50 protein-coding genes, 1 tRNA gene and 1 pseudogene (1 of these 52 only partly in view) are annotated in these 57671 nt (G+C 63.9%); 25 read left to right on the forward strand and 27 right to left on the reverse strand.

The genetic code is table 11. The features are described from left to right. From lon to UP09_RS32830, 5 genes and pseudogenes are all read right to left on the reverse strand, one after another. Positions 1 to 2338, reverse strand: a pseudogene (gene lon / locus UP09_RS32810) (endopeptidase La); the annotation flags it as partial. A gap of 300 nt (positions 2339 to 2638) precedes the next feature. Further along, positions 2639 to 3913, reverse strand: coding sequence for an ATP-dependent Clp protease ATP-binding subunit ClpX (gene clpX / locus UP09_RS32815; protein WP_044542438.1), 1275 nt, complete (start codon positions 3911 to 3913; stop codon positions 2639 to 2641). Positions 3914 to 4365: 452 nt separating this feature from the next. Further along, positions 4366 to 5001: an ATP-dependent Clp protease proteolytic subunit gene (locus UP09_RS32820; protein ID WP_044542439.1), complete on the reverse strand. Its 636-nt coding sequence runs from the start codon at positions 4999 to 5001 to the stop codon at positions 4366 to 4368. A 221-nt stretch (positions 5002 to 5222) separates the two neighbouring features. Continuing rightward, a complete protein-coding gene (tig, locus tag UP09_RS32825; RefSeq protein ID WP_044542440.1) occupies positions 5223 to 6584 on the reverse strand; it encodes a trigger factor in 1362 nt (453 codons plus the stop codon). Positions 6585 to 6745: 161 nt separating this feature from the next. Further along, positions 6746 to 6830: transfer RNA gene (locus tag UP09_RS32830), tRNA-Leu, on the reverse strand. Between the two features lie 135 nt (positions 6831 to 6965). Between UP09_RS32830 and UP09_RS32835 the strand changes: the two genes are divergently transcribed. The 3 genes from UP09_RS32835 (at position 6966) to UP09_RS38290 (ending at position 9969) form a co-directional block, all read left to right on the forward strand. Then, entirely contained in the window at positions 6966 to 8288 is a 1323-nt protein-coding gene (locus UP09_RS32835; protein ID WP_082070371.1) for a multicopper oxidase family protein, read from the forward strand. Positions 8289 to 8306: 18 nt separating this feature from the next. Next, positions 8307 to 9392 (forward strand): enolase C-terminal domain-like protein, encoded by a 1086-nt coding sequence (locus UP09_RS32840; RefSeq protein ID WP_044542441.1) that lies wholly within the window; start codon positions 8307 to 8309, stop codon positions 9390 to 9392. A 175-nt stretch (positions 9393 to 9567) separates the two neighbouring features. Beyond that, positions 9568 to 9969 (forward strand): hypothetical protein, encoded by a 402-nt coding sequence (locus UP09_RS38290; protein WP_063840168.1) that lies wholly within the window; start codon positions 9568 to 9570, stop codon positions 9967 to 9969. Between the two features lie 83 nt (positions 9970 to 10052). On the opposite strand, the gene UP09_RS32850 is transcribed toward UP09_RS38290, so the two are convergent. Both UP09_RS32850 and UP09_RS32855 read right to left on the reverse strand, forming a co-directional pair. Beyond that, positions 10053 to 10826, reverse strand: a complete 774-nt coding sequence (locus UP09_RS32850) for an outer membrane protein (RefSeq protein WP_044542443.1) — start codon at positions 10824 to 10826, stop codon at positions 10053 to 10055. Positions 10827 to 10960: 134 nt separating this feature from the next. Beyond that, entirely contained in the window at positions 10961 to 12460 is a 1500-nt protein-coding gene (locus UP09_RS32855; RefSeq protein WP_044542444.1) for a bifunctional ADP-dependent NAD(P)H-hydrate dehydratase/NAD(P)H-hydrate epimerase, read from the reverse strand. Positions 12461 to 12815: 355 nt separating this feature from the next. Here UP09_RS32855 and UP09_RS32860 point away from each other — a divergent pair, with 355 nt between their 5' ends. Together UP09_RS32860 and glnA are read left to right on the forward strand one after the other, a co-directional pair. Further along, a complete protein-coding gene (locus UP09_RS32860; protein ID WP_044542445.1) occupies positions 12816 to 13154 on the forward strand; it encodes a P-II family nitrogen regulator in 339 nt (112 codons plus the stop codon). 151 nt (positions 13155 to 13305) lie between these two features. After that, positions 13306 to 14715, forward strand: a complete 1410-nt coding sequence (gene glnA / locus UP09_RS32865) for a type I glutamate--ammonia ligase (protein WP_044542446.1) — start codon at positions 13306 to 13308, stop codon at positions 14713 to 14715. 152 nt (positions 14716 to 14867) lie between these two features. On the opposite strand, the gene UP09_RS32870 is transcribed toward glnA, so the two are convergent. The 3 genes from UP09_RS32870 to UP09_RS32880 form a co-directional block, all read right to left on the reverse strand. Continuing rightward, positions 14868 to 15935, reverse strand: coding sequence for an extracellular solute-binding protein (locus UP09_RS32870; protein ID WP_044542447.1), 1068 nt, complete (start codon positions 15933 to 15935; stop codon positions 14868 to 14870). A gap of 137 nt (positions 15936 to 16072) precedes the next feature. Then, positions 16073 to 17614 carry a hydantoinase/oxoprolinase N-terminal domain-containing protein gene (locus UP09_RS32875; RefSeq protein WP_044542448.1) on the reverse strand — a complete coding sequence of 514 codons (1542 nt, stop codon included), beginning with the start codon at positions 17612 to 17614 and terminating at the stop codon, positions 16073 to 16075. Further along, complete coding sequence (locus UP09_RS32880; protein ID WP_044542449.1) at positions 17611 to 18711, reverse strand: S-methyl thiohydantoin desulfurase family protein; 1101 nt, start codon at positions 18709 to 18711, stop codon at positions 17611 to 17613. Before UP09_RS32880 ends, UP09_RS32875 begins: the two co-directional genes overlap by 4 nt. 60 nt (positions 18712 to 18771) lie before the next feature. On the opposite strand from UP09_RS32880, the gene UP09_RS38675 reads away from it, so the two are divergent. The 3 genes from UP09_RS38675 to UP09_RS32895 all read left to right on the forward strand — a co-directional run bounded on the left by UP09_RS38675 (position 18772) and on the right by UP09_RS32895 (position 22171). After that, a complete protein-coding gene (locus UP09_RS38675) occupies positions 18772 to 19794 on the forward strand; it encodes an AroM family protein (protein WP_283806031.1) in 1023 nt (340 codons plus the stop codon). Positions 19795 to 19910: 116 nt separating this feature from the next. Further along, positions 19911 to 20573 carry an AroM family protein gene (locus tag UP09_RS32890; RefSeq protein WP_197082780.1) on the forward strand — a complete coding sequence of 221 codons (663 nt, stop codon included), beginning with the start codon at positions 19911 to 19913 and terminating at the stop codon, positions 20571 to 20573. After that, positions 20570 to 22171 (forward strand): OPT/YSL family transporter, encoded by a 1602-nt coding sequence (locus UP09_RS32895; protein WP_044542451.1) that lies wholly within the window; start codon positions 20570 to 20572, stop codon positions 22169 to 22171. The genes UP09_RS32890 and UP09_RS32895 overlap by 4 nt, the downstream gene beginning before the upstream one ends. 91 nt (positions 22172 to 22262) lie before the next feature. Here UP09_RS32895 and UP09_RS32900 read toward each other — a convergent pair whose 3' ends face one another. The 3 genes from UP09_RS32900 to UP09_RS32910 form a co-directional block, all read right to left on the reverse strand. After that, positions 22263 to 24569: a hybrid sensor histidine kinase/response regulator gene (locus UP09_RS32900; RefSeq protein WP_052833279.1), complete on the reverse strand. Its 2307-nt coding sequence runs from the start codon at positions 24567 to 24569 to the stop codon at positions 22263 to 22265. Between the two features lie 321 nt (positions 24570 to 24890). Then, positions 24891 to 25127, reverse strand: a complete 237-nt coding sequence (locus UP09_RS32905; RefSeq protein WP_044542452.1) for a hypothetical protein — start codon at positions 25125 to 25127, stop codon at positions 24891 to 24893. A 325-nt stretch (positions 25128 to 25452) separates the two neighbouring features. Beyond that, on the reverse strand, positions 25453 to 26223 hold the full coding sequence (locus UP09_RS32910) for a gamma-glutamyl-gamma-aminobutyrate hydrolase family protein (RefSeq protein ID WP_044542453.1): 771 nt from the start codon (positions 26221 to 26223) through the stop codon (positions 25453 to 25455). Between the two features lie 291 nt (positions 26224 to 26514). On the opposite strand from UP09_RS32910, the gene UP09_RS32915 reads away from it, so the two are divergent. Then, positions 26515 to 27651 (forward strand): AI-2E family transporter, encoded by a 1137-nt coding sequence (locus UP09_RS32915; protein WP_044542454.1) that lies wholly within the window; start codon positions 26515 to 26517, stop codon positions 27649 to 27651. A gap of 7 nt (positions 27652 to 27658) precedes the next feature. Here UP09_RS32915 and UP09_RS32920 read toward each other — a convergent pair whose 3' ends face one another. From UP09_RS32920 to UP09_RS32945, 6 genes are all read right to left on the reverse strand, one after another. Continuing rightward, positions 27659 to 27955 (reverse strand): antibiotic biosynthesis monooxygenase family protein, encoded by a 297-nt coding sequence (locus tag UP09_RS32920; RefSeq protein WP_044542455.1) that lies wholly within the window; start codon positions 27953 to 27955, stop codon positions 27659 to 27661. A 117-nt stretch (positions 27956 to 28072) separates the two neighbouring features. Further along, positions 28073 to 28309: a hypothetical protein gene (locus UP09_RS32925; RefSeq protein WP_044542456.1), complete on the reverse strand. Its 237-nt coding sequence runs from the start codon at positions 28307 to 28309 to the stop codon at positions 28073 to 28075. Between the two features lie 48 nt (positions 28310 to 28357). After that, a complete protein-coding gene (locus UP09_RS32930; protein ID WP_044542735.1) occupies positions 28358 to 29575 on the reverse strand; it encodes a GGDEF domain-containing protein in 1218 nt (405 codons plus the stop codon). A 234-nt stretch (positions 29576 to 29809) separates the two neighbouring features. Further along, on the reverse strand, positions 29810 to 30286 hold the full coding sequence (gene rpsI, locus UP09_RS32935) for a 30S ribosomal protein S9 (RefSeq protein ID WP_044542457.1): 477 nt from the start codon (positions 30284 to 30286) through the stop codon (positions 29810 to 29812). Beyond that, positions 30287 to 30751, reverse strand: coding sequence for a 50S ribosomal protein L13 (rplM, locus tag UP09_RS32940; protein ID WP_044542458.1), 465 nt, complete (start codon positions 30749 to 30751; stop codon positions 30287 to 30289). 153 nt (positions 30752 to 30904) lie between these two features. Next, the gene (locus UP09_RS32945) at positions 30905 to 31333 is read right to left on the reverse strand and encodes a PaaI family thioesterase (RefSeq protein ID WP_044542459.1); all 429 of its coding nucleotides are present in this window, start codon (positions 31331 to 31333) and stop codon (positions 30905 to 30907) included. Between the two features lie 70 nt (positions 31334 to 31403). Between UP09_RS32945 and UP09_RS32950 the strand changes: the two genes are divergently transcribed. The 8 genes from UP09_RS32950 to nadC all read left to right on the forward strand — a co-directional run bounded on the left by UP09_RS32950 (position 31404) and on the right by nadC (position 39260). Continuing rightward, positions 31404 to 32228 (forward strand): enoyl-CoA hydratase, encoded by an 825-nt coding sequence (locus tag UP09_RS32950; protein ID WP_044542460.1) that lies wholly within the window; start codon positions 31404 to 31406, stop codon positions 32226 to 32228. Between the two features lie 107 nt (positions 32229 to 32335). Continuing rightward, positions 32336 to 32920: a CoA-binding protein gene (locus tag UP09_RS32955; RefSeq protein ID WP_044542461.1), complete on the forward strand. Its 585-nt coding sequence runs from the start codon at positions 32336 to 32338 to the stop codon at positions 32918 to 32920. Positions 32921 to 33049: 129 nt separating this feature from the next. Beyond that, the gene (locus UP09_RS32960; RefSeq protein WP_044542462.1) at positions 33050 to 34330 is read left to right on the forward strand and encodes an O-acetylhomoserine aminocarboxypropyltransferase; all 1281 of its coding nucleotides are present in this window, start codon (positions 33050 to 33052) and stop codon (positions 34328 to 34330) included. A 130-nt stretch (positions 34331 to 34460) separates the two neighbouring features. Next, a complete protein-coding gene (locus tag UP09_RS32965; protein WP_044542463.1) occupies positions 34461 to 34853 on the forward strand; it encodes a hypothetical protein in 393 nt (130 codons plus the stop codon). Positions 34854 to 34867: 14 nt separating this feature from the next. After that, complete coding sequence (locus tag UP09_RS32970; RefSeq protein WP_044542464.1) at positions 34868 to 35824, forward strand: NUDIX hydrolase; 957 nt, start codon at positions 34868 to 34870, stop codon at positions 35822 to 35824. Between the two features lie 54 nt (positions 35825 to 35878). Further along, a complete protein-coding gene (nadA, locus tag UP09_RS32975) occupies positions 35879 to 36865 on the forward strand; it encodes a quinolinate synthase NadA (RefSeq protein ID WP_044542465.1) in 987 nt (328 codons plus the stop codon). Then, positions 36862 to 38412, forward strand: coding sequence for an L-aspartate oxidase (locus UP09_RS32980; RefSeq protein WP_044542466.1), 1551 nt, complete (start codon positions 36862 to 36864; stop codon positions 38410 to 38412). The genes nadA and UP09_RS32980 overlap by 4 nt, the downstream gene beginning before the upstream one ends. Next, positions 38409 to 39260: a carboxylating nicotinate-nucleotide diphosphorylase gene (gene nadC, locus UP09_RS32985; protein ID WP_044542467.1), complete on the forward strand. Its 852-nt coding sequence runs from the start codon at positions 38409 to 38411 to the stop codon at positions 39258 to 39260. The genes UP09_RS32980 and nadC overlap by 4 nt, the downstream gene beginning before the upstream one ends. A gap of 4 nt (positions 39261 to 39264) precedes the next feature. On the opposite strand, the gene UP09_RS32990 is transcribed toward nadC, so the two are convergent. Continuing rightward, complete coding sequence (locus UP09_RS32990) at positions 39265 to 40341, reverse strand: COX15/CtaA family protein (protein ID WP_502689103.1); 1077 nt, start codon at positions 40339 to 40341, stop codon at positions 39265 to 39267. 102 nt (positions 40342 to 40443) lie between these two features. Here UP09_RS32990 and UP09_RS32995 point away from each other — a divergent pair, with 102 nt between their 5' ends. Then, positions 40444 to 40659, forward strand: a complete 216-nt coding sequence (locus UP09_RS32995) for a DUF2842 domain-containing protein (protein ID WP_044542469.1) — start codon at positions 40444 to 40446, stop codon at positions 40657 to 40659. Positions 40660 to 40668: 9 nt separating this feature from the next. Here UP09_RS32995 and UP09_RS33000 read toward each other — a convergent pair whose 3' ends face one another. Next, positions 40669 to 41871: a potassium channel family protein gene (locus tag UP09_RS33000; protein WP_245302314.1), complete on the reverse strand. Its 1203-nt coding sequence runs from the start codon at positions 41869 to 41871 to the stop codon at positions 40669 to 40671. Between the two features lie 110 nt (positions 41872 to 41981). Next, positions 41982 to 42998 carry a polysaccharide deacetylase family protein gene (locus UP09_RS33005; RefSeq protein ID WP_044542470.1) on the reverse strand — a complete coding sequence of 339 codons (1017 nt, stop codon included), beginning with the start codon at positions 42996 to 42998 and terminating at the stop codon, positions 41982 to 41984. A gap of 175 nt (positions 42999 to 43173) precedes the next feature. Between UP09_RS33005 and UP09_RS33010 the strand changes: the two genes are divergently transcribed. Continuing rightward, positions 43174 to 44367, forward strand: a complete 1194-nt coding sequence (locus tag UP09_RS33010) for a GNAT family N-acetyltransferase (RefSeq protein WP_044542471.1) — start codon at positions 43174 to 43176, stop codon at positions 44365 to 44367. A gap of 324 nt (positions 44368 to 44691) precedes the next feature. Continuing rightward, complete coding sequence (locus tag UP09_RS33015; RefSeq protein ID WP_052833280.1) at positions 44692 to 46029, forward strand: MFS transporter; 1338 nt, start codon at positions 44692 to 44694, stop codon at positions 46027 to 46029. A 16-nt stretch (positions 46030 to 46045) separates the two neighbouring features. Here UP09_RS33015 and UP09_RS33020 read toward each other — a convergent pair whose 3' ends face one another. Next, positions 46046 to 48403 (reverse strand): GumC family protein, encoded by a 2358-nt coding sequence (locus UP09_RS33020; RefSeq protein ID WP_044542472.1) that lies wholly within the window; start codon positions 48401 to 48403, stop codon positions 46046 to 46048. Between the two features lie 186 nt (positions 48404 to 48589). Here UP09_RS33020 and UP09_RS33025 point away from each other — a divergent pair, with 186 nt between their 5' ends. The 4 genes from UP09_RS33025 (at position 48590) to UP09_RS33040 (ending at position 53412) form a co-directional block, all read left to right on the forward strand. Beyond that, entirely contained in the window at positions 48590 to 49183 is a 594-nt protein-coding gene (locus UP09_RS33025) for a polysaccharide biosynthesis/export family protein (RefSeq protein ID WP_044542473.1), read from the forward strand. 15 nt (positions 49184 to 49198) lie between these two features. Continuing rightward, positions 49199 to 50338, forward strand: coding sequence for a glycosyltransferase family 4 protein (locus tag UP09_RS33030; RefSeq protein ID WP_044542474.1), 1140 nt, complete (start codon positions 49199 to 49201; stop codon positions 50336 to 50338). A 114-nt stretch (positions 50339 to 50452) separates the two neighbouring features. After that, positions 50453 to 52006: an undecaprenyl-phosphate glucose phosphotransferase gene (locus tag UP09_RS33035; protein WP_044542475.1), complete on the forward strand. Its 1554-nt coding sequence runs from the start codon at positions 50453 to 50455 to the stop codon at positions 52004 to 52006. A gap of 140 nt (positions 52007 to 52146) precedes the next feature. Next, positions 52147 to 53412, forward strand: coding sequence for an O-antigen ligase family protein (locus UP09_RS33040; RefSeq protein ID WP_044542738.1), 1266 nt, complete (start codon positions 52147 to 52149; stop codon positions 53410 to 53412). On the opposite strand, the gene UP09_RS33045 is transcribed toward UP09_RS33040, so the two are convergent. Continuing rightward, complete coding sequence (locus UP09_RS33045) at positions 53384 to 53920, reverse strand: MarR family winged helix-turn-helix transcriptional regulator (RefSeq protein ID WP_156164893.1); 537 nt, start codon at positions 53918 to 53920, stop codon at positions 53384 to 53386. The two genes, UP09_RS33040 and UP09_RS33045, sit on opposite strands and share 29 nt — an antisense overlap. 81 nt (positions 53921 to 54001) lie before the next feature. On the opposite strand from UP09_RS33045, the gene UP09_RS33050 reads away from it, so the two are divergent. Then, the gene (locus tag UP09_RS33050) at positions 54002 to 55201 is read left to right on the forward strand and encodes an FAD-dependent oxidoreductase (RefSeq protein ID WP_044542476.1); all 1200 of its coding nucleotides are present in this window, start codon (positions 54002 to 54004) and stop codon (positions 55199 to 55201) included. 130 nt (positions 55202 to 55331) lie between these two features. Here the strand turns inward: UP09_RS33050 and UP09_RS33055 are convergent, their stop codons facing one another. The 3 genes from UP09_RS33055 to UP09_RS33065 form a co-directional block, all read right to left on the reverse strand. Next, entirely contained in the window at positions 55332 to 56507 is a 1176-nt protein-coding gene (locus tag UP09_RS33055; protein WP_044542477.1) for a saccharopine dehydrogenase family protein, read from the reverse strand. A gap of 95 nt (positions 56508 to 56602) precedes the next feature. Next, complete coding sequence (locus UP09_RS33060; protein ID WP_044542740.1) at positions 56603 to 57388, reverse strand: DUF169 domain-containing protein; 786 nt, start codon at positions 57386 to 57388, stop codon at positions 56603 to 56605. 97 nt (positions 57389 to 57485) lie between these two features. Next, positions 57486 to 57671, reverse strand: partial view of a YdcF family protein gene (locus tag UP09_RS33065; RefSeq protein WP_082070373.1) — the 3' portion only. Its footprint extends 606 nt past the window's final position; 186 of the gene's 792 nt are visible here — the last part of the coding sequence; its start codon lies beyond the right edge, outside the window; its stop codon occupies positions 57486 to 57488.

Below are 57671 nucleotides of genomic sequence, written 5' to 3' on the forward strand. Positions count from 1 at the left end.
GCGGGCGAACCAGCGCCCGCGCGACGACCGCGTCCAGCCGCGAGACCGGGATGATCTCCATGCCGCCCTTGATCGCATCGGAAATCTCCGTGAGATCCTTGGCGTTGTCCTCGGGGATCAGCACCGTCTTGATGCCGCCGCGCGCGGCAGCCAGCAGCTTCTCCTTGAGGCCGCCGATCGGCAGCACGCGACCACGCAGCGTGATCTCGCCGGTCATCGCGACATCATGGCGGACCGGAATGCCGGTCATGACCGAGATGATCGCGGTGGCCATCGCGACGCCAGCCGACGGACCGTCCTTCGGGGTCGCGCCTTCAGGCACGTGGACGTGGATGTCGCGGCGATCGAACAGCGGCGGTTCGATGCCGTAGACGATCGCGCGCGAGCGGACGTAGGACGCCGCCGCCGAAATCGACTCCTTCATCACGTCGCGCAGATTGCCCGTGACCGTCATCTTGCCCTTACCGGGCATCATGACGCCTTCGATCGTCAGCAACTCGCCGCCGACATCAGTCCAGGCCAGGCCCGTGACAATGCCGATCTGGTCCTCCTCGTCGATCTCACCGTAGCGATACTTCGGAACGCCGAGGAACTCCTCGATGTTCTTCTCGGTGACCTTGACCGACTTCTTCTTGGAGATCATCAGCTCCTTCACCGCCTTGCGGGCCAGTGTGGAGAGCTCACGCTCCAGGTTACGCACGCCCGCTTCGCGGGTGTAGCGGCGGATCATCAACAGCAGCGCGTCGTCGTCGATCGACCATTCCTTGGAGTCCAGGCCGTGCTTGCCGATCGCGCTCGGGATCAGATGCTTGCGCGCGATCTCGACCTTCTCGTTCTCGGTGTAGCCGGCGATCCGGATGATCTCCATGCGGTCCATCAGCGGGCCCGGAATATTCAGCGTATTCGCGGTCGTGATGAACATCACGTTGGACAGGTCGTAGTCGACTTCCAGATAGTGGTCGTTGAAGGTCGAGTTCTGCTCGGGGTCCAAAACCTCAAGCAGCGCCGACGACGGATCGCCGCGGAAATCAGCGCCCATCTTGTCGATCTCGTCGAGCAGGAACAGCGGATTCGAGGTCTTTGCCTTGCGCATCGACTGGATGATCTTGCCGGGCATCGAGCCGATATAGGTGCGGCGGTGACCGCGGATCTCGGCCTCGTCACGCACGCCGCCGAGCGACACGCGCACGAACTCGCGGCCCGTCGCCTTCGCGATCGACTTGCCGAGCGAGGTCTTGCCGACGCCGGGAGGCCCGACCAGACACAGGATCGGTCCGGTCAGCTTGTTGGCGCGCGTCTGCACCGCGAGATACTCGACGATACGGTCCTTGACCTTCTCGAGCCCGTAGTGATCGGAGTCCAGCACTGCTTGCGCAGCCTCCAGGTCCTTCTTGACCTTGGACTTCTTGCCCCACGGAATCGACAGCAGCCAATCCAGATAGTTGCGCACGACGGTCGCTTCCGCGGACATCGGCGACATCTGGCGCAGCTTCTTCAATTCGTGCTGCGCCTTCTCCCGTGCTTCCTTGGACAGCTTGGTCTTGGAGATCTTCTCCTCCAGATCGGCCAGCTCGTCGCGACCTTCGTCGTCGCCGAGCTCCTTCTGGATCGCCTTCATCTGCTCGTTCAGGTAATACTCGCGCTGGGTCTTCTCCATCTGGCGCTTGACGCGCGAGCGGATGCGCTTCTCGACCTGCAGCACCGAGATCTCGCTCTCCATCAGGCCGAGCACCTTCTCCAGGCGCTGCGTGACGGACAACGTCTCCAGGATCGCTTGCCGATCCGCGATCTTCACCGCGAGATGCGAGGCAACGGTATCGCCGAGCTTGGCGAAATCGGTGATCGCCTGAACCACGCCGACAACTTCGGCGGAGATCTTCTTGTTCAGTTTCACATAGCTTTCGAAATCGGACACCACCGAACGTGACAGCGCCTCGGCCTCGACCGAGGTGGCGTCGGTGTCGGTGAGCGCGACCGCGGTCGCCTCGTAATATTCGGCGCGATCGGAATACTTCTCGACGCGCGCGCGCTCGAGCCCTTCGACCAGCACCTTTACGGTGCCGTCCGGGAGCTTCAAGAGCTGCAACACGCTCGCAAGCGTACCGGTCTCGTAAATCGAGTCGGGTGCCGGATCGTCATCGGACGCGTTCTTCTGCGTCGCGAGCATGATCAGCGCGTCGTTCTTCATCACCTCTTCGAGCGCGCGGATCGATTTCTCGCGGCCGACGAACAGCGGCACGATCATGTGCGGGAAGACGACGATGTCGCGGAGCGGCAGCACCGGATAGGAGTGGCTCTCGCCGTGAACGATGGTTGGCCGGGGTTTTGAAGTCGTCATGGCCTATTCCTTTTGTTGTGCCCCCTCGCACGCAGTCCGCATGTTTGCGCAACCGCACAAGGTGCCTTGATGATCCGGAATCAGAGTGCCGTCGGCAGCCGCTTTTCCCGCATCGTGAAGCGACGAATCTCAACGAATGAGATCAGTCGCCGACAGCATTAGGTGGCTATCGGCCATGGGGGTGTCAAGTACGGAGAAGTGCCGGTAAACTCAGGCTAAACAGGCGGTTGCTGCTGTGCCACAGCGGCCGCCGGAACGACCGGCAGCCGTGCATTTTTAGCAGATCGAGACGAGCGCGGTTTACGCGCTCGCGCTGCTCTCGACGGCGCGGTCGGAACGATCCGCGTAGATGTAGAGCGGACGTGCCGTTCCCTCGACCACTTCGCGCGAGATCACGACTTCCTCGACGCCTTCCAGGCCCGGAAGGTCGAACATGGTCTCGAGCAGGATGCTCTCAAGGATCGAGCGCAAGCCCCGCGCGCCGGTCTTGCGCTCGATCGCCCTGCGGGCGACCGCGCCAAGCGCCTCGTCGGCGAAGGTCAGCTCGATATTCTCCATCTCGAACAGCCGCTGGTACTGCTTCACCAGCGCGTTCTTCGGATCGGTCAGGATCTTCTTCAGCGAGGCCTCGTCGAGGTCTTCCAGCGTCGCCACGACGGGCAGACGGCCGACGAATTCCGGGATCAGGCCGTACTTCAGCAGATCCTCGGGCTCGACGTGACGGAAGATTTCGCCGGTGCGGCGATCCTCCGGCGCGAGCACCTGCGCCGCGAAGCCGATCGAGGTCGAACGCCCGCGCGCGGAGATGATCTTCTCGAGGCCGGAGAAGGCGCCGCCGCAGATGAACAGGATATTGGTGGTATCCACCTGCAGGAATTCCTGCTGCGGATGCTTGCGGCCGCCCTGCGGCGGGACCGACGCCACAGTGCCTTCCATGATCTTGAGCAGCGCCTGCTGGACGCCCTCGCCCGACACGTCGCGGGTGATCGAGGGATTGTCCGACTTGCGGCTGATCTTGTCGATTTCGTCGATATAGACGATGCCGCGCTGGGCGCGCTCGACATTGTAGTCGGCGGACTGCAGCAGCTTCAGGATGATGTTCTCGACGTCTTCGCCGACGTAGCCGGCTTCCGTCAGCGTCGTCGCATCGGCCATGGTAAACGGCACGTCAAGGATGCGGGCCAGCGTCTGCGCGAGCAACGTCTTGCCCGAACCGGTCGGACCGATCAGCAGGATGTTGGACTTCGCCAGCTCGACGTCGTTGTGCTTGGTCTGGTGGTTGAGCCGCTTGTAGTGATTGTGGACAGCGACCGACAGCACCTTCTTGGCATGGCTCTGACCGATCACGTAATCGTCCAGCACCTTGCAGATTTCCTTCGGCGTCGGGATGCCGTCGCGCGACTTCACCAGCGAGGACTTGTTCTCCTCGCGGATGATGTCCATGCAGAGTTCAACGCATTCGTCGCAGATGAAGACGGTCGGTCCTGCAATCAGCTTGCGGACTTCATGCTGGCTCTTGCCGCAGAACGAGCAATACAGCGTGTTCTTGGAGTCGCTCGTGCCGACCTTACTCATTCATTATCTCCGTCCGCCGTTCGATCTCATTTGCCAGATCGCCCCATTCCGGCACCAGACCGGGCTAAAGGGTAGATAGAGCAAATTCCGTACCAAAAAAGACCCTGCGCAATACTCACCGTGCGAATCACGGTGGTTTCGAATCTCCCGCGATCATAGCCGATGCGTTACAGCCAACCATGCTGGCACCCGACTATCAAGAATTCGCTAATCGGGCGGCCCGCTCAAGACCGTGACAATACCGTGATTTCCAGCATTGGCACGTGGAATACGCGTCGAAATCCACGAATCGTTGCGGGATTACCACTCCGCCCGGTGAGCACGAAAGAGGAACTTTCCGCCCGCGCACGGCATAGGCGAACGCCGCCTGAGCCCGGCTTGCCGGTTATGTGAGGCGTCAATGTGGAGATCACACCGACGCCAAGGAATGCGTCAAGAGACGCACCCCTCGACTACGCGGCTTTCACCGCCGACGGGTCTTCCGGACGCCTGTCGATGACCTTGTCGACGAGGCCGAATGTCTTCGCATCCTCGGCGGTGAGGAACTTGTCGCGCTCGAGCGCATCCTCGATCGCCTTGTAGGTCTGGCCGGTGTGCTTCACATAGATCTCGTTGAGGCGCTTCTTGAGATTCTGGATCTCCTGCGCGTGCAGCATGATGTCGGTGGCCTGCCCCTGGAAGCCGCCGGACGGCTGGTGCACCATGATGCGGGAATTCGGCAGCGAGAAGCGCATGTCCTTTGCGCCGGCCGCCAGCAGCAGCGAGCCCATCGAAGCCGCCTGCCCCGTGCACAGCGTCGACACCGGCGGACGGATGAACTGCATCGTGTCGTAGATCGCAAGGCCCGAGGTCACCACGCCACCCGGCGAGTTGATGTACATCGAGATTTCCTTCTTCGGATTCTCGGCCTCGAGGAACAGCAGCTGCGCCACGGTCAGCGTCGACATGCCGTCTTCCACCGGACCGGTGACGAAGATGATGCGCTCTTTCAGCAGGCGCGAGAAAATGTCGTAGGCGCGTTCGCCGCGATTGGTCTGTTCGACGACCATCGGCACGAGATTCATGTAGGTTTCAACGGGATCGCGCATGGAAAAGCCCTGGGGTTAGGGGGTGATGCAGAACTGGCTTAGGCTCAACCCAGATATAGGTCAATTTCCGGCCGACAAGGCCGGCACTAGCCATCTGGGCAGGTCGAAACTCAGGTCGAAATTCGGGTCGAAGTTCAAGCTGATTCGCGGCTGCGCGCCTAGCGACGGGGGCCGTCGCCAGACGCGCTTTCACGGTTCATCATTAACGCGAGGTGCCGCAATTAAGCGGCAGTTTTCTCTGCGTCTTCATCCCTGAACAGCTCGTCCTTGGTGACCTTCTTCTCGGTCACAGTGGCGAGCTCCAGGATGAAGTCGACCACCTTGTCCTCGTAGATCGGAGCGCGAAGCTGGGCCAGGGCCTGGGCGTTGCTGCGGTAATAATCCCAGACTTCCTTCTCGCGGCCCGGCATCTGGCGGGCGCGCTCGATCACGGCGCGGCCGACCTCGTCCTCGGTCACGGTGATCTTGTTCTTCTCGCCGATCTCCGACAGCACGAGGCCGAGGCGGACCCGACGGTCGGCGATCTTCTGGTACTCTTCCTTGGCCGCCTCTTCGGTGGTGTTTTCGTCGGCGAAGGTCTTGTTGGAGGAGTCCATCTCGGCCTTGATCGAGTTCCACATCAGGGTGAACTCTTCGGCGACCAGCGACGGCGGGGCCTCGAACTTGTGGCTCTCGTCGAGCTTGTCGAGCAACGCGCGCTTGACGCGCTGGCGGCTGGCGCCGGTGAATTCGGCCGACAGGCGCTCGCGCGCGGCCTCCTTCAGCTTGTCGAGCGATTCCAGGCCGAGCGACTTGGCGAAGTCGTCGTCGATCGTGGCCTCACCGGGCACCTCGATCAGGGTCGCGGTGGTCTCGAACTCGGCCGGCTGGCCGGCGAGCTTCTCGTTGAGATAGTTCTTCGGGAAGCCGACCTTCAGGGTCTTCGTCTCACCTGTGCCAATACCGATCAGTTCGTCCTCGAAGCCCGGAATGAACTGGCCGGTGCCGATCACGACCTGGATGTTCTCGCCGGCGCCGCCCTCGAAGGGCTCGCCGTTGATGCTGCCCTTGAAGCTGATGGTGACGCGGTCGCCCTTCTCCGCCTTGGCGCCCTCCGCCTTGGCACTGTACGGACGGCTGCCCTCGGCGATGCGCTTGATGGCGTCGTCAACGTCGGTGTCGGAGACGTCGACCACCGGCTTCTCGACCGAGAAACTCTTGAAGTCGGCGAGCTGGATCTGCGGCACGATCTCGATCGCGACGGTGTAGGTCAGGTCGGTCTTGCCCGACAGCAGCTCCTCGACCTCCTTCTCTTCGGTCGGCATCGTGATCTTCGGCTCGCCGGCGAGGCGGAAGCCGCGATCGGTGAAGATCTGCGAGTTGGTGTCGCGGATGGTCTGGTCGATGGTCTCGGCCATCACCGAACGGCCATAGATCTTCTTCAGATGCGCCACCGGGACCTTGCCGGGACGGAAGCCGTTGAGACGGACCTTGTCCTTCATGTCGACCAGCTTGGCGCCCGCCTTGGCATCGAGATCGGATGCGGGAACGTTGATCTTGAACTCGTGCTTCAATCCCTCGTTGAGGGTCTCGGTGACCTGCATATCAATCTCTTCCGCTTACGCCGGCGGCCCCACGGCCGTGGCAGTGTTCAATCAAGTCGACGCGCGGCCAAGGGCCTGACGCCGGTGGTTCGGCGAACCCCGCGGCCCATCCGGGCTTCAAGGTTTACCTAAGGAATCGTCATGCAAACGCGGTATGCGCTTGGTGCGGGCGGAGGGACTCGAACCCCCACAACTTTCGTCACTGGAACCTAAATCCAGCGCGTCTACCAGTTCCGCCACGCCCGCGAGAAAAGCATCCAATCCGGCCGCGGTGCCGCGGGCGGCGGGCTTATAACATGGGCCCACCGGTTCGCAGCAAAAAAATGGCCGGTTTTGCATACCGGCCTGCGACCCATCGCGGCTGGACAGACTGAGCTGAAAATGGTCCGCATCGGCCTGATGGCAAGCCAAAAATGTCTCCTCAATCGACGCGAGCTGATGGCCGGACTGGGCGCCGCGGCGCTTTGCCCCGCACTCCCGGCCATCGGGGTTGCGCAGGGCCGCACAGCCGTCACGTTCCAGGCCAAGGCGGACCGTATTTCGCTCCGTGCCGGCGGTTCTGAGACGCCGGTCTGGTCTCTTGGCACCACCGACCTCCGCTTCAAGCGTGGCGAAACCCTCGATGTGACCTTCGGCAGCGAACTGCCGGTCCCGGCCGCGCTCAGTTTCCGGGGCCTCGACGGCGTTCCGGCAGCGGAGCCGCTGATCTCCCGGACGCCAATCTCGGCAGGCGCCAAGGACAGCTTCCAGCTCCCGGTTCGGCATGCCGGAACCTTGCTTTGCGAGGCGAGCCTGCTCGGCGATGGCCGCGACCGGCCGGCTCGGCCGCGCGCCATTGTGGTGACGGGCACCTCGCCGATCGCCGTTGACCGGGACGAGGTCCTGCTGATCGAGGAGTGGCGCCTGCGCGCAGATGGGAGCGCGATCGCGCCCGGAATCGATCCGAAAGATACCACGCCGATTCATACTCTTAATGGCAAAACCTCATTTGATATCTCGGCCCCGGCCAATGCCCGCCTCAGACTCCGCTTCATCAATGGCAGCCCGCGCAATGTGCTTGCGGTCAAACTGGAAAACATCGACGTCCGGGTGATGGCGATCGACGGCCAACCGGCCGAGCCGTTCCCGGCTCGCAACGGCGCCCTGGTGCTCGCGCCGGGGGGGCGTACCGACGTCTTTATTGATGCGGTCGGTCTCGCAGGAACCAGCTTCCCGATCCTGCTGCACGACGGCACGCAGGCTCATCCGATCGGCAAGCTGACGATCTCGGCCGAGCCGCCGATCCGCTCCGCGCCGTTTCCGCCCGCTCCGCCGCTTGCCGGCAACGACCTGCCTGCCCAACTCGATCTCAAGGCGGCGGCCAGATTCGATCTCCCGCTCAACGGCCTACAGAGCGACTGGGTCGCGCCAACAGAATTCGCGACAAAAGACCCGCTCGCATTTCGCGCAGGTCGTACCGTCGTACTGGCCCTGACCAATCCTGGTGCACTCCCGACCGTCTTCCACCTGCACGGCCATCACTTCCGCCTGCTCGACCGGCTCGACGACGGCTGGAAGCCTTACTGGCTCGATACGCTTGCGATCGAGCCGGGCCTGACCCAGCGCATCGCCTTCCTCGCCGAATATCCCGGCCGCTATTTGATCGAGTCGGTCGCGACCGACTGGGCGGCGCCGCGGCTCGTGCGATGGTACAGTGTCGCATAAGAACAAGAGGAAACGCTCATGAGCCAAGCAGTTGCAGCGATCCGCGACGTCCGCGCGCGAAGCGTCGTGGTGCCGCTCAAGCGCCCTGTGAAGACCGCCTTTGCCCTGATCGATTCCGGCCCGCTGGTGCTGATCGATGTCGAGACCGATCAGGGCGTTACCGGCCGCGCCTACATCTTCGCCTACAGCAAGCTGACGCTTAAACCTCTTGTGCATCTGATCGAGGAGATCGGCCGCGACCTCGTCGGTAAGCCGGTCGCGCCGTTCGATCTCATGAAGGCGATGGACGCCAAATTCCGGCTGCTCGGCTGGCAGGGCCTGGTCGGCATGGCGGTGTCGGGCCTCGACATGGCCTATTGGGACGTGCTCGGGCAATTGGCCGGTCGGCCATTGGCCGAGCTGCTCGGCGGATCGCCAAAACCGATCAAGGCCTATGACAGCTACGGTGTGGTCGATCCCACCGCGGACGAGCGCGCGCTGCGCCGTTCGCTCGACCAGGGCTTTAAGGGCATCAAGATCAAGGGCGGTGACGGTGATGCCGCCAATGACGAACGCGTCGTAAAAGGCGTCCGCGCCCTGCTCGGCCCCGAGATCGCGCTGATGATCGACTTCAACCAGTCGCTCGATCCGACCGAGGCGACGCGCCGGATCGCCCGGCTTGAACCCTATGATTTGCACTGGATCGAGGAGCCGGTGCCGCAGGAAAACCTCTCCGGCCACGCAGAGGTCCGCGATCTCTCGCCGACGCCGATCCAGGCCGGCGAGAACTGGTGGTTTCCGCGCGGCTTTGCCGAGGCGATCGCAGCCGGCGCATCCGACTTCATCATGCCCGACGTGATGAAGGTCGGCGGCGTCACCGGCTGGATGCAGGTCGCAGGGCAAGCCGACGCAGCATCGATCCCGATGTCGAGCCATCTGTTCGCGGAGGTGAGCGCGCATCTGCTGGCGGTGACGCCGACCGCGCACTGGCTCGAATTCCTCGACTTCGCCGGCACAATCCTGACGAAGCCAGCCGAGATCGACGACGGCGCGGTGACTGCGCGCGGCCCGGGGCTCGGCATCGAATGGAACGAGCCAGCGGTGGCGAAGTATCTCGTGAGTTAGGGCGCGGTACGCGGAACGGAGATGTCCGCTTTTGCGGCGGGAGCAGACATGCACCGGAGACATCCGGCAGTCCTGAGTTCTTCTTGACGGCAACAAAACGTAACGTGCCGCTCAGCCCCGAGTGTTCCAGTATGGCATCTTCAGATGAAGATGCATCGAACGGAAGAGCTTTTGGATGTCACGCACCTCACTCGTTACTTTCTATCTTTCGCTGTTCGTCCTGTCGGTGTCGTCTGCCGGTCTGGCCGAGGCCAGAGGAGGCTTCAATCCCAATTGCCACGTGCCAAGGATCAGTCTCTGCCCGGACTGCACGATCACCGTCAAAATCGTGGTGCTGCAAGATCACGAGTGCCGGATCAACTATGGTTCGATGGGCCCCATGCATGACCAGAAGATTTTGGTCGGCGCCAAACACGGGAAATATTGGGCGGACAACGAAACCAGCACGGCTTACAGCCCGAACAAAGGCTTCCTCGGTGATGATTATTTCGAGACGCGATTTTTCTACGAGCTTATGAATGGTTCGAAGACTTCAGCGCTGCTCAAGGCAACCGTCGAAGTGGTCTCGCATCTTTAGCAACTCGTAACGGACATTGCTCTTGGGTCACGACACGAAAAAGCCCGGACGATGCCCGGGCTTCGAGTCCGCTAAAAGATAACTCAGTAATTCGCGACGACGGGGCCTTCCCAGCCGAATTTGTAGTTCACACCGGCCCTGACAATGTCATTGGTAAGGGTGACGTCCTTCGCAAAGAAGGAGACCGCTCCGACCGGCGTTCGCTCGAAGTGTTGCGAACCGAAATCATTGTGAAGATATTCGAGCTTGGCCGACCAGTTGCTTGCGAAGGCATACTCCACGCCGCCGCCCGCGGTCCATCCGGCCACGATCTTCGATTGGTTACCGCATCCAAACGCAACAGCGCAGAGCTGCATGCCCTCGTCGGTGAAGGCAACACCTCCGGTCGCAAAGACCATCCACCGGTTCCACGCGTAGCCCAGCCGCCCCCGTACGGTATAAAGCCAGCTCTGGCTGGTTTCGGCGGTGTCTGTGGTGGGGACGAACGGCGCGACGATGTTGGCCGTGCCCTTGTTGTTCATCCACGACCCATCGGTTTCGAAACCGATGACGACATTGTTGCTGAACTGGTAGTTGTAGCCGAGCGTTCCGCCCGCCAACCCGCCGTCGGCATTGATGCCGCCGGTCTGAGGCACTCCATTGAAAGCCGGCGTCAAGGGATCGTTGCGGTAGTGTTGGCTTCGGCCCCAGACGCCGCCGCCCTCGACACCGAGGTAGAAACCCGACCAATTGTAGGCGGGGTCAACGATCGCCGGTGCTTTGGTGTAGGTGGCCGCAGGAAGGTCGGCGGCGGATGCGGCACTCACAAATCCGATAATCGAAAGTATTCCAGCTCCGATAATGGCAGAGCGATGCATTCCCAGTCCCCGATTGCTTCCAAGAATTCCAACCAGCTAACATTGAATGTCGGGCACGACACAGCTTGACTGTGTTTCTGGTTGTATCTTTCGGGTTGTGTTGCGGAAATATCGCAATCTGGAAAGCCGCGGACTTAATACTCAATCCCGAACTCGTCATAGAGACGCCGGAACACCGCCGGCAGCACCTCGGTCAGATCCTCCGCGATCAGGCCGGGACCGGCTTCGCTGGCGCACTCGCCGTGCATCCAGACGCCAATGCTGGCGGCCTCGAACGCCGGCACGCCCTGCGCCAACTGGCCTGCGATGATGCCGGCCAGCACGTCGCCGGCACCGGCGGTCGCGAGCCAGGGCGGCGCGTTGGCGGCGACGGTGGCGCGGCCGTCGGGTGAGGCAACCACCGTATCGGCGCCCTTCAGTAGCACCACAGCGCCCGAGCGCTCGGCCGCTGCGCGCACGCGCTCGAGTTTTGAGCGGCCGGGATGCTTGTTGGAGATATCGCTGAACAGCCGTGGAAACTCGCCCTCATGCGGCGTCAGCACCACCTGCTGGCCGTTGGAGGCCTTGATCGCCTCGAACAGCCGGTCCGGTGCGCCGGCGAAACTCGTCAGCGCGTCGGCATCGAGCACCAGATGACGTTGCGCCGACAGCGCAGTGTGGACGAAGTCGCGCGTGCGCGCGCTGACGCCGGCGCCGGGCCCGATCACGCAGGCGTTGAAGCGCTTGTCGCCCAGCAGCTCGGCGAACTGGATGGGATTGTCGACCGCGCGCACCATCACCGCGGTCAGCGCCGCCGCGTTGACCGCCAGCGCATCGCGCGGCGAGGCCAGCGTCACCAGTCCCGCGCCTGATCGCAGCGCCCCGCGCGCGGCGAGCCGCGCAGCTCCGGTCGAGGCGACATCGCCCGACACCACCACCGCGTGCCCGCGGGCATATTTATGGCCGTCGATCCGCGGCACTGGAAACGACCACCGCCAGGCCTGCGGCAAATTCTCAGTGGTCAGCGGCTTGATCTCGTCCAGCACCTGCGGATCGATGCCGATGTCGGCGACGCGCACGCGGCCGCAATAGATCCGTCCTGGCAGCAACAGATGCGCTGGCTTCTTGCGGAAGAAGGTCACGGTCTCGGTCGCCTGCACCGCTGCCCCCATCACCGCACCGGTCGAGCCGTTGATCCCGCTCGGCAGGTCGACCGCCAGCACTGGCGTACCGTTGGCGTTGATGGCCGCAATCATCTCGAGCGGGTCGCCCTTGACCGGACGGTTGAGCCCGGCGCCAAACAGCGCATCGATGATCAGCGAAGGCCTCCCGAGCGCCTGCGGGTTGAACGGCAGCACAGGAAATTTCCACCCCCGCGCCGCCAGCGCCGCGTCGCCCTGCAGGCTGTCGCGCTCGCACAGCAGAATGACGGACACCTCGCGGCCGCGCGCCGCGAGTTCGGCGGCAGCGACAAATCCGTCACCACCATTGTTGCCGCGGCCGGCGACCACGACGATAGGCCCCTCCTCGACCAGCTCCATCGCCGCTTCCGCGACAGCCTGCCCGGCGCTCATCATCAGTGCAAAGCCCGGCGTGCCGGCGGCGATGGTCAACCGATCGGCGCGCTCCATCTCGGTGGTGGTCAGAACGTCCATGCCGAATCCTCAGTCTCGTCGCCTTTTCGAAAGGCAATTCCCGTGACATCAGCAGAGTTTCCACTGCTCGATTGCACACGGATTGATCTATTTGCCTAATCAGCAGGCTTCGATATCATATGCTCTATGGTCGATATCAGCCGATTGCCTGTTAAAAGGCTGATAACATTCCAAAATCGGGGACCTCTGCAACTTGGCATAGACCCTGCTTTTGAGGAAGCCGCTCGCAATGGCGCATCCCGCGACCATTGTGCGTGTTTCCGGCCCCACGCCGGAAGCCTCAAGATTCCAACCAGACTGCGCCCCATGCGCATCGAAGACGACCCTGCAATCTGCAATGCCCGGGAGGCGCTCAGTGAAGAAAATTGAAGCCATCATCAAGCCCTTCAAGCTCGACGAGGTGAAAGAAGCGCTCCAAGAGGTCGGACTGCAAGGCATTACGGTCACCGAGGCCAAGGGCTTTGGACGCCAGAAGGGTCACGCTGAACTCTACCGCGGTGCAGAATACATCGTCGACTTCCTGCCCAAAGTGAAGATCGAGATCGTGATCGGCGACGAGCTGGTCGAGAAGGCGATCGATGCGATCCGCCGCGCGGCCCAGACCGGGCGCATCGGCGACGGCAAGATCTTCGTCTCCAACATCGAAGAAGCGATCCGCATCCGAACCGGCGAATCCGGGCTGGACGCTATCTGAGCCGGGTGCTATCCGGATTCTGCGACCCAGGAAGAGAAAAAAGGCTGCTTCGGCGGCCTGATTTCGTTTGAACGGTCACACCAACCCGCCAAAAGCGGGAATAAACCCGTCGAGCGCTGGAAACCGACCCGTCAATCCAAAAGGGGTATTCATGAAGACCGCCAAAGACGTCCTGAAATCGATCAAGGACAACGACGTCAAATACGTCGACCTGCGCTTCACCGATCCGCGCGGCAAGTGGCAGCACGTGACCTTCGACATCAGCATGATCGACGACGAAATCTTCGCCGAAGGAACGATGTTCGACGGCTCCTCGATCGCCGGCTGGAAAGCGATCAACGAATCCGACATGTGCCTGATGCCCGACCCGGTCACCGCGACGATCGACCCGTTCTTCGCCGAGACCACCATGGTCATCACCTGCGACGTGCTCGAGCCGACCACCGGCGAGCCCTACAGCCGAGACCCCCGTGGCATCGCCAAGAAGGCGGAAGCGATGGTGAAGTCGATGGGCGTGGGTGACACCGTGTTCGTCGGTCCTGAGGCCGAGTTCTTCGTGTTCGACGACGTGCGCTATTCGGCTGATCCGTACAACACCGGCTTCCGCCTCGACTCCTCCGAGCTGCCGATCAACTCCTCGACTGAATATGAGGGCGGCAATCTCGGCCACCGCATCCGCACCAAGGCCGGTTACTTCCCGGTGCCGCCGCAGGACTCAGTGCAGGACATGCGCTCCGAGATGCTCGGCGCGATGGCCAAGATGGGCGTCAAGGTCGAGAAGCATCATCATGAGGTCGCGTCGGCCCAGCACGAGCTCGGCATGAAGTTCGACACGCTGACGCTGATGGCCGACCAGATGCAGATCTACAAATACTGCATCCACCAGGTCGCGCACATCTACGGCAAGACCGCCACCTTCATGCCGAAGCCGGTGTTTGGCGACAACGGCTCGGGCATGCATGTCCACCAGTCGATCTGGAAGGACGGCAAGCCGGTGTTCGCTGGCAACAAATACGCCGACCTGTCGGAGACCTGCCTGCACTACATCGGCGGCATCATCAAGCACGCCAAGTCGATCAACGCCTTCACCAACCCGTCGACCAACTCCTACAAGCGCCTGGTCCCGGGCTATGAGGCCCCGGTGCTGCTCGCCTACTCCGCGCGCAACCGCTCGGCCTCCTGCCGCATCCCCTACACCTCGAACCCGAAGGCCAAGCGCGTCGAAGTGCGCTTCCCCGACCCGATGGCCAACCCCTATCTCGGCTTCGCCGCGATGCTGATGGCCGGCCTCGACGGCATCAAGAACAAGATCGATCCGGGTCCGGCGATGGACAAGGACCTCTACGATCTGCCGAAGGAAGAGCTGAAGCAGATCCCGACCGTCTGCGGTTCGCTCCGCGAGGCGCTGGAAAACCTCGACAAGGACCGCGCCTATCTCAAGAACGGCGGCGTGTTCGATGACGACTTCATCGACGCCTATATCGAGCTGAAGATGACCGAGGTCGCCCGCTACGAAATGACCCCGCACCCGGTCGAATTCGAGATGTACTACTCGCTGTAAGCTTTACGGCTTTGCGAATGCGAAAGGCGCTTCCGGTGGAAGCGCCTTTTGTTTTTTACGTCATTGCGAGGAGCGCAGCGACGAAGCAATCCATGCCGCAGCAAGCGGCGCTATGGATTGCTTCGCTCCGCTCGCAATGACGCGGAGAAGCCTCACACCCGAAACAGCTTCGCGTACCGCGCCTTGATCTCCTCGCTCTGCGCCTGCACCTCGGCTGGATCGGCCTCGAGCATCTTCAGCTTTGCCAGCGGCACGTGCTCGGCCTTCTCCTTCACCTGTGCGTGGAACGAGCGGTGGGCGAATTCGTCGGCCAGCATCTGCTGGGTCGCGGCGCTGAAGAAGAAGCTTTGGAACAGCTTTGCCGCGTTCGGATTCGGCGCGCTCTTGAAGATGCCGCTCGGCACGATGATCAGCGGCGCGCCCTCGGCCGGATAGACCACCTCGACCGGCTTGCCCTGATCCCTGGCCAGCACGAGATTGTAGTCGTTGCCGTCGGCCATGACGGCGCGCTCGCCGAGCAGGATCTTCTTCGGTGGATCGGCCGCCGATTGCACCTGCATCACCCGCTGCTGCGCCAGTTTTTCGAGATACGGCCAGCCGAGATCACGCGCCAGCACGAAGGTCGCGGTCAGGATCGCGCCGCTGTAGCCGGGGTGGCCCTTGACGATCTTGCCGCGCCACCGCGGATCGAGCAGATCGGCATAGCTCTTCGGGGCGTCGTCGCTTTTCACCTGCTCGGTGTTGTAGCCGATCACCTCGAACCACGCGCAGGATGTCGCGTAGGTCCCATCAGGATCGATCTGGTCGGCCGGGAAATGTTTTGCGACGTCTTCTGGCATGTAGGCCGCGAGCCAGTCGTTCTTCTTCCAGTCGAGATAATGCGCGGGGTCGGTGGAATTGGCGACGTCGACGGCATTGATACCGCTGCCCTGCTCCTGCGCGATGCGCTGGAAGATCCGCTCGGCGCCGGAGCGCTCGACCCGGACGTTGATGCCGGGATATTTTTGCTCGAAGGCGCGCCCGAGGCGTTCGGCGGTGTTCAGTTCCAGCGCGCTGTAGAACGAGACCTTGCCCTCCTGCTGCGCCGCTGCGATCAGCTCCGGCGTCACCACCGACGCCGGCGGCGCGGCCGCCCGCAAGGGCTCGGCGAACACCATGCCTGCAGCCGTTGCAGCCGTCGCCTTGAGCCAATCGCGTCTCGACCATTTGCGGTCTTGCATCTGCACGCTCCCTGAAACGGGCCGTTGTCCGGCCGCGCTCTTGTTGAGGGGCGATGATAGAGCATGATCTGTGAAATGTGTGCAGCAGTTTGCTGCAGAAATCGGCTCAAATCCGCGAGCCAGACGAGAGGCGCCAATCAGTCCGAACCAATGTCACCAATCATTCGAACGCGCACCCGACGCGCATCTCCGGGGAGGTAGGACAGCGGGATATCCTCCATCTCAACCAGCTTCAGGCTCCCCCGTTTGGCTCCTGCAGCGACTGCACGACCTTCCGCCTCCGTCTGGGCGGCTGCGATAGCCTGGTCACGTGTGACATTGGAAAATATCTGATCGACCTCACCGCTAACTTGCGCGATCGCGGCGCCCACGGCATTGGCAACGGCGTGATGCTCTACGCGAATCACCTGGTTGCATCCCTCTACCTGGTCGGGAATCAGGAAACTGCCGCCTCCCACCGCGAGAAGCGGCACATCGCCTGCCTCTGTCTTCATCCGGTCGACGCCCTCGGCGATCATATCGCCCATGCGTGCCAAACTGCGCGTCACCAAACCCGACGGCAAACCCGCCACGCGCGTCCGCTGGCCGAGATCGACGCGACCTGCCGCGCATGCAATGTCGGTCGCGGTCAGTGTGTCACCACCGAACACCAGGCCTTTTTCCAGCAATCGGAAGCCGACGCTGCGTGGGCCGATGTGAACGCCGTCGGCGCTGACCTCCGTCCCGCCACCCAGTCCAATCGACAACAGATCCGGCATGCGAAACAGCGTCCGCACGCCACCGATTGCCACTGCGGCGTTGGCCTCGCGCGGAAAGCCGCCCTTCAGATAGCCGATGTCGCTGGTTGTGCCACCGACGTCAACCACAACGGCGTCATTTAGTCCCGACAGGAAGGCCGCCCCACGCATGCTGTTGGTCGGGCCGGATGCAAAACTCCATACCGGAAAGCGGCTGGCCGCCTCGGCACGCATGATCGTGCCATCGTTCTGTGTCAGAAACAGCGGTGCGCTGAGGCCGCTGCCACGCAAGGCTTCAGTAAATGCGGCCACCGTTTCGTGTGCCAAATCCTGCAGGCAAGCATTGAGCAGGGTGACGTTCTCGCGTTCGAGCAGTCCGATCCGGCCCAACTCGTGCGACAAAGTGATATTGGCGTTGGGAATTTCCTCGGCCAGAATCCGCTCAGCCTCCCGCTCACATTCGGGGGTCAGCGGCGAGAAGACGCTGGTGACGCCGACCGCCGTGAGGCCGGCATCTGCCATGCGCCGCGCGGCATCCCGGATGGCGCCAACGTCGAGTGGCACGATCGCGCGGCCGTCATACTCATGCCCGCCTGCAACCATGTGGACCTGACCGCGAACGAGAGCGGCGAGATCCTCCGGCCAGTCGACGAAGGGCGGCAGGCTCGCGCTCGCGGGCAAGCCGATACGCAACGCGCCGACCCGCTGCAAGGCACGGCGCTCGATCACCGCATTGGTGAAATGAGTTGTCCCAATGACCACCGCCGCGACGCGGCGGCCCTGCTCGCTTGCTGTTTCAGCCAGCAATTTGCTCAATGCGGTTCTTACGCCGCCCAGCACGTCGGCGGTGGTTGCGGTTTTGACCGCAACCAGGACAAGGTTGCCGTCAATCAACACCGCATCCGTGTTGGTCCCGCCGACGTCGATGCCGATGCGCCTCATGACCGTTGCTCCGTCGGGTCGGCATCGTCGAAAACCGTCACGTAGTCCGTGTCGTGGCCAAAGGCGCGCGGCCCGACATGAGCGATGCCTTTCGGCGTGCGCAGAATGGCCGGCGCCGGCAGCGCGATCACGCTGACCCGTTGGCCATAACGCAGGCTCTCTGTGCCGATAGCCTCTCCTGAGACACTGTCGAGCAGGCATATCAGATCGGGCGTGGTCACGACCACGCGACCGTCGCGCCAACCGACGGCGTACTCATTCTGGAACGCCACCTCGAACCGGATGCCACGATCATCATCGATGCCTTCCATACGTGCGGTGCCGCGCAGAAAGCCTTCCGTGGTGCGACGCTGCACGTCGGCGATTTTGCCGCGAAACAGCAGCTTGCCGTTGGCGGCGGTCAGGATCGCTGCAACCGGGTCTTCGTGCGCGCGGCGCGCGCGGCGAACTTCCCGGCCCAGGGCAATGGCCTGGGTTGTCGTGTAGAGGATACCGTGGGCCTTTACTTCAGCACCGCTGCGCGGCGCCTTGCAGGTCGCGGCGATCGACCCGACCTCCGTGCATACCTTGCGGCTGATCCTCTCCATCCATTTCCAGCTTGCAGCGCGGGCAACGATCACCTCGTTGTCGCGGATGTCGGCAAGCGTCAGCGGAAACATCGGCAAATCGGCGATGGCAAAGCTGGTCATCTGTGCTTCGGGGTAGGCTCGACCCATGGCGTCGGCGTCAACAACCGGCAGCCCGGTCACGGCGCCCACCAGAAGCGGCTGGAAGGCGTTGCCGCCGCCAATCTCCACCGACATCACAGCGTCAAAGCGACGACCGAGGTATTCTTCCATCATCCGCACCGGCTTGGCGGCAAAGGCGGGATCGGACAGGCGCTCCTGTCCTACAAGGGGAGCTCCCATATTGGATACCACCGCGACCAACGCGTCATCGGCGAGGTCGGCGGGATCCATCAAGTTAACCTGTGACCCGTCGGCATAAAGATTGCACATGTTGAGGTAGGACAGGTATGGAGATCCTCCACCTCCGGTTCCGAGGATCCATGCCCCAGTCGCTAATGGCTCCAACTCGTCGCGTTCGATCGGTCTCATTTGCCCGCCCACATGTCGTTGGGACGATGTTACCGAGGCTCGTGCCGGGCGACCATACGGATGAACCCTTACGGACGCGTCACAGTGGCTGATCACGGTCATGCACGCCGCATCATTGAGTGCCATGGGCTGCGTCGTTCAAAACCACGGATCGCCTTCGCTACCATTGGCCAGGCACCTCGGACGGACGTGGTACCGGATATCCTGGGAATGCTGGATGGCGTGGCCGACTACCAGGAGTTCGGCGCGCTCGACGGATTGACGGCAGCCGAGATCGCATCTCAGACGGAGCGCGGATCGGAACGGCGGTTGTATACGCGCCTGCGGGACGGCCGCCACATCGAGGCGGACACCGGCTTCGTTGTCGGCCGACTGACGGCGCTGCTGCAACGACTGGATGGCCTTGGATTCGATCTGATCGTTCTCCTGACGACAGGCGTGTTCCAGTCGTTCTCGTTGCGCACTCCGCTCGTGCATGGCCAGCGTGCGGTGGATACATGGATTGACGCCCTGGTCGTTGGCGATTGCCGCATTGGGGTGATCTATCCATTGGCAAAGCAGGCTGAGATCGACGGCCATGGCACACTGATCCAGAATGCGCATGCGGTCGCCGCCACCGGCGAAGCCGCCCGGCTAGCCGACGCTGCAGCCCAATTGGGGGCGGCGGATCTCATCCTGATGCACTCGGTCGGTTACTCCGAGGAGAACGCCCGCTGCATGGCTGTTGCCACGGGCAAACCGGTGGTCACCGCAAGACGCATCATCGTTGGTGCAATGCGACTGCACCTGTCTGAATTAGGCGCGGCTACCGGCGTCGTGCCGACCGGTTTGCCGAGCGTATCACCTGGAACCAAAGAACTCATCGATCGCTTGCCGCCCCCGTCAGTGCCTCTGACGCCGCGCGAACGGCAAGTACTGGCCTGCGTGATGGACGGAGAGCCCAACAAGGTCATCGCCCGGCGGCTCGGCATTAGCCATCGTACGGTCGAAATCCATCGCGGGAGGGTTATGAACAAATTGGAGGCAGGCTCACCGGCCGAGTTGATCCGTCGTGCGCTACTTCTCGGCGCCGCGGACGGCTGATCGGAAAAGCCTCGCGATAATCTCGCCCAATCGTCGCACTGATATACGTGACGGCACGTATATAGCTGGCTCAAATCAGCGAATAACGTATCGTGCTGCCAAAAATGGAGTCTGCGATGCGGCGAGTTGCCTTTGTCACCATCGGACAATCGCCGCGTAGCGACGTGTTGCCGGATATCATCGAGCAAACACAGACGCAATTCGAGGTAACCGAGCGCGGAGCACTCGACGGGCTGACCGACAACGCCATTGCCAACCTGGCACCGCAGCCAGGCGAGGAGCGGCTGGTCACTCGCCTGCGGGATGGGCGGGAGGTGCTGCTCGGCAAGCCGGCAATCGACCGCCGCTTGCATACGATCCTGGCCGAATTGGACCAGGCCGGGTTCGACCTGCTGGTTCTGCTGTGCACCGGACATTTCACCCCTTTCCACCTGCGCACGCCGTTCATCGAGCCTCAGCACACTGTTGATCACTTCGTTCAGGGCCTCGCCTATGGCGCGGAACGGATCGGCATCGTGCTGCCAAATGCGGCACAGATCGACGAATTCCACGGCATTCCCGGCCTTGCGACAAAGGCCGCGGGCGCCTCACCCTATCTTGTCGGGAACGAGACCGCCCTGCAGCAAGCCGGTGCGTCGCTGGCCGACACCGATATCATCGTGATGCATTGCATCGGGTATACCGAAGCGATGCGCAAAGTGGTGAAGCAAGCGGCCAACCGGCCGGTTCTTGTGTCGCGCCTGCTGGTGGCGCATGCGATCGACATCGTGCTGGCATGACCGAAGGGTCCGAACTTCACCCGAAACTGTTCGAGCCGTCGACGTTGATCCTGGTGGTGGTTCTGTCGGTGTTCGGCGCGATCATCGGGCTGCAACTGTTGACGACGCTGGGTGTAACCCCCAACACCTCCATGATCGGCGCACTTGTTGCGATCGGTCTGGCCCGCATTCCGCTTGCCCTATTCCAACGTTATCGATCCATTCATATCCAGAACCTGGCGCAGAGCGCGATATCGGCGGCAACGTTCGGCGCAGCCAACAGTCTGCTGCTGCCAATCGGCATTCCCTTCGTGCTGGGGCGCACCGACCTGATCCTGCCGATGTTTGCCGGCGTCGCCTGCGCGATGCTGCTGGACGGGTTCCTGCTGTATCGCATGTTCGACAGTAAAGTGTTCCCGGCCGATGGCGCCTGGCCGCCCGGCGTGGCGGTTGCAGAAGCAATTCGCGCGGGCGACGAGGGTGGTCGCAAGGCTGCGATCCTCGGGTTGGGCGTTGGCCTGGGCGCGGCTGGGTCCTGGTTTGGCGTTCCGATGTCTGCGTTCGGCATCGCCTTCATCGGCAATGTCTGGGCACTGCTGATGTTCGGTGTCGGGCTGCTGCTGCGGGGCTATTCCAAGGTCCTGTTCTCCGGCGAGATGTTCCAGTCCGTATTGCCCGGCGCAGACCTGAATGCAGCTTTGGTGCCGCATGGATTTATGATCGGCGCGGGGCTGATGGCGTTGATACAGGTGGGGGTCGTCATCTTCCGGCGCGATGTCGCCGCCGACACGAATGTTGCCCGCAGCAACAGCGTTGGACGCACCTTGGGTCTCGGCTTCCTCGCCTACCTTTGCATCGCCGTCGGAATCGCGCTCGTCGGTGGTCTTGCGAGCGACCTGTCACTCGTGATGCTGATTGCATTTGTGATTTACGCAGCATTCGCGGCGTTCGTGCATGAGTTGCTGGTCGGATTGGCCGCGATGCATTCGGGATGGTTCCCGGCCTTCGCGATCGCCCTGATCACACTGTTGGTTGGTATACTGATCGGATTTCCAATTCCTGCACTGACGCTGCTGGTGGGTTTTTCCGCCGCGACGGGTCCAGCCTTTGCGGATATGGGCTACGATCTAAAGGCTGGTTTCATGCTGAGAACAGGTCATGGTGCAGCGTTCGAGGCTGACGGGCGCCGCCAGCAACTCTACGCCGCGATGACCGCTTTCGTGGTCGCGATCGTCGTCGTTGGCCTCACATGGAAGGGCTATTTCTCGCAGAACATGATCCCGCCGGTGGACAGGGTGTACGCGGCCACCATCAAATCCGGCATCACCGGCCCTGCAGCTACGTCGATGATGCTCTGGGCCATACCCGGTGCGTTGCTGCAACTGCTCGGTGGTCAGAAACGCCAGCTTGGCGTCCTGTTTGCCACAGGGCTGTTGATCGCGGCTCCGTTGGCTGGTTGGGCGGTGCTGCTAGGTATTGCCTTGCGGCAGATTTGGCTTGCAGTCCGCGGAGCGGACGGCCGCTCGGTGATGGAGGTATTTGCCGGTGGCGTAATCGCGGGAGATGCTCTGTTCTCATTCTTCAATTCGATCGCTACCAATATCTCGCGGCGTCCTTGAACCGCACGCTAATTTCGGCTCGGGCGACAGCCAGCTATGGCTCTGCCCGGCCTTGTTGGGCCAGAGCAGATCCGAAAGAGTGTGTAGCGAACTACGCCTTGTCCGGCGAATTCTCGCGCAGGAAGCGTTCGAGATCTGAAAGCACCGAGTAAGGCAGCGGCAGCGGGTCGCCCTCCACGTCGACCGCAAGATCGAGGCAGCGCCGCAGCATGCGCGCCAATTCCGCGCGCCGGTAGGGCTTTCTCAGCAGCGGAATGCCGTGCCCGGCGCGTCCCTGCAGCGGCAGCGCGCCGTCGCTGTAACCGGAGGTGAAGAGCACCCGAAGCGTGGGCCGCCCGGCCATCAGCGTCTCGGCCAGCTGCCGGCCGTTCATGCGTCCGGGCATCACGATATCGGTGAACAGCAGATCGAACGCCACGCCGCGCTCGACGATGGCAAGCGCGTCATCGGCATTGGCCGCAACCAGAACCGTGTAGCCGAGGCCCTCAAGCTGTCCCGCGACGTAGTCGCGGATCCTGTCGTCATCCTCGACGCAGAGGATGGTCTCGCTGCCGCCGCGGACAGGCCGGTCGTGCTGTTCTGCAAGATGCGGCGCGGCGCCGTCGGCCTTGGGCAGGTAGATCCTGAATGTCGCGCCATGTCCCTCCTCGCTCAGCACCTCGATCCCGCCGCCGGTTTGCTTGACGAAGCCGAACACCATGCTGAGCCCGAGCCCGGTGCCCTGACCGACCTCCTTGGTGGAAAAGAACGGATCGAAGATCTTCTCCAGATGCGATCGCGAAATCCCGACGCCGGTATCGCTCACCTCGATCACGAGATGATCGCCGGCCCGCTCGACGCCGCACGCCACTGCGTCGGGAATGCCAAGCTGGATGTTGCGAGTCGAAAATGTCAGCGTGCCGCCATCAGGCATCGCGTCGCGCGCGTTGATGGCGAGATTGACCAGCGCCGCGCCGAGCTGGCTGCGGTCGACGAATGCCAGCCAGGCATCGCGGCCGAGATCGGTCCTGATCGCGATCTGCGAGCCCAGCGTCTGCGACAATAGCCGCACCACCTCGCCGACGAGATCGTTGACGTCGGTCTCGGTGGGTTGCAGCGGCTGCTTGCGGGCGAACGCCAACAGGCTCGAGGTGAGCTGCGCGCCGCGATCGGCGGCGTCGCTGATCAGCTTGGCGATCGAGGCAAGCTGCGGGTCGTCCTTGACGCCGTCGGCGAGGATCTCGATCGTGCCGGTGATCACGGTCAGCATGTTGTTGAAGTCATGCGCGATGCCGCCGGTCAATTGCCCGACCGACTCCATCTTCTGCGCCTGGATCAACTGCTCCTCGGCGAGGCGCCGCTGCGTGATGTCCCTGACAAAGGCGTTGATGACGTAACCATCGCCGCGACGCAGCCCGCTGAGCGATACCTCGACGAAGAACTGGTGGCCGTCCCGATGCAGGGCCGCGGATTCGTACCGCATGCCCATGTCCCCGGCCGCGATTTCCTGCAGGAATCGCGCGATCCGTTGCCGGTGCGCTTCCCGCAGCTGTTCCGGAAACACCAACTCCACCAGCCGGGTGCCGACGGTCTCGGATCGCGTCCACCCGGTCAGCGCCTCGGCCTGCGGGCTCCAGTCGAGGACGAACCCGTCCTGATCGGTCTGCACGAACGCATCGAGCGCGGTCTTGACGATGGCCTGCGCCATTTGCTCGCTCTGGACCAGCGCCTGATGCGCCAGCCGCTGCGCGGTGATGTCATGAAGCACCGTGACCGCGCCGCGAAGGTTGCCGGCCTCGTCGCGCAACGGCCGGGCATTGGCGACCAGGCAGACCTCCGCATCAGGTTGCCGCAGCTTCACGACCAGCGCGACATCGTCGACATCCTCGCCGCGCAGCGCACGCGCCAGCGGCGTCTCCGGTATCGGCATCACGGTCACGCCATCGGCGTAATAGCACTGGAACGTGCGGATGCCGGTCAGGCTGTTGAAGCCGGGATCGACGCCGAACATGCACCGCGCCGCGGCGTTGACGATCACCACCGCACCATGCTGGTCGGCCACCACCACCGGATCGCGGATGCTTTCGACGGTCTTCTCCAGGAAGTTCTGCCTGGTGCCTAGCTGGCCCGACAACCCGGCGAGCGCGGTTGCGAGGCATGCGATCTCGGGGCCGCCGCCTGAAGGCATCGGCACCGTCTCGCCGCGGGACAGCCCCTCGACTGCCCGCGTCATTCGGGCGAGCGGCCTCGACAGCGACCTGCCGATTGTCACGGCAACCACGAGCGCCAGCACCACCGCGACCACGCCTGCGACGAACAGCAGAAGCGGCCAGGAGACGCCATGCACGACGCCCAACGCGAGCAGGATCACGACGACGGGGGCCAGCATCCCGAGCGCCAGGCGGCCCGACAAATTCATCCCGACCAACTCATCGTTGTCAGCGGCACCGGAAAGTGGATAGGAGGACAGTATATCGGCGAGGAGCGTCAGCGCCGGGCAATATCCGGCCGCTTACTGTTGCTTAGCCGAGTTCGGCCCGGCGTTCCGCCAATTTCGCGCCCGTAGAATTACGGAGGGCGCCCCGGGGGACCGATTGATCCGGATCGCGGCATCGGGGAGTGCGAGCCGGATGAGTTGCGCTTGCACCCGCCGGCGGCCGAAGGCGGCAACGGCGGGCGCATCTGGTGCCTACGACATCTCTCGCGGGCAGCGGAACAATCGATTTTCTCCGCGCGCTTTTCAGCAGATCATTGCATTGTCGCCGAAGTCGCAAACGCCGCCGGCCTCGTCATGGGGCGGTGAGGAAAAGACACGCGGCGCCGGAATGCGGGCATTGCCGTAAATCCAGTTGTCGCTGGAAGCGATGCCTCTCGTCACGTCATGTCGCTTGGCGGTCGCGTTTTCGTGAGCACCGGCAGGCATTGTGAGCAGGCCGCTCGCGATCAATCCGGCCAGCAAGAACTTGATTGTCGTCATTGGACTTCTCCTGATGGGATGCAACGTGCCAAAGAGGTTTGGCCTCTCTGGCGAGTTCATGAGTTCACATCCCATGACGGATCGTCCTGGCGTTTCATTCCAACACCGTTGCGTGAGGTGCGTGGCAGTTCCGTCTGAAGGCTCGGACGTGGTTTTGCCGCAAATCATGCAAGAGCTGTCCGAGAGGCAAACCAACCTTGGTGGGGCAATCACTGAGTTGCCCGACGGCGCCAGTACGCCGCGCCCCCTCATCTCAAGCACGACTGTCTCTGGAATACTGGGTCGCCCGGTCGAGCCGGGCGATGACACTACCGCTGCGGCAACCCTACGCCGCCCGTCGCCGCTCGCGCAGCGCGTTGCCGAACGCCTCGAACAGCGCGCGGTTGATCGGGTTGCGTTGCGGGTCGTATTCGGCGTGCCACTGCACGCCGAGCGCGAAGGTGGGCGCGTCGGCGATGCGGATCGCCTCGATGGTGCCATCCTCGGCGATGCCCTCGATCACGACGCGCTTGCCGGGCTCGAGGATGCCCTGCCCGTGCAGCGAATTGACCCGGATGGACTCGCGTCCGAGGATGGTTGCGAATGCGCCGCCCGGCGTTAGCGTGACGTCGTGACGATCGGCGAACACGACCGTGGGATCGGGATGGATCTCGCCATTCTCGAGCCGCGGCATGCGGTGGTTGATGCGGCCGGGGATCTCGCGGATCTCCGGATGCAGCGAACCGCCGAACGCGACGTTCATCTCCTGCAGGCCGCGGCAGATGCCGAAGATCGGGACACCGCGCGCGACGCAGGCCTCCGACAGCGCCAGCGCGACATCGTCGCGGTGCAAATCGTAAGGCTCGTGGGCGGCGCAAGGCTCGGTATTGAAGCGCGTCGGATGCACATTGGCGCGCGCCCCGGTCAGCACCACGCCGTCGACCACGTCGAGCAAGGCGGCGACGTCGGTGATCTCAGGAGTTCCCGCAAACATCAGCGGCACTGCACCCGAGATTTCGGCAACAGCGCGAAGGTTGCGCTCTCCGACCATCTGGACCGTGAAACGATTTTCAAGGCGATGGGCGTTTCCGATCACGCCGACCACGGGCCGTCTCATTATTCAAGTCTCGCGCAATGATTTTCTACGTTTGCCATGTTTCGGAGACGATCATGCCTTCGAGTTCCCGCCGGATCAACTGTCTATATCTGCACAGCACAACTTGCAGCCCTGCACAAAACCGGGTCCAGCCGGCTCCCTCCCGGCCTTGGCCGGGCCGGCAGCGGCCTCGGCACGGCCTGCTCGCCCGGTGCAGCAATCCGTCGGCGTCAAACCCAGCCGGTAGCTTGATCCCCGCCGGGTTTTCGCCAAAGACTGCCTTGGACACCGCCGCGAGAGAGGGAATCACCCGTGACTGATTCGGCTGACAATCGCCTGCAGGCCCGCAACGATATGGCGTGGGCGATCGCCGTCGGTGGCATCGGCGCCGTGCTGTTCGCGGCGCTGTTGCTGTTCACCTGGAATTTCGCCGCGACGCTGTTCCTGCTGTTTTCCGGCGTGCTGCTCGGCGTCGGCCTGAACGCGATGAGCAGCCTGCTCGGCCACCTCGTCAAATTGCCGCACGCGTTGCGGCTCGCGATCGTCTGCCTCGCGCTGGCTGGGCTGCTGTCCGGGATCGTCTTCCTCGGCGGCACCACCATCGCGGAACAGGCGACGGTGCTCAGCAACACCATCAAGTCGCAGCTCGGTAGCGTGAAGAATTTCCTCGAACAGCACGGCGTCGACACCAGCTATCTCGATTTCGCCAATGTGGTCGGCGAAGCGAAGCCGGAAGGAACTGCCGCGGCGACGACTGCGCCCGCCGCGACCCCGGCCCGTAACCTGCCGAGCGCCGGTGCGCTCGCCTCCAGCGGCGGCGCGATCATCAGCCAGACGCTGAAGGTGCTGCTCGGTACCGTCAGCGTGGTCGGCAACTTCTTCATCGTGCTGTTCCTCGGACTCGCCTTCGCGGCGCAGCCCGGCATCTACCGCGCGGGGTTGCTGTTCATCGCACCGGCCAAGTACCGCAACGAGGCGACCGCGATCGTCGACCGCATCGGCGAGACGCTCGAGCGCTGGCTGATCGCGCAGATCATCACGATGGTGGCGGTGTTCCTCGTCACCTGGATTGGGCTGGCCATCATCGGCATCCCGAGCTCGTTCATCCTCGGCATCCAGGCCGGCCTGCTGGCTTTCATTCCGACGGTCGGCGCGATCCTCGGCGGGGTCATCGTGGTGCTGGCGAGCCTCGCCACCGGTTGGATTGCGGCGCTGTCCGCCTTCATCCTGTTCCTCGGTGTGCACGCGATGGAAAGCTACGTGCTGACGCCGATCATCCAACGTCAGGCGCTCGACATCCCCCCCGCCACGCTGTTTGCGTTCCAGATCCTGCTCGGCGTCGTGTTCGGCATCTGGGGACTGGCGCTGGCGCTGCCGCTGATGGCGATCGCCAAGGTGATGATCGACCACTTCAAGGCGGAGGACGCCTCACCTGCGCAAGCCGCGTAAGATTGTCTCAGGCAGTGAGCACGGTCTCGGTGTGCTCGACCTCAGGGGGCGCCGCGAAGTAAGGGCCGACCAGCGCGCGCCAAGTGGCGAAATCCTCCGAGCCGCGGAAATCGACGGTGTGGTTCTCCACCGTCTCCCACTTCGCCAACAGCCGATAGCGTGATGGCTTCTCGATCGAGCGGTGCAGTTCAAATCCCTTGCCGCCCTTGGCGCGCAGGAACAGCGGACGCGCCTTTGCCACCGCTGCTTCAAAATCCGCCTCGCTGCCGGGCTTGACGTCGATGAGTGCGATTTCCGTGATCATTGGGCGTTGGCCTCTCTCTGGGAAGGCCTGTCTCTAGCCCAGCCGGCCAAAAAGAAAAAGGCGCCTTCGTGGGCGCCCGTATCGACCAAGTCTTGGTCGGCCAGATCTCGCCGATGTTCAGCCGAACATCAGCCCGGTGACAAAAACCACCAGCATGGCGCCAATCAGCAACAGCATCGGCCAGCGGCGCGTCGGCTGGCTGTAGCGGCCCTGCGCGCGGCGTTCGGCGATCAGCGCCGTCTCGTATTCATGCGAGTTCGAGAACATGCAAGCGAATCCGCCACGCGTCGAAGCAGCGTCGGCTTCGAGCGACATCAGGGCTGCCTGCGGGTTTCGTGTACGTATCGACTCCATGCCCTCAAGGATGGAGCCGGATGGTTAATCAATGATTACCATCATTCGTCATTGGACGGTCGCGGGCTTGTGGCGCGCCGACGCAGGCAGGCCTGCGGTCTTGCGCCGCCAGTTCTCCAGCGACAGCGGCAGCTCTTCGGCCGCCTCGACCCGATTGCGGCCGCTGCGCTTGGCCTGGTACAGCGCGGTATCGGCCGAAGCGAGCAGCACCTCCAGCTCGGTCCCGGCCGGCCCACCGGCGACGCCGATGCTGACGGTGGTGTCGACCGCACCTTCATCGCAGGTAATGCCGCTGGTCTCAAAGGCCTCGCGCACGCGCTCGGCGACCAGAACGCCCTCGTCCAGCGAACACGGCAAAAGTGCTGCGAATTCCTCACCGCCGATGCGACCGGAGAGATCGCTGATGCGGAGATTGTTGACCACGACGGCGGCGAACAGCTTCAGGATCTCGTCGCCGGCGGGATGACCGAAGCGGTCGTTGATCGACTTGAAATGGTCGATGTCGAAGATCATCGCCGTGACCGGACGACCGGCATTGGCCTCGCGCTCGATCACCCGCGTGCAGGCTTCCGAGAAGCCGCGCCGGTTGAGCATGCCGCTCAGCGGGTCGATCGACGCGGCCGTCTTGTGCACGGCCACCGCGCGGTCCGACACCATCATGAAGATCACGAACACGGTTCCGATCGCATACAACACGAGCTCGACCGAGAACAACGTGACCCAGAAGCTGGTGGCGAAATTCTCCTCGTTCCCCCGCAAGAGGTCGCCGAGCAAAATGGGCAGCATCAACACGCAGCCATGCGCGACCGGCACGACGATCGCGGGCCAGCGCTTTTGCATCGCGCGGCGGCGCTCGTTCCACAATTCGGCGGCAGTCAGCGCGGCGTAGATCGCGACGATCGCAGCCCCGATCGTCAGGCGGGTTGCGGAATCCTCCACCGTCGTCACGGCCCCGATCCAGGCGATCGGGCCGAGCATCAGGCCCGGCAAATTGGGCTTGCGGCCGTGAAACACGCGCGAGGCGTTCCAGACCATGCCGCATGCGGCAAAGCCGACCGCGTTCAGCGCCAGCAAGATCGGCGTGCCGAGCGCGGAGCCGCCGACCGTGCACAGCGCAACCGAGGCGGCGCCGAGCAGATAGGCGGTGCCCCACCATTTCAACGCGGGGATATTCTCCTGCCTGCCGAAGAACATCAGCATGGCGCCGAGCATGCCCGCGACCATGGTGGCGAACAAATAAAGCGTCGACGTGTCGAACGACATGATCTGACCCCAGCCAGTGTGATGCAACGTCCGCAGGCGCAATTCTTAAATGATGATGCAGCGCTACTGCTGATGCACAGGCTAGAAGGTCCGAGTTCCAATTTCGTTTGCACGCATACGCAAGTTTTCAAGAAAAACTGCGTTAATTCAGTTCTAAACGCCAAAGAAAAAGGGCGCTTCGCAGCGCCCTCTTCCGATCGATGTTTGCGGCAATTGCCGCGAATTTTAGGACTCGAATTAGCGCTTCGAGAACTGGAACGACTTGCGCGCCTTGGCCTTGCCGTACTTCTTGCGCTCGACCACGCGGGAGTCGCGGGTCAGGAAACCGCCCTTCTTGAGCACGCCGCGCAGTTCAGGTTCGAAGGCGGTCAGCGCCTTCGAGATGCCGTGTCTGACAGCACCGGCCTGGCCGGAGAGACCGCCGCCGGCGACAGTGCAGATCACGTCGTACTGGCCGTTGCGCGCGGCTGCGACCAGCGGCTGCTGGATCATCATGCGCAGCACCGGACGGGCGAAGTAGATTTCGACGTCGCGGGTGTTGACGGAGATCTTGCCGGCGCCCGGCTTGATCCAGACGCGGGCGACCGCGTCCTTGCGCTTGCCGGTGGCGTAGGCGCGGTTGAGCTTGTCGACCTTCTTGACGTACTTCGGCGCTTCGGGAGCCACCGGCTTGACCTGCGAAAGCTGATCGAGGGACTGCAACGTATCGGACATTTATGCGGCCCTCGTATTCTTGCGGTTCAGGGAAGCGATATCGACCTTCTCGGGGGTCTGCGCTTCATGCGGATGCTCGGCGCCGGGATAGACGCGCAGATTGCCCATCTGCATGCGGCCGAGCGGGCCGCGCGGGATCATGCGCTCGATCGCCTTTTCGACGACGCGCTCGGGGAAGCGACCCTCGAGGATCTGCTTCGCGGTGCGCTCCTTGATGCCACCGATGAAGCCGGTGTGCTTGTAGTACACCTTCTGCTCGCGCTTGCGACCGGTCAGCACCACATGGGCGGCGTTGACGATGATGACGTTGTCGCCGCAATCGACATGCGGGGTGTAGGTGGGCAGGTGTTTGCCGCGCAGACGCATGGCGACGAGAGTGGCGAGACGGCCGACGACCAGACCCTTGGCGTCGATCAGCACCCACTTCTTCGTCACATCGGCGGGCTTGGCCGAGAACGTGCTCATGTTGGGATCCGTGAAAAAAGAAATCGGCGCCGTATGCGCCGAACTGGGCGGATGTCTAGAGAAGCCGCGCGCGCACGTCAACGCTTCATCTTCAGAATTAGCCAAGCCAATTCAATGGCTTACAAATATGGTGCAATAATACCGTGAAAAAGCTCATGTATTTGGAATGGAATAGGTCGCCGTGACATGGGCAATCGGATCGGGCGACGTGCCGGATAACAGGTTGACCTCACCGACCGCAAGCCGCTTGCCGAGCTTGAGCAGCTTCGCCACCGCGAGCACATCCTGCCCCGGCAGGCCCTTGCGCAGGAAATTGATGTTGAGATTGGTTGTCACGGCGAGGCCGATCGGGCCGATCGCCGACAGCAGCACCACGTACATCGCGAAGTCGGCCAGCCCCATCAACGTGGGTCCAGATACCGTGCCGCCCGGCCGCAACATGCGCTCGTTGAAGCGCTGGCGCAGCAAACAGGTTTCGCCGTCGGCACTTTCGATCCTGATATCGTCACTGGCGAACGCCTGCGGAAATTCCCTGCGCAGGAACTCCTCCAGTTCGGCCACGCTCATTTTCGCAATTGCCATGCCGCCCCTGCCCTCGCTTCAGCCTGCCTGTTACATTAAGTTGTCATATAGACCCTAGTGGAATTTAACCATGTCCGCCCAAGCCGCCCGCGCGCCAGCGCCACAAACCCCGATCCTGCTGCGCGAGACCGTGGGCAGTATTGCGGTACTGACGCTCAATCGCCCCGCCGCGCGCAACAGCCTGTCTGAAGGGCTGATCGGCGAGTTGCACGCTGCGCTGAAGGACATCGCTGGCGACAAGTCGATCCGTGGCGTCGTGATCGCCGCCAATGGCCCTGCCTTCTCCGCCGGCCATGACATGAAAGAGTTGACCGCGCGCCGCACCGATCCCGATCGCGGCCGTGCCTATTTCGCAGAGATCATGACTGCGTGCAGCACGATGATGCAGGCTGTCGTGCAGCTGCCGAAGCCGGTGGTCGCTGCGGTCCAGGGCATTGCCACCGCGGCCGGCTGCCAGCTCGTCGCAAGCTGCGATCTTGCTGTCGCCTCCGAGACCGCGACGTTCGCGACGCCGGGCGTTGACATCGGCCTGTTCTGCTCGACGCCGATGGTGGCACTCTCGCGCAACGTGCCGCGCAAGCAGGCGATGGAGATGCTGCTCACCGGCGAGCCGATCTCGGCTGCCACCGCGCAAAGCATCGGGCTGATCAATCGCGTGGTGCCCGCAGGCACCGAACGCGAAGCCGCGATCGCGCTGGCGCAACAGGTCGCGCTGAAATCGGCCTACACCGTCAAGCTCGGCAAGGAGGCGTTCTACCGCCAGGCCGAGATGAGCCTCGCGGACGCCTATCGCTATGCCGCCGAGGTCATGACCGAGAACATGATGGCGCGCGACGCCGAAGAAGGCATCGGCGCCTTCATCGAAAAGCGCGAGCCGAAATGGCAGGACAAGTGACGCCCCCTTTGGGCGTCATTCCGGGGCTCGCGAAGCGAGAACCTGGAATCTCGAGATTCCGGGTCTGGTGCTAACGCACCATCCCGGAATGACAAACCGGAAGAAAAATGAACCACGACGCCTACGACGACGATTACATCCGCAGCATCCTCAACGGCGTGAAGTCGATCGCGATGGTCGGTGCCTCGCCGGTCAATGTGCGGCCGAGCTATTTTGCGTTCAAATACCTGGCGCAGCGCGGCTATGACATGATCCCGGTCAACCCCGGCCATGTCGGCAAGGCGCTGATGGGCAAACCGTTCGTGGCCTCGCTCGCCGACATCGACCGCCCGATCGACATGATCGATATCTTCCGCAATTCGAGCCACATCATGCCGGTGGTCGAAGAAGCGCTGAGATTGTCGCCGCCGCCGAAGGTGATCTGGATGCAACTCGGCGCGCGCGACGATGCCGCCGCCGAGAAGGCGGAAGCCGCGGGCCTCAAGGTCGTGATGAACCGCTGCCCGAAGATCGAATATGGCCGGCTGTCGTCGGAGATCTCCTGGATGGGCGTCAACTCGCGCACGCTGAGTTCCAAGCGCGCACCGGTTCCGACGCAGGGCATGCGGCTGTCGCTCAACCGCACGAGTTTTGGCGGCGGCCAGACTGCGGCCTCCGACCGCGCTGCAAAAAACAGGACAGAGACGACCTGACGCATCAGCGGAATAATCGTCGCGTGCAAATGGTATAGCGAAGCACGCTCGCCAACCTGCCTTGACGGCAGACATCGCCGCCATCAGCATGCCCGGCGTTTTCGACCAGGCCACAACAGGACACAAAGAATGACCGATCGCGTTCCGGGATTTTCCACCCTCGCCGTCCACGCCGGCGCGCAGCCTGATCCCACCACCGGCGCGCGGGCGACGCCGATCTACCAGACCACGTCATTCGTCTTCAACGACGCCGACCATGCCGCCTCGCTGTTCGGCCTGCAGGCGTTCGGCAACATCTATACCCGCATCGGCAACCCGACCAATGCGGTGCTCGAGGAGCGCGTCGCCGCGCTCGAAGGCGGCACCGCGGCGCTCGCGGTCGCCTCGGGTCACGCGGCGCAGCTCGTGGTGCTGCAGCAGCTGATGCGGCCCGGCGACGAGATCATCGCGGCACGCAAGCTCTATGGCGGCTCGATCAACCAGTTCACCCACGCCTTCAAGGCGTTCGGCTGGAACGTGGCCTGGGCCGATCCCGACGACATCGCAAGCTTCGAGCGCGCGGTGACGCCGCACACCAAGGCGATCTTCATCGAGTCGATCGCCAATCCCTCCGGCAGCATCACCGACATCGAAGCGATCGCAGCTGTCGCACGCAAGGCCGGCGTGCCGCTGATCGTCGACAACACGCTGGCCTCGCCCTATCTGATCAAGCCGATCGACCACGGCGCCGACATCGTCGTGCACTCGCTGACCAAGTTTTTGGGCGGTCACGGCAACTCGCTCGGCGGCATCATCGTCGATGCCGGCACCTTCGATTGGGCGAAGGACAACAAATATCCTGTCCTGAGCGAGCCGCGGCCGGAATATCACGGCATCAAGCTCCAGGAGACCTTCGGCAATTTCGCCTTCGCGATCGCCTGCCGCGTGCTCGGCCTGCGCGACCTCGGCCCGGCGCTGTCGCCGTTCAACGCCTTCATGATCCTGACCGGCATCGAGACGCTGCCGCTGCGCATGCAGAAGCACTGCGACAATGCCAAGGCGGTGGCGGAATTCCTCTCCGGCCATGCCAAGGTTTCGGCGGTGAATTATGCGGGCCTGCCCGGCGACAAGTACAACAATCTGCAGCGCAAATATGCGCCGAAGGGCGCCGGCGCGGTGTTCACCTTCAGCCTGAAGGGCGGCTACGAGGCCGGCGTCAATCTGGTGTCGAACCTGAAGCTGTTTTCGCATCTGGCCAATGTCGGCGACACCCGATCGCTGGTGATCCACCCGGCCTCCACTACCCACAGCCAGCTCGACGACGACGCCAAGGTGAAATCCGGCGCGGCGCCCGACGTGGTGCGGCTCTCGATCGGCATCGAGGACAAGGAAGACCTGTTCGCCGACCTCGACCAGGCCCTGAACGCCTGATCGTCTCCCAATTCCGGGGCGGTGCCCAGCACCGCTCCGGCGACTTTGCGGGAAACGGCAAGCCTCTCGTTAACGCCGATTCCGGCATAAAGTGGCATTGATTGGCTCCAGATGATTCGGGAGAGCATTGATGCTGCGCTGGATATTGCCGCTCGCGGTCACGCTATCAGCGATAGCGCCCGCCGACGCCGCCGATAGCATTGTCGCGACCAAACGCGCCGCGCGGCAACTTCCGCCCGGCCTGCCCCATGCGCACTACGGCTATCGCACCACGGTTGCGCCGCCGACCTATGTGCGGCGCGGACGCCAGCTCGTGATCGTCGAACCGGAAGTGATCCCGCTCAACTCGAGGCCTGTCGTCGTAATCGCGCCCGGTGAACCGCTGTTGCCGGGATCGTCCTCGCTGCCCGGCTATTACGGCAACCGCCATTCCTACAGCTACGGGGGCCCCTACTACGGCGGCGCCTATGTGGATTACTGGGATCGCCTACCCTACGCCTGCGGCATCTACGGCTACTGCTAGCGCGGGACGATCGCGTGGCAAGATCGCCGCAGAAAACTGGCACCTCCGCATCCGGGAACGCTGTGACCGCCGACCTCGTCGCGGTGCTGGTCGCCGTCACCGACGGCACGCCGAAGATCATGACCATCGCAGGCGGATCGGCGCTGCCGAGCGGCCCGTTCGAGTTCGCCCACCGCTCGCTGCAGACCGCCTTGCGGGCCTGGGTCGAGGCACAGACCGGCCACCCGCTCGGCTATGTCGAGCAGTTGTACACCTTCGCCGACCGCGGCCGGTCCGGCAACGCCAAGACCCCGCACAGCATCTCGATCAGCTATCTCGGTCTCACGCGGGAGGACAGGGTCGGCGAAGGTTTTGAGGCGCATTGGACCGGCTGGTACGACTATTTCCCCTGGGAGGATCATCGCGCCGGCGCACCGGCGTTCCTCGCCAAAATGCTGGCGCCGAAGCTGAAGGCGTGGGCGAAATCGGCGCCGTCGCCAGCGCTGCAGCGCGAGCGATGGCAGCGCTGCTCCATCACCTTCGGCCTTGAAGACCGCGACTGGAACGAGGAACTGGTGCTGCAGCGCTACGAGCTGCTCTACGAGGCGGCGCTGATCCCGGAAGCCGGACGGGAGAATGGCCGCGGGGCATCGATCGTGCCGGGCAAGCCGATGACCTCCGATCATCGCCGCATTCTCGCCACTGGAATCGCGCGGCTGCGCGCCAAGATCAAATACCGTCCGGTGGTGTTCGAGCTCCTGCCGGCCGAGTTCACCCTGCTGCAGCTGCAACGCAGTGTTGAGGCGCTTGCAGGCCGGCTGGTCCACAAGCAGAACTTCCGCCGCCTGATCGAGCAGCAGGAACTCGTTGAAGAAACTGGCGCAATCGCCGCTGATACCGTCGGGCGGCCGGCCAAGCTGTTCCGGTTCCGCCACGCCGTGCTGGCCGAACGAGCCGTCATCGGCACCAAGCTCCCGCTTTCGCGCACTTGACAGACCTTATGCTCAGGCTAAGTATAAGCCATCTTATGCTCAAGGAGAGTATAAATGGCCTCCCTCGATACCGCACTGCTCGCCCGCACCGCGCCGCTCTATGAGCGGGTCAAACGCGTCATCCCGCCGTTCGAATGGGCGACCTTCGCCGAGGATGTCGACGCGATCCTCGCGCTGAAGCGCCGCCGCAACGCGGTGGTGCTGGCGCATAATTACCAGACGCCGGAGATCTTCCACGGCGTTGCCGACATCGTCGGCGACAGCCTGCTGCTGGCGCGCGAAGCCACCAAGGTCGATGCCGATGTCATCGTGCTCGCCGGCGTGCACTTCATGGCCGAGACGGCCAAACTGTTGAATCCGGCCAAGACCGTGCTGATCCCCGATCTCAGGGCCGGTTGCTCGCTTGCGGATTCCATCACGGCGCAGGACGTGCAGCTGATGCGCGCGCGCTATCCGGACGCGCCCGTGATCGCCTATGTCAACACGTCGACCGCGGTGAAGGCCGAGTCCGACATTTGCTGCACCTCGGGCAATGCGCTCAAGGTCGTGGAATCGCTCGGCGTCGAGCGCGTCATCATGCTGCCCGATGAATATCTGGCGCAGAACATCGCCAAGCAGACGACGACGAAAATCATCGCCTGGAAGGGCCATTGCGAGGTGCATGAGCTCTTCACCGCAGACGACGTCCGCCAGCTCCGCGAGAATCATCCTGGGATCACCATCCTAGCGCATCCGGAGTGCCCGCCCGAGGTCGTGGCGGAAGCGGACTATTCGGGCTCGACCGCCGCAATGCAGTCGTTCGTGGAGACCAAACGCCCGCCGCGCGTCGTGCTGCTGACGGAATGCTCGATGAGCGACAATATCGCCGCCCTGCATCCCGATATCGACTTCGTCCGCCCCTGCAATCTCTGTCCGCACATGAAGCGGATCACGCTGAAGAACATCCGTCACGCGCTGGAAACCAATCAGCACGAAGTCACGATCGACCCCACGATCGCCGACCGCGCGCGACGTTCCGTCGAAAGGATGCTGGCGATATGAGCACTGATATGTCCGATCTGATCGGCCATCCCGTCATCATCGGTGGCGGCGCCGCCGGGCTGATGACCGCACTCGCACTCGCGCCTGAGCCGGTCGTGCTGCTGTCGAAGTCGCCGCTGGGCGCAGAGGCCTCCAGCATGTGGGCGCAGGGCGGCCTTGCCGCTGCTGTCGGCGCAGACGACGCGCCCACCCTCCATCTCACTGACACGATAGCGGCCGGTGCAGGCCTTTGTGATGAGGCCGCCGCAAGCCGGATCGTCCATGGCGCGCCCGGCGCCGTCGAGCGCCTCGCCAAGCTTGGCGTCGCCTTCGACCGCCGGCCCGACGGCGGCTGGCGCCTCGGGTTGGAGGCCGCGCATGGCCGCAACCGCATCGTGCACGCCACCGGTGACGGCACCGGGCGCGAGATTATGCGCGCGTTGATCGCCGAGGTCCGGCGCACGCCATCGATCACCCTGCTTGAAGGCGTCGAGGCGCGGAGGCTTCTGGTCGAGGACAACGCAGTCAGGGGCGTGCTGGCGGCGAGCGACCGCGGCGCGCTGACAATCGTCAGCAACCGCGTCGTGATCGCGACCGGCGGAATCGGTGGACTGTTCGCCGACAGCACCAATCCGGGCGGATGTTTCGGCCAGGGACTCGCGCTCGCCGCACATGCCGGCGCAAAACTCTCTGATCTCGAATTCGTCCAGTTTCATCCGACCGCGTTCGACGGGCCATCGCGGCCGATGCCGCTGCTGACCGAGGCGATCCGCGGCGACGGTGCGACGTTGATCGACGAGACTGGACACCGCTTCATGGCGGATCAGCCTGGCGCCGAGCTCGCCGCCCGCGACATCGTTGCGCGCGCGGTGTGGCGCCACCGCGCCGACGGACATCGCACCTTCCTCGATGCGCGCAAGAATCCGGGCGCGGATTTCGCACGGCGCTATCCCGTGATCAGCGCGTTCTGCAAGATGGCCGGTATCGATCCCGCTCATGATCCGATCCCGATCCGGCCGGCGGTCCACTATCACATGGGCGGTATCGCCGTGGACGGCGAAGGACGCAGCACGGTGCAGGGATTGTGGGCCTGCGGCGAAGCGGCGCGCACCGGGCTGCATGGCGCCAACCGGCTGGCGAGCAATTCATTGATGGAGGCGATCGTCTGCGCGCAATGGGTCGCAGCAAGCGTCGCCGGCACGCGCGCGGGCACGCCGGCGATGCCGCCCGCCGAGACAATTCCGCCGGCTGCCGATCCCGCGTATGTGCGTCCGATCCTCGCCCTGGGGCTCGGCGTGTTGCGCGATCGGGACGGGATCGAACGTACGATCCGCGGGCTCTATCCGCTCGCGCGCGGCCAGGGTGCGACATCCGATGCGGCATTGGTCGGCCTGATGATCGCCGTTGCCGCAGTCAGGCGCGAGGAAAGCCGCGGCGGCCATTTCCGCACCGATTTCCCGGACACCGCTCCGTCGGCCGTGCCGTCATCCTTCACCCGCACCGACGCGCTCGCTGCCGCGCGCGACATCGTCGAATCCGCGCCATCCGTCAGGAGTGCCAAATCATGACCCTCAATCCCCTGCTGCCGCTAATCTATGAGCCGATCGTGCAGACTGCGCTCCGCGAGGATCTCGGCCGCGCCGGTGATATCACCGCCGACGCGATCGTGCCTGCCAACCAGCAGGCCCGCTTGGTGATGCGGGCGCGTCAGCCCGGCATTGTCGCCGGGCTCGACGTCGCGTGCTCTGCCTTTCAGATGGTGTCGCCGGCAATCGAGCTTCGCGCCGAACGCCCCGACGGCAGCGCGGTCGAGCCCGACCAGGTCATCGCGATCATCGATGGCCCGGCGCGCAGCCTGCTGACCGCGGAGCGCACCGCGCTCAATTTTCTCTGCCATCTCAGCGGCGTCGCGACGGCGACCGCGACCCTCGTCAAGGCCGTCAAAGGTACGCGCGCGCAGATCGTCTGCACCCGCAAGACCATACCGGGATTGCGCGCGCTCGAAAAGTATGCGGTTCGCGCCGGCGGCGGCGGCAATCACCGCTTCGGGCTCGACGATGCGGTGCTGATCAAGGACAACCACATCGCACTCGCCGGCGGCATCCGCACGGCGGTCGAGCGGGCCAAGGCGAACACCGGCCATCTTGTGAAGATCGAGGTCGAGGTCGATACATTGTCGCAGCTCGAAGAGGTGCTGACGCTTGGCGTCGACGCCGTCCTGCTCGACAATATGACGACCGAGCAGCTCACGCAGGCGGTCGAGATGGCGCGCGGCAAGGCGATCACCGAGGCCTCCGGCCGGATCACCGCAGCGACCGCGGCAGCGATTGCTGCGACCGGCGTCGACCTGATCTCGGTCGGCTGGGTGACGCACAGCTCGGCCGCGCTCGATATCGGGCTGGATTACCTGTCGTAGCGGATCAGCCGGGCTGGCCGACGGGAACGAGCTTCGGCTGTTCCCGCTCGGTCCGGCGCGCACCGAGCCGCTCCACCTGCAGCACCGCGAACGTCAGCACGACGATGGCCACCGCCTGGTGCGTCAACGCCAGATCGATCGGCACCTGATGCAGCAGCGTCAGGATGCCGAGCGTCGCCTGCACCGTGATGGCGGCGACCAGCCACCAGGCGCCCGCGATCACGCCGCCTCCTGCGCGCGACCGGACAGCGTCGATGGCATGCGCGATTGCGAGCGCGAACAGCAGATAGGCGGTCATGCGATGCTCGAACTGGACGGTCAGCGTGTTGTCAAACAGATTGCGCCACCACGGCGTCTCGAACCAGAGACGGTCGGCCGACGGAACCAACGCGCCGTCGATTTCGGGCCAGGTATTGTAGACCCTGCCCGCACGCAGGCCTGCGACCAGCGCGCCGAAATAGAGCTGCACGAAGGTGAGCACGAGCAGCACGGCGCTGGTGATCCTCAACCTGATAGAAGCGATCGCGGGCGCGCGCTCCGTCAGCCGGCGCAGCGTCCAGACGATGGCGGCGAAGATCAGCAGCGCCAGCACCAGATGGGTCGCGAGCCGATACTGCGACACCTCGACGCGCTGCGACAGGCCTGATGCGACCATCCACCAGCCGACGGCGCCCTGCAGCGCGCCGAGCCCGAAGATCAGCCACAGCCGCCGCTTCAATTCGCCCCTCACCGCGCCACGCCACAGGAAATACAGGAACGGCAGCAGATAGGCGGCGCCAATCACCCGGCCGAGCAGCCGGTGGCTCCACTCCCACCAGAAGATCGTCTTGAACTCCGGAAGCGTCATCCCGGCGTTGAGCTCGCGATATTGCGGAATGGTCTTGTAGCCCTCGAACGCCTGCGTCCATTGCGCGTCCGTCAGCGGCGGCAGCGAGCCGCTGACCGGCTTCCATTCGACGATCGAGAGGCCCGACTCGGTCAGCCGCGTGGCGCCGCCGACCAGCACCATCAACGCGATCAGCGCCGCGACCGAGAACAGCCATATCCTGACGGCGCGGAGCTGCGGTGGCTTTGCGGACATACCGGCCATTTCGCCCTGACTTGATTGGATTTTCGGGACCCTTATAGTCCGCCGCGCCGACCGCGCAAGCACCACCGAGATCACGAGTTACACACATCCGCCATGACCATACGTACCCGCAAACTGCTCGGAACCATCGCCCTCCTCATCCTGGTCGTGGTGTGGTCGCTGTTCGGCATGACGATTGCGCAGACGCCATGGCTCGCCAATTCTGGACTGCTGCAGGCGATCTTCTACGTTGTCGCCGGGCTCGGCTGGGTACTGCCGGCAATGCCGATCATATCCTGGATGTTGCGGCCCGACCGCGCCCCAAACTGATCGCCGCCGTCACCCGCGCGTACCGCGCACCCGCGACTCGAAAAGCGAGGTCAAGAGCGCCGCGCGGTTGGGTCGGCCGATCAGAACGACGCCGTCGCCCTCGTTGATGATGGTGGTGTCCGGCGGCGCGGTAAACACGTCGCCGTCGGGGCGGTTGATCTGGACGATGAAGAACGCGCCCTTGGCCTGGCGCTCCAGCGCCGCAACCGTCATCCGCACCGCGGCACTCTGCGGCGCGGCGGTGACCATTTCCAGCTCGATGCCGAAATTGTGCAGCGTGCGCTGAAAGCCCTGCGAACGCTCCAGCCCCTCGATGAAGCGCGCCGATTCCTCGTGCAGGATCACCTCGGCAATGCGCTCCGCGCCGATCTGGGTCGGCAACACCACCTTGTCGGCGCCGGCCTGCAGCAGTTTGCTCTCGGTGGAGGCGCGTTCGCCGCGTGCCACGATTGACAGGTTCTGGTTGAGTGCCCGCGCGCTCAGCGTGATGAAGACGTTGACCGCGTCGTTGGAGAGCACGGTGGCGAGCGCCGCGGCCCGCATCACGCCGGCGGCCTGCAGCACCGTCTCGGACGAGGCGTCACCGTGGATGCAGAGGTAGCCCTGCGCACGGGCCTCCGCCGCGCGCGCCTCGCCCTCCTCGATCAGCACGAAGCCGGCGCTGGAGGCCCGCAGCGAGCGCGCCAGTACGGCACCGAGCCGCCCGAAACCGCAGACGATGACGTGGTCCTTGAGGTCGTCGATTTGCGAGTTCATGCGCTTCAGACCTATGGTTCGGTTGATCTGGCTTTGGGTGATCAGTTGCACCAGCGCGCCGGTGAGGAAGATGATCCCGGTGCAGCCGAACACGATCAGGCCGATGGTGATGACGTTGAGCGCCGGCGTGTTGATCGGCCGCACTTCGTTGTAACCGACGGTGTAGACGGTCACGACCACCATGTAGATGGCGTCGCGAAAGCTCCAGCCAACGCGCATGTAGGCGCCGGTGGCGATCGCCATCACCAGAAGCGTGTAGGCGATGACCGCGATGATGTTGCGCACCGGCGAGTCGAATAGCCCGGCCATGCGTGGGTTGTGCACGCGGCGGATCTGGCGCGGCCTCGGCCGGGCCGCGCGGCTCGCACGATCCGGGCCGGGGCTGGCCGGGTGGTGGAACGACGCCACGCGCGGGACGGCGTCCGAACCCGTCGTCGGCCGGCCCTCCTCGGTCATTGCACTTCCGCCCCGTTCCGCCCCATGGCGAAAACGATGCACAAAATGTGCCCAGCTATTTTTTTTATATGTTGGCTGGTCGAGAATAGCACCGCACGATAGATCGGGACTCAGTCCCGCGCAGTGCGCGTCGGCTGCACCGGCGCGAACATGACGCCCGACAGCAGCACCCGCATCATCCGCAACGAGCGCACCCGCCCGTCCCAGGAAATGCGCGGCAACGCGTAAAGATTGGTGCGTCCCTGCGCCTCGACGATTCCAGGCAACGACGACACGGCACTGGCAAAGCCGGCCTCCTCCGCCATCACCACGTGTTGGCGACGAAACGACTCACGGTCGCCGAAGGGAAAGGCGAAATGCCTGACGTCGCGCCGGAACGCAGTCTCCGCCACCGCCTTCCCCATCGCCATTTCGCGCCGCGCGTCTGACTCCCTGAGGTTCGACAGCGCCGGATAGTTCACGGTGGCGCAGCCGAACGTCACCTTCGGATCCGCGGCCAGCTTCGCCAGATCCTCCCAATCCAGCGACATCCCGCGCGACAATTGCGCGAGGTCGACCGAATAGCGTTTGGCGAGATCGTTGATCGCAAACGACAGGTCCGGCGGCGCCAGCTTGCGCATCCAGCTAAACAGAACGTCGAACAGCTCGTATTTGTCGGACGCCTTCGGGACCAGAAAGTGCTGCTCCCTGCCCTCGATCATCAGGCTGATGCGGGCCTCCCGTGCGATGACGTCCTTGAGCGCCAGCCACCAGGCCTCACCGACGCCGTCGGGAAAGGCGGTCGGCAGGTACAGAGTGAAGGGAACGCCGTGCCCGGCCAGCACGGGATAGGCATGTCTGATGAAATCCTTGGTGCCGCCATCGAAAGTCAGGCAGGCAAAGCGCCGCCGCTCGGGCAACGTCACGGCGCGCCGACACGCCTCGTCGATCCCGACGATGTCGTAGTTCCAGCGCTTCAGCGCGTGGATCGTGCGATGGAGGAATTCTGGCGTGATCTCCCGGGACTTGAGCGGCTGGAACCGGGCGGTCCTGGCTGGCCGGACCCGTTCGAAGCGCAGGATCACCCCGGCGCCGCCGGCCTCGCGCTCCCTCAGCCGGAAGGCCCCGCTGAAATAGGCGAGCTCCATCTGCGCCCGCCGCAAAAGCCCATTTTCCGACGCCAAGGTCCCGCCCCCGTCCGGCGGCTCCCGCGCGCCGGCCGCCGTATTGTTATTACTCTTTGTTGACATTTCCCTGCGAAGGTCCCGCCCCAGAACTGTAAATAAATACCTGCCAAGAACGGGTTTAAGAACGGGTTCCGGGATGACGATGGCTGCTGCGGTCGAGGGCCAGAGGACGGATTCACGGGCGTGGTCGACAGCAAGCCGCATCGCCGGCGTCGACGTTTTCCATGATCTCACTGCTGCTGAGCCGATCTGGCGCGACTTCGAGACGTCGCGGCAATCCTTCACTCCCTATCAGCGCTTTGACTTCCTCGCCGCCTGGCAACGGCAGGTCGGCGAGCGCGAGGGCCTGCGCCCGTTCGTCGTCGTCGCCCATGACGCCGAACGCCGGCCGCTGATGCTGCTGCCGCTCGCCATCGAACGGCGCCTGGGCGCGCGGTGCGCGAGTTTCATGGGCGGCAAGCATGCGACCTTCAACATGCCGTTGTGCGACAAGGACTTCGCCGCCAACGCGACCGAAGCTGATATGACCGCGCTGATCACTTCGATCGCGGAGCGATCCCGCGTCGATGCACTGGCGCTGCATCAGCAACCGCTGCGCTGGCAGGACCTGCCGAACCCGCTGGCGCTGCTGCCGCACCAGCCCTCCGTCAACGATTGCCCGCTGCTCGTGATGGAAGCGGGTGCGGCGCCCACGGCGCTGATCAGCAATTCGTTCCGCAGCCGGCTGAAGGGCAAGGCACGCAAGCTGCAGGCGCTGCCCGGCTACCGCTATCACATTGCAACCGAGAGCGCCGATATCAGCCGCCTGCTCGACTGGTTCTTCCGTGTCAAGCCACTGCGGATGGCCGAGCAGAAGCTGCCGGACGTGTTCGCCGAGCCCGGCATCGAGCAATTCATTCGCGCCGCCTGCCTGACGCCGCTCGCTGACGGCGATCGCCATGCGATCGACATCCATGCGCTGGAATGCGACGATGAGGTGATCGCGATCTTCGCCGGTGTCGCTGACGGTCATCGGTTCTCGATGATGTTCAACACCTACACGATGTCGGCCAATTCGAAATTCAGCCCGGGCCTGATCCTGATGCGCGACATGATCGATCGCCATGCCGGCGAGGATTACCGCGGCTTCGACCTCGGCATCGGCTCGGACGAGTACAAGCGGCTGTTCTGCAAGGATGACGAAGCGATCTTCGACAGCTTCATTCCGCTCAGCCTGCGCGGAAAACTGGCGGCGGGCGCGCTGTCGGGCTTCAATCGCGCCAAGCGCTCGGTCAAGCACAACGCGGCCCTGCTCGAGATCGCGCAGAACCTGCGCAGCATGTTCCGCTGAAGCTTGGCATTTCGGCTCACGCGACGATCTGCCGAACGCCCTCATTGAGCGTTGAGCCTTAGGACGAGCCGATCGACGTCGATCGGCCGTTCGGCACGCCTTGGGCTGGGCAGTTTGACAGACATGGCCACGGCTTTTCGCCATCCTGCCCCGCCAGGTTCCAACATTCATGCCGCGCTGCATCATGACGGTTGCACCGTGGCTGCGTTCCCAACTGCCATTGATCGCACGCCTGTCGACTACCCACCGAGGAACGCGTAGCTTGCAAGCACAAGCAAAATGCGGCCGCAGCCTCACCGCGAGCCAAACCAAAAACTCAAGGGGATGGGAACGATGACCGATACCGTCGAAAAGCGCGCCATCGGCAAGATCATGCGGCGGCTGATCCCGTTCCTGATCCTGTGTTACTTCGTGGCCTATCTCGATCGCGTCAATGTCGGCTTCGCCAAGCTGCACATGAACACCTCGCTCGGCTTGAGCGAGGCAGCGTTCGGGCTCGGCGCCGGTCTGTTCTTCATCGGCTACTTCTTCTTCGAAGTGCCCTCCAACATCCTGCTGGAACGATTTGGCGCGCGGCGCTGGATCGCCCGCATCATGATCAGCTGGGGCATCGTATCCGCGGCATTTGCATTCATTCCATCGATGTCTGCGGCAAGCGGAATCTCGAGCACGTGGATCTTCTACTTCCTGCGCCTGCTGCTCGGCGCCTGCGAAGCCGGCTTCTTTCCCGGCATCATCTTCTATCTGACCCTCTGGTTTCCCTCGGTGTACCGCGCCCGCGTCATCAGCCTGTTCATGCTCGCGATACCGATCTCGAGCATCGTCGGCTCGCCGATATCGGGACTGCTGCTCAACCTGTCGGGGATGGGCTTGCAAGGCTGGCAGTGGCTGTTCGTCTGCGAAGCGTTGCCGTCAGTCCTGGTCGGCTTCGCCGTCCTGATGTTCCTGCCGGACTTCCCGCGTCAGGCGACCTGGCTGCAGCCGGACGAGATCAGCTGGATTCAGAACACCCTCGAATTCGAGCGGCAGCGAACGGTACAGAATGAGCATATTTCGGTTCTACAGTCGCTGACCGACCCGCGAATTCTGGCCTGCGCCGCCGTCTACTTCTGCCTCAATGCCGCCAGTTACGGCGTCGCGTTCTTCCTGCCGACCATCATCAAGGCGTTTGGCGTCACGGACACTCAGACTGGACTGATCGCGGCACTCCCCTTCGTGTTCGGCGCGATCGGCATGGTGCTGCTCGGCCGTCATTCCGACCAGACCGGTGAGAGGAAGCTTCATGTCGCCGGAGCTCTGGTGCTTGCGGCTGTCGGGATCGGGTTGGCCGGACTGGTGTCGAACCCGGTCATGGTCATCGCCCTGCTCTGCCTGGCGCAGATCGGCGTCTCGGCGGTGCCTCCGATGTTCTGGCCGATGCCGGCGGGTATGCTGACCGGTGCCTCGGCGGCCGCAGGAATTGCCGCCATCAACTCGCTCGGCAATCTGTCGGGCTTCGCCGGCCCCTTCGCGATGGGATACCTGAAGGATCTCACGGGCGGATTTACCGCGGGGCTATTGTTGCTCGCGGCGGTGGGACTGGTCGGCGCCGTGATCGCGATCAGGCTGCGGATCGAGCCGGTGCTCGAGCGGAGCGCCCGCGAACCCGTATTGGCGCATTAAACCTTGAACGAGCCCGTCAGGCCGCCACCACCCGTGGCGGCACGGCGACCTCCGACGGCTGACACGGCTTGCTCAGCATCGTCACCTCGGAGAACCCGACCGCCCTGAGCTGGTCGACCATCAGCCGGCGTGCATCCTGCGCCATCGCGGCGTCGGGCACGACGATGGCCTGCGCCTGCTTGGTCAAGAGGTCGGCGGGCAGATCGACGGCCGAGCCGGCGTCGAGCAGAACGTGGTCGTAAACCCTGAGCAACGCATCGATCGCAAGCGTCAGCCGGGGCGACTGCAGCTGCGTGCGGTCGAAGCCCGGACGGCCGGCGCTGACCAGCTGAACGCGGGACTGCCGGTCCTTGGTGATGATCTGCGCAAACGTCGCCTCGCCCTGCATCAGCTCGGCAAGCCCCGGCGACGCCGGATCGACCGAGGCGGCCAGCATCGTCGGCGAAGATGCGACGAGATCGACCAGCACGACCTTGGCCTGACGGGCGATCAGGCGGGCGAGCGTGAGCGCGGTCAGCGTGACGCTCTCGCCGGAAGCCGTGCCGAGGATCGTGACCTTGTGCGCGGCGGCACCGGCTTCGACCAGACGCGTCGCGACGTCGTCGATTTCGCCGGCCGACGCGGCACGCGACGGTGGCGGCTCGCTGGTCGCGCGTTCGGGCGCGGCCATAGGTTCTGAAGAAAATTTGGGTTCTGAAGAAAATTTGGGCTCTGAAGAAAGCTGGGGCTCCGGCGACAGTTGGGGCTCGAGAGGCCGTTGGGGTTGCGGCAGTTCGGGTGCTAGCGACAGCTCCGGCTGATCCTCGACCACAGTCTCCATGACCGTCTCGCGGCGCCTGACCGTTGCCGCGACCGGCGCGAACGCGCGGGCGACCGCAGCCGGCGTCGACACGCGCAGCAGCTCGCCGGTGATGATGATGCCGGACGACAGCAGCAGCGTCGCCAGCGTCGCGATCAGCACGATCGGCAGCTTCTTCGGATAGGCCGGCGTATTGGATACCGTGGCGCGCGAGATGATGCGGCCGTCGGTCGGCGCGCCGTCGATATTCTCGCGGGCGGTCGCCTCGCGGTACTTGGCGAGATAGGATTCCAGCAGGTCGCGCTGCGCCTTGGCCTCACGCTCGAGCGCGCGGAGTTGCACGTCCTGGCCGTTGGTCGATGTCGCCTGCTTCTTCACCTGGTCGAGGCTCGTGGACAGCGCCTCGACCCGGCCGCCGGCGACACGGGCATCATTGTCCAGCGAGCGCGACACCTTGCTCGCCTCTTCGCGCAACTGCCGATCGAGATCCGCGAGCTGCGCCTTCAGTTCCTTGATGCGCGGATGGTTGTCGAGCAGCGTCGAGGACTGCTCGGCAAGCTGCGCGCGCAGCGTCACGCGCTGCTCGGACAGCCTGCGGATCAGCTCGGAATTGAGCACCTCCGACGCCTCGATCGGCTTGTTGCCCTGGATCATTTCGCGGATCAGGCGCGCCTTGGTCTCGGTATCCGCCTTCTGCGCGCGGGCATTGTTGAGCTGCGTGTTCAGCTCGCCCATCTGCTGGTTGGACAGCGTGGTGTTGTTGGTGCCGACGAACAGGCTCGATTTCGAGCGGAAATCGTCGGCGCGCGATTCGGAATCCGAGACCTTCTTGCGCAGACCGTCGATCTCGCCCGAGAGCCAGGTGCTGGCGGATTTCGCCTGGTCCTGCCGCGCCGACTGCTGCAGCACAAGATAACCGTCGGCGATCGAGTTGGCGACGCGCGCGGCCAGATCGGGATCCTGGGACTGAAACTCAATCACCATGACGCGGGACTTGTCGACCGCATAGGCGCTGAAGCGCTCGTAATAGGCATCGAGCACCCGCTCTTCCGGGGTCAGGCTGAATGGGTCACGGCCGATGCCGAACAGTGCCAGCAGCGACTTCAGCGGCGAGAAGCCTTGCAGCACCGGATCGAACTCCGGGCGCTCCGCGAGCTTGTTCTTCTTGATGATCTCGCGCGCAAGATCGCGCGACAGCAACAGCTGTACCTGACTGGTCACCGCCTCCGCGTCGAGCGCGGTGCGTTCCTGGTTCTGCTCGCCGTTCGGCCGCAGGAAGGAGTTCTCGCGGCCATCGATCAGGATACGCGCTTCGGACTTGTAGCGCGGCGTGACCAGATTGACGGCGACCAGCGACAGCGTAAGGGCGAGCACCGTTGGAACGACGATCCAGCCGCGCTTGCGCCCCAGCGCCTTGCCAAGCGCATGCAGATCGAGATCGCCCGCCTCCGATGTCCCGACAGGCTTGACGGAAACCGGCTTGGCGGGAGCCTCGAGGGCAACGGGCGCTGGCTTCGGCAACGCCCGTTGCACGACGGTCTCTTCCTTGCCTTTACGCCAAAACGCAAACCGCATCACACACTCCCGCGGACGCCGCGACTCCACCTCAACCTGGGCGATTACACTCCATTAAGGTTGCCGCTGGGTTAATCGGCCGCCAGGCCAAGGCAAAACGCGCAGGCCCGCCACGTCCACGGTCATTATTTGTTAACCATGAGCACCGTTAATCGGGACGGATATTTTCTGCGGGATTCCTTAGCGATGCGCGAGCTGCGCGCCCCCATTGTTTGTCTGATTGCTGCGCTCGCGCTGTCGGGCTGCATGAGCACGACCGGTCCGGTCGCCGTCGCGCCGGCCCCGATTGGCTATGCCGAGCCCGTACCAGTGCGTATCGACAGCGGCTATCATCTCGACGCCGGCGACAGGCTACGCGTCGTGGTCTACGGCCAGGAAGGCCTCACCAACACCTATGCGATCGATGCCGCCGGTTCGATCACCATGCCGCTGATCGGGTCGGTGCCGGCACGCGGCCGCACGCCGGCCGGGCTCGCCGGCGAGATCGCCGCGCGGCTGCGCAACGGCTACATCCGCGAGCCCTCGGTCGCAGTTGAGATCGACGCCTACCGCCCCTTCTTCATCCTCGGTGAAGTCGCAGCCCCCGGCCAATACCCTTACGTGCCCAACATGACGGTGGAGAGCGCAGTGGCGATCGCCGGCGGATTCTCGCCGCGCGCCAAGCGCGATGCTGTCACCGTCACCCACACCGATGCGTCCGGTTCGGGCCGCTTTATCGTTCCGCCGGGGACGCCGATCGGCCCGGGTGACACCGTGTTCGTCAGCGAACGCTGGTTCTGAGCCGTGACGCAAGACATGGCGCAAGATCAAACGCAGGAACGGCCGCTTCGCATTCTGCATGTCGTCCGCGCTCCGGTCGGCGGCATCTTCCGCCACATCCTCGACGTCGCCAATGGCCAGATCGAACGCGGTCATTATGTCGGCATCGTCGCCGACAGCCTCACCGGCGGCACGCGCGCGGATGCGGCGCTCGCCGAAATCGCGCCCCGCCTCAAGCTCGGCGTCCACCGCGTCGCAATCCGCCGCGAGCCGCGTTTCGCCGATGTCACGGTCTGGGCGAGCATCATCGGCCTGATCTGGAAGCTGAAGCCCGATGTCCTGCATGGCCACGGCGCCAAGGCCGGCGCCTATGTCCGGCTGCGGCCGCGCTCGAAAAAGACCATCCGGGTCTACACGCCGCATGGCGGCTCGCTGCACTACCCGCTCGACACGCTGAAAGGCAAATTCTACAGCCAGCTCGAGCGCACGCTGAAGGACAGCACCGACCTGTTCCTGTTCGAGAGCGCGTTTGCCCGCAACACCTATCAGCGCACCGTCGGCGTGCCTTCTGGGCTGGTGCGCTGCGTGTTCAACGGCGTCACCGCGGAAGAATTCGAGCCGGTACCCAAGGCCGACGATGCCACCGACATCGTCTATGTCGGCGAGTTCAGGCACATCAAGGGCGCCGACCTCCTGATCGACGCGGTGGCCAAGCTGCGGGCCGACGGCAAGCCGGTGACGCTGACCTTGGGCGGCGACGGCGAGGAAACCGAAACGCTGAAGGCGCAGGTCAAGCGGCTGTCGCTCGGTGGCGCCGTCCGCTTCATCGGCCACGTCAAGGCCCGTTACGGCTTCTCCAAGGGCAGCCTGCTGGTCGTCCCGTCGCGCGGCGATTCGATGCCTTATGTGGTGATCGAGGCCGCCGCGGCCGGCGTTCCGATGATCGCGGCCAATGTCGGCGGGATCCCGGAGATCTTCGATAGCCACACCGACGCCCTGTTCGCCCCCAGCAACGTCGCCGCGATGGCTGACGCCATCAAGGCCGCACTCGACGATCCCCAGGCGACCGCAGCGCGGGCACAAAAGCTGCGCGAGCGGATCTCCGAGCATTTCTCGCAAAGTGCGATGGTCGAAGGCGTGCTGTCCGGCTACCGCGACGCATTTGCCAAACGTTAACCATTTCTTACCCGTGTAACCGTTTCTTCTGATTTGTCCCGTTAAGTCAGCCTTGGGGATATTCGCCCCTGCGCCCGCATGCCTATCTGCATGCGCAGGAATGGACGTGGACACGTGGAACCGCTCAACGCACGCTCGATGCTGGATGCCGCCGCGGCGGCAACGATCGGTCAATCGGCGGCCGGACAGCCGCAGGTCGAACGACGACGGCGTCTGTCGCCGGCCGCGCTCACCGTCACCAACGAGAAAGTCCGCAGCGCCTACTCACCGATCGTGATCGCAGGCGCAGTCCGCGTCGCCGATTTCCTGTTGCTGAGCCTGATCGGCGTCGGCATCTACTTCGCCTATGTGGTGCCGCACACCGGGCTTCACTGGGACTACATCGCCGCGATCGTCGCCATGGCGCTATCAGCGGTGATCTGCTTCCAGGCCGCCGACATCTATCAGGTCCAGGTCTTCCGCGGCCAGCTCCGCCAGATGACGCTGATGATCTCGTCATGGTCGTTCGTGTTCCTGCTGTTCATCGGCGTATCCTTTCTGTCCAAGCTTGGCGGCGAGGTGTCGCGGGTCTGGCTGTCGTCGTTCTTCTTCATTGGCCTCGCGGCGCTGATCGTCGAACGGCTCGCGCTGCGCGCGATGGTGCGCGCCTGGGCGCGCGACGGCCGTCTCGACCGCCGCACCATCATCGTCGGCGCCGACCAGAACGGCGAACAGCTCGTCGAAGCGCTCAAGGTCCAGGAAGATTCCGACATCCACATGCTCGGCGTGTTCGACGATCGCAATGACGCCCGCGCCATGGACACCTGCGCCGGCAGCCCGAAGCTCGGCAAGGTCGACGACATCGTCGAATTCGCCCGCCGGACCCGCGTCGATCTCGTGCTGTTCGCGCTGCCGATCTCGGCGGAGACGCGCATCCTGGAAATGCTGAAGAAGCTGTGGGTGCTGCCGGTCGACATCCGCCTGTCGGCGCACACCAACAAGCTGCGCTTCCGCCCCCGCTCCTACTCCTATCTCGGCAAGGTGCCGACGCTGGACGTGTTCGAGGCGCCGATCACCGACTGGGACCTGGTGATGAAATGGCTGTTCGACCACGTGGTCGGCGGACTGATCCTGCTCGCCGCCCTCCCCGTGATGGGACTGGTGGCGCTCGCGGTCCGGCTCGACAGCCCGGGTCCGGTGCTGTTCCGGCAGAAACGCTTCGGCTTCAACAACGAGCGGATCGACGTCTACAAGTTCCGCTCGCTCTATCATCATCAGGCCGATCCCACGGCCTCGAAGGTGGTCACCAAAAACGATCCGCGCGTTACCCGCGTCGGCCGCTTCATCCGCAAGACCTCGCTCGACGAGCTGCCGCAACTGTTCAACGTCGTGCTGGAGGGCAATCTCTCGCTGGTCGGGCCGCGCCCGCACGCGGTGCAGGGCAAGCTGCAGAACCGCCTGTTCGACGAGGCCGTCGACGGCTACTTCGCCCGTCATCGCGTCAAGCCCGGCATCACCGGCTGGGCGCAGGTCAACGGCTGGCGCGGCGAGGTCGACACCGACGAGAAGATCCAGAAGCGCGTCGAATTCGATCTCTATTACATCGAGAACTGGTCGGTGCTGTTCGACCTCTACATTCTCCTGAAGACGCCGTTCGCGCTGCTGACCAAGAACGAGAACGCGTACTGAAAGCCGAAACTAGTTGTCGTCATTGCGAGCGCAGCGAAGCAATCCATGACGCGCTGAAGAGCAGATGGATTGCTTCGTCGCTTCGCTCCTCGCAATGACGGGAGTGAGCGTGTCCTGGTGTTGCGTTGCGTGAGTATCCGATGGCCTATGCGGCGGCAGCCGGGACGTCCTATCAGCCGGTCACGGCTCCGCCGGGCGTGCTGGCGTTGCAGCGGGCGCTGGTGTGGCTGGCCGGCGCGTCCGGTGCGATCGTGTTCATCGAGCCGAGCCCGTACGAACTCGTCACGCTGACTGCCTGCGTCGTATTCTTCGGAACGGGCGTGCGGATGCGGCTTGTCTTCATGCCGCTGTTGTTCGCGCTGATCCTGCTCAATATCGGCTACAGCATCGGCGCCATTCCGTTCCTCGACAGGCCGGAGGTGATGAACTGGATCTTCACCTCCTGGTACATGGCAATCACCGTCATCTTCTTCGCGATGGTGATCTCGGAGGACACCGAAGCGCGCCTCGACATGCTGCGCCGCGGCTTGATCGTCGGCGCGATGATCGCCTCGATCTCGGGTGTCGCCGGCTATTTCCACCTGGTACCCGGCGGCTATGACCTGCTGACCCTGTACGACCGCGCCCGCGGCACCTTCAAGGATCCGAACGTGCTCGGCGCGTTCCTGATTCTGCCGGCGCTGTTCGCGTTGCAGAGCGTCGTCTCCGACCGGTTCGGCAAGGCATTCCGCAACGCGATCGCCTTTTGCATCATGGCGCTCGCGGTGCTGCTGGCGTTCTCGCGCGCCGCCTGGGGCGGCCTGGTGATCACCTCGGCGTTCATGCTGGCGCTGATGGTGCTGACCAGCCGTTCGCCGAAACAGCGCTCGCGCATCATCGTGATGGCACTGGTCGCCGTGATCCTCGCGGCGGTCCTGCTGGCCGTGCTGCTGTCATTCGATTCGATCGCGGAGATGTTCAAGCAGCGCGCGAGCTTCGACCAGAGCTACGACGAAGGCCGGTTCGGCCGGTTCGGCCGCCACATCCTCGGCGCCCAGATGGCGCTCGAGATGCCGTTCGGCATCGGGCCGCTGCAATTTCACACCTATTTCCCCGAAGACACCCACAATTCCTATCTCAACGCCTTCATGTCGGGCGGCTGGATCTCGGGCGTCTGCTATCCGGCGCTGGTTTTCGTCAGCGTAATCATGGGCTTCCGCTATGTCTTCGTGCGGGTGCCCTGGCAGCGCACCTACCTCGCGATCTTCTCCGCCTTCCTTGGCACCGTCGGCGAAAGCTTCATCATCGACACCGACCATTGGCGGCACTTCTGGATGATGCTGGGCACGATGTGGGGCATGTATGCCGCGGCCGAGCGCTATCGGAGCACGGCGCCTGTCAGCGCCGGGACTTCGGCGGCACCTTGAGACCGGCGCGCTGCTCGGGCGGCGTCTCGATCACCTTCTTCAGCGCCTCGGTTGCCTCCAGCACGCCCTTGTAGCCGTCATTGGCGAAGCGCAGCAGCAACCGCAACTCCTCGTCGGTGTAGCGGCTCCACAGCTTGTGCATCGCCTGCTGCATCGGCACGTAGAACTTGCCGATCTCGGCGCCCTTTTCCTCCACCACCGAGATGAAGACCTTGCGGCGATCGCTCTCGTCCCGCTCGCGGCGCACGTAGCCCGCCTTCTCCAGGCGATCCACCACGCCGGTGATGGCGCCCGTGGTCAGCCCGGTCACCTCAGCGAGACGCCCGGCGGTGACCCGCCCCTCGAGGTTGAGGAAGTCCATGCATTCCATGTCGGAATTGGAAATTCCTGCCATGTTCGCAACGGCTTGACCGTACATCACGCCCTGGGCGGACGACCGCCGCATCGCCTCCTCGAGCTCCTGCAGCAAGGCATCACGTGCGTTCGGGCTTGACAAAGCCGATTTCATATCTTAGTTCCTGATTATCTTAGTAGCTAAGAATATTAGATATTGACCTTTCCTAACCCACACGGATGCACGGAGCAAGGCATGACCCAACGTCCTCGTAAAGCCCTGATCATCGGCGCCGGCATCGCAGGTCCGGTCACCGCGATGTTCCTGAGGCGCGCCGGCATCGAAGCCGAGCTCTATGAAGCCTGGCCCTACTCCACCGGCATCGGCGGCGGCCTGCAGATCGCTCCGAACGGCATGCATGTGCTGGCCGAGCTCGGCCTTGCCGACGAGCTGATCAGCCGCGGCTCGATTGCCGAATCCTTCGACTTCTACTCGCAGGCCGGCAAGAAGCTCGGCTCGCTCAATCGCAACATGCGAGAGCGATTCGGCCAACCCGCGGTGAACATGTGCCGCGCGACCTTGAGCGAGACGCTGATCGACAAGGCCTGGTCGGCGAGCGTCGGGGTGTTCTTCGAGAAGCGATTGGTGAAGATCGAGGACCGTGGCGACCAGCCCGTCATCGCCACCTTCGCCGACGGCACGACCGCCGAGGGCGATTTCGTGATCGGCGCCGATGGCCTGCATTCGGCGGTGCGACAGCATGTGGTGCCGGACGGGCCGACGCCGTTCGATACCGGGCTGATCGGCTTCGGCGGCTTCGTGCCGCGCGCGGTGTTCGCAAACCGGCCGATCGGACAGCGCCTGGAAACCACGTTCGGGCAAAGCGGCTTCTTCGGCTACGGCTTCTGCAGCCCCGATCCCGATGACGGCGCGATGTGGTGGAGCACGCAGCCGTCGCACGGCATGACGGCGGCGGCCTACCGCATGATGAGCCAGGATGCGCTCAAGCAGCATTTGCGCGACTTCCATGCCGGCTGGCACGATCCGATCCCTGACATCATCGAGGCGGCCGAGAACATCGTGGTGACAGACACGCTCGACGTCGCAACCCTGCCGACCTGGTCGCGCAAGCGAACGCTTCTGATCGGCGATGCCGCGCACGCCACCAGCCCGCACGCCGGACAGGGTGCGTCGCTGGCGCTGGAAGACGCGATGCGGCTCGGGCTGCTGATGCTTGACGGCCAGGAGCTCAGCCTGACCTTCCAGGCCTTCGAGCACGAGCGGCGTCCGCGCGCCGAAAAGATCGTGGCGATGGCCCGTCGCAACGGCAACAGCAAGCGCGAATTCAGCCCGACCGGCGCCTGGATCCGCGATCACATGATCAAGCTGCTGCTGCCGCTGTCCGCCAAGGGAATGGATTTTATGTACGCGTACGATCCGCGGGCGGCGGCGTAGCGACGACTGTCATCCCCCGCGCAGGCGGGGGACCCAGTACGCCGCGGCCTATCGATCGATCACTACTGTCTCTGGAATACTGGGTCGCCCGGTCAAGCCGGGCGATGACAGCAGAGATCGTGGCGCGAACCTACGTCACAACTTCAAACGTCAGCCCGGCATGGTCGACGAGCCGCGTGATCAGCTTGCCCTGCATCGCGGCTCCCGGCGTCCAGAAGCCCGCCGCGACGTCAGGCGTATCGCGCAGCAGGCAGATCGCGCATTCCGAGATCATCTTCGAGGTCGAGCCGTAGCCGGGATCGCGGTCGCCTTTCACCGCGGCGCGGACCTGGCGGCCGTCGGGCGCGATCGCGATGTAGAGCAGATCGTAGAGCCCGTTCTCGCGCTCTTCCTTCGACGGCCCCTCGCCCGGCTTCGGTGCGCTCGGACCGGTCTTGCCGGCATTGAGCGCCATCACGCGTTTCGCGTTCTCCTCGCCTTTCTCACCGGGACCAGTCAGCACCATCTCGTCATAGGTGAATTCCTTGCCGTACGGAAAACCCATCAGCATGTTGGAGCGATGGACGTTGCGCGTGTTGATCAGCGCCATCATGAACGGTGCGGCCCAGGATTGCAGATCGTCCTCGAAGACCGGCTTGTTGCCGCGCGGCTGCTTCGGGCCTTCGAATTCCGGCGTGAGCGCGAACGGATTGTTCAGGATCGCCACAAGGCTGAGATCCTTCGCGATCGCATCGAAGGTTGCCTTGGCGCTCGCCGCGGTGCCGCCGGACAGCGTGCCGCGCATGTCGCGCACGCGGCCCTTGACGCGCAGCGCCGGCGCGCCGATCACGCGCTTGGCTTCCTCCTGCACGAAGAGGGTGCCGAGTTCGAACGGCACCGAGTCGAATCCGCAGGAGAACACGATGCGCGCGCCGCTGGCTTTCGCGGCCGCCTCGTGCTTGTCGATCATCTGGCGCATCCAGACCGGCTCACCACAGAGATCGAGATAATCGGTACCGGCCTCCACGCAGGTCGCGATCAACTCATTGCCGTAGAGCTGGTACGGACCGACCGTCGAGATCACCGATTTGGTCTGCGCCACCATCGCCTGCAACGACGCGACATCGCTTGCATCGGCGACGATCAGCGGCGTATCGGCGGGCGCGCCGATCGCGTCACGAACCGACGCGAGCTTGTCCTTGCTGCGTCCGGCCATCGCCCATTTGAGGCTGCCGTCGCGATAATGCGCGGCGAGATATTCGGCGACGAGCTGGCCGGTGAAACCGGTTGCGCCATAGACGACGATGTCGAATTTCGACGAGGCCATAATCAAGGTTTCCTACAGGTCAAATTTGGAACCTTTTGTCATTGCGAGCGCAGCGAAGCAATCCATAAAACCCCGGCCGTTGCGCGGGCTTGATGCTACTTCTTCGCGTACGACACGCCCATTCCGGCGCGGACATCGGCCTGGATGCCATAGGGCGCGATCGGATAGCGCAGGCCGTTTTTGGCAAGTTGCTTCATGCCTGCGATCGCCTTCACCAGATAGGCCGGCGGCAACGCCATCAGCATTTCCTCGTCGGGCACGCCGCCATAGCGTCGCTCGGCGAAGCACGGCAGCGACAGGCTCGGCTCGCCGGTCTTCAATGCGCGGCCCCAGGAGTCCGCGCAGGCGGTCTCGCCGACAACGCCCCATTCGAACTTCTTATAACCAACATACTGCAGTCCGTTGATCAGGATGATCATCTGTCCCGGCGTCGCATAGACGAGGCAGATGTCAGGCGGATTGAGCCGGCCGCTGGTCAGCGGGCTCACCGCCATCGCCTGGTACTGGCCGTAAGGCACGACGTCGAGCGCCTCCTGGCGCTTGCGCGCATCCTCCGCTGTGCCGTGCCAGACGCCGACATAATTCTCGCCGGCGAGCCATTTCTCATCCTGCGGAGCGAGCCCGATCACCGCGCGGCACTGCGCGCCGACCAGATCGTCACCGGTGATGCCGACGGTCCAGCCGAGCCGCGACGCCATGCTGACGATCTGGTCGGTGGTGTGGATGGCCTGCGGCCGGCGGATTTTCGGGATCGCCTCCATGTCCTCGACGCGGGGGAACATCTTGATGCCGATCACCGTGGTCTTCAGCCGCAACAGATTGTTGAGATCGGCGACGATCCCGGCAAAATCGAAATGTTCCGGCGGCGTCTGTTGTTGCATGGCGAAAGCTCCCGTGATCGGCGGCTTCACGCCGCCTGCTGTGATGCTAGCCGGATAAGCGAGCGGAGGCGACAATCCCGTCGCGCGTCAGGGCGCCTTACGGCCCCGGGAATAACGTATCGGTCTTGCCGTTCAGCCTGTAAGCGACGAGCCCGAGCCATTCGCGAATGGCGATCTCGGTGCGCGACAGCCCGTCCATCGCGAAATTGGCGACGAACAGATCGCCCAGCCTGCCGACGCGCCAGTCGACCGGATAGGGTTCAACCGCAAATCCCGCCTTGCG

This window comes from Bradyrhizobium sp. LTSP885 (assembly GCF_000938305.1).
Classification (GTDB): Bacteria; Pseudomonadota; Alphaproteobacteria; order Rhizobiales; family Xanthobacteraceae; genus Bradyrhizobium.

Excerpts from the sequence above, each read along its gene's own strand:
- glnA (WP_044542446.1), top strand. The coding sequence starts at position 13,306 with ATGAAGACCGCCAAAGACGTCCTGAAATCGATCAAGGACAACGACGTC.
- UP09_RS32870 (WP_044542447.1), bottom strand. The coding sequence starts at position 15,935 with ATGCAAGACCGCAAATGGTCGAGACGCGATTGGCTCAAGGCGACGGCT.
- UP09_RS33040 (WP_044542738.1), top strand. The coding sequence starts at position 52,147 with ATGGCCTATGCGGCGGCAGCCGGGACGTCCTATCAGCCGGTCACGGCT.
- UP09_RS32835 (WP_082070371.1), top strand. The coding sequence starts at position 6,966 with ATGGTCCGCATCGGCCTGATGGCAAGCCAAAAATGTCTCCTCAATCGA.
- UP09_RS32820 (WP_044542439.1), bottom strand. The coding sequence starts at position 5,001 with ATGCGCGATCCCGTTGAAACCTACATGAATCTCGTGCCGATGGTCGTC.
- UP09_RS32995 (WP_044542469.1), top strand. The coding sequence starts at position 40,444 with ATGACCATACGTACCCGCAAACTGCTCGGAACCATCGCCCTCCTCATC.
- UP09_RS32890 (WP_197082780.1), top strand. The coding sequence starts at position 19,911 with ATGCGGCGAGTTGCCTTTGTCACCATCGGACAATCGCCGCGTAGCGAC.
- UP09_RS33060 (WP_044542740.1), bottom strand. The coding sequence starts at position 57,388 with ATGCAACAACAGACGCCGCCGGAACATTTCGATTTTGCCGGGATCGTC.
- UP09_RS33030 (WP_044542474.1), top strand. The coding sequence starts at position 49,199 with ATGGCGCAAGATCAAACGCAGGAACGGCCGCTTCGCATTCTGCATGTC.
- UP09_RS33000 (WP_245302314.1), bottom strand. The coding sequence starts at position 41,871 with ATGACCGAGGAGGGCCGGCCGACGACGGGTTCGGACGCCGTCCCGCGC.
- UP09_RS33015 (WP_052833280.1), top strand. The coding sequence starts at position 44,692 with ATGGGAACGATGACCGATACCGTCGAAAAGCGCGCCATCGGCAAGATC.
- UP09_RS33010 (WP_044542471.1), top strand. The coding sequence starts at position 43,174 with ATGACGATGGCTGCTGCGGTCGAGGGCCAGAGGACGGATTCACGGGCG.
- UP09_RS33045 (WP_156164893.1), bottom strand. The coding sequence starts at position 53,920 with ATGAAATCGGCTTTGTCAAGCCCGAACGCACGTGATGCCTTGCTGCAG.
- UP09_RS32945 (WP_044542459.1), bottom strand. The coding sequence starts at position 31,333 with ATGGCAATTGCGAAAATGAGCGTGGCCGAACTGGAGGAGTTCCTGCGC.
- UP09_RS33025 (WP_044542473.1), top strand. The coding sequence starts at position 48,590 with ATGCGCGAGCTGCGCGCCCCCATTGTTTGTCTGATTGCTGCGCTCGCG.
- UP09_RS32920 (WP_044542455.1), bottom strand. The coding sequence starts at position 27,955 with ATGATCACGGAAATCGCACTCATCGACGTCAAGCCCGGCAGCGAGGCG.
- UP09_RS33020 (WP_044542472.1), bottom strand. The coding sequence starts at position 48,403 with ATGCGGTTTGCGTTTTGGCGTAAAGGCAAGGAAGAGACCGTCGTGCAA.
- nadC (WP_044542467.1), top strand. The coding sequence starts at position 38,409 with ATGACCCTCAATCCCCTGCTGCCGCTAATCTATGAGCCGATCGTGCAG.
- UP09_RS32895 (WP_044542451.1), top strand. The coding sequence starts at position 20,570 with ATGACCGAAGGGTCCGAACTTCACCCGAAACTGTTCGAGCCGTCGACG.
- UP09_RS32950 (WP_044542460.1), top strand. The coding sequence starts at position 31,404 with ATGTCCGCCCAAGCCGCCCGCGCGCCAGCGCCACAAACCCCGATCCTG.
- UP09_RS32880 (WP_044542449.1), bottom strand. The coding sequence starts at position 18,711 with ATGAGACCGATCGAACGCGACGAGTTGGAGCCATTAGCGACTGGGGCA.
- UP09_RS32925 (WP_044542456.1), bottom strand. The coding sequence starts at position 28,309 with ATGGAGTCGATACGTACACGAAACCCGCAGGCAGCCCTGATGTCGCTC.
- UP09_RS33005 (WP_044542470.1), bottom strand. The coding sequence starts at position 42,998 with ATGGAGCTCGCCTATTTCAGCGGGGCCTTCCGGCTGAGGGAGCGCGAG.
- UP09_RS38675 (WP_283806031.1), top strand. The coding sequence starts at position 18,772 with ATGAACCCTTACGGACGCGTCACAGTGGCTGATCACGGTCATGCACGC.
- UP09_RS32905 (WP_044542452.1), bottom strand. The coding sequence starts at position 25,127 with ATGACGACAATCAAGTTCTTGCTGGCCGGATTGATCGCGAGCGGCCTG.
- rpsI (WP_044542457.1), bottom strand. The coding sequence starts at position 30,286 with ATGTCCGATACGTTGCAGTCCCTCGATCAGCTTTCGCAGGTCAAGCCG.
- nadA (WP_044542465.1), top strand. The coding sequence starts at position 35,879 with ATGGCCTCCCTCGATACCGCACTGCTCGCCCGCACCGCGCCGCTCTAT.
- UP09_RS38290 (WP_063840168.1), top strand. The coding sequence starts at position 9,568 with ATGTCACGCACCTCACTCGTTACTTTCTATCTTTCGCTGTTCGTCCTG.
- UP09_RS32900 (WP_052833279.1), bottom strand. The coding sequence starts at position 24,569 with ATGAATTTGTCGGGCCGCCTGGCGCTCGGGATGCTGGCCCCCGTCGTC.
- UP09_RS32855 (WP_044542444.1), bottom strand. The coding sequence starts at position 12,460 with ATGGACGTTCTGACCACCACCGAGATGGAGCGCGCCGATCGGTTGACC.
- UP09_RS32910 (WP_044542453.1), bottom strand. The coding sequence starts at position 26,223 with ATGAGACGGCCCGTGGTCGGCGTGATCGGAAACGCCCATCGCCTTGAA.
- rplM (WP_044542458.1), bottom strand. The coding sequence starts at position 30,751 with ATGAGCACGTTCTCGGCCAAGCCCGCCGATGTGACGAAGAAGTGGGTG.
- UP09_RS32960 (WP_044542462.1), top strand. The coding sequence starts at position 33,050 with ATGACCGATCGCGTTCCGGGATTTTCCACCCTCGCCGTCCACGCCGGC.
- UP09_RS32875 (WP_044542448.1), bottom strand. The coding sequence starts at position 17,614 with ATGAGGCGCATCGGCATCGACGTCGGCGGGACCAACACGGATGCGGTG.
- UP09_RS32965 (WP_044542463.1), top strand. The coding sequence starts at position 34,461 with ATGCTGCGCTGGATATTGCCGCTCGCGGTCACGCTATCAGCGATAGCG.
- clpX (WP_044542438.1), bottom strand. The coding sequence starts at position 3,913 with ATGAGTAAGGTCGGCACGAGCGACTCCAAGAACACGCTGTATTGCTCG.
- UP09_RS32980 (WP_044542466.1), top strand. The coding sequence starts at position 36,862 with ATGAGCACTGATATGTCCGATCTGATCGGCCATCCCGTCATCATCGGT.
- UP09_RS33055 (WP_044542477.1), bottom strand. The coding sequence starts at position 56,507 with ATGGCCTCGTCGAAATTCGACATCGTCGTCTATGGCGCAACCGGTTTC.
- UP09_RS32850 (WP_044542443.1), bottom strand. The coding sequence starts at position 10,826 with ATGCATCGCTCTGCCATTATCGGAGCTGGAATACTTTCGATTATCGGA.
- tig (WP_044542440.1), bottom strand. The coding sequence starts at position 6,584 with ATGCAGGTCACCGAGACCCTCAACGAGGGATTGAAGCACGAGTTCAAG.
- UP09_RS32990 (WP_502689103.1), bottom strand. The coding sequence starts at position 40,341 with ATGTCCGCAAAGCCACCGCAGCTCCGCGCCGTCAGGATATGGCTGTTC.
- UP09_RS32955 (WP_044542461.1), top strand. The coding sequence starts at position 32,336 with ATGAACCACGACGCCTACGACGACGATTACATCCGCAGCATCCTCAAC.
- UP09_RS32840 (WP_044542441.1), top strand. The coding sequence starts at position 8,307 with ATGAGCCAAGCAGTTGCAGCGATCCGCGACGTCCGCGCGCGAAGCGTC.
- UP09_RS33050 (WP_044542476.1), top strand. The coding sequence starts at position 54,002 with ATGACCCAACGTCCTCGTAAAGCCCTGATCATCGGCGCCGGCATCGCA.